This window comes from Mitsuaria sp. RG (assembly GCF_028369275.1).
GTDB lineage: Bacteria > Pseudomonadota > Gammaproteobacteria > Pseudomonadales > Pseudomonadaceae > Aquipseudomonas > Aquipseudomonas peradeniyensis.
Map to the genome: position 1 here is coordinate 1 of NZ_JAQMYQ010000013.1, position 57,671 is coordinate 57,671.

The following is a 57,671-nucleotide window of genomic DNA, read 5'->3' on the forward strand; positions in this document are numbered from 1 at the left end:
TTGCCGCCGTTGAACGGATCGGGCAGGAAGCGCTCAGCCGTCAGTTCCGGCTGCCCCAGGTAGCCCAGGGCCACGCCGTCACCGGCGATATACAACTCGCCCACCGCTCCCACCGGCAGCAGTTGCTGGCGGGCATCGAGCACATAGCAGCGGCTGTTGCCGATCGGCTTGCCAATCGGGATGCTGCCCTCGCCCACCTCGGTGATTTCGTGGGTGGTGCTGAAGGTGGTGGCCTCGGTCGGGCCGTAACCATTGAGCAGGTGCTGCGGCGCGCCTTCGCGCAGTACCCGGGTAATCACCGTCGGGTCCAGCACATCGCCACCGACCATCAGGTAGCGCAGGCCACGGAACGTCGGCAGCAAATCGTCGGCAAACTGGTGGAACAGGCCGGCGGTGAGCCACAGCACGGTGACGCCCTGCTCCAGCAGGACTTCGCGCAGGCCCTGGCGCGACAGCACCGTGTCCTGGTCGACCACCACCACCGCGCCGCCGTTGAGCAGTGGCGCCCAGACTTCCAGGGTGCTGGCGTCGAACGCTGGGTTGGAGGCGAAGGCCACCCGGTCCTGGCTGTTGAAATCGGCGAAACCGTTGTTGATCACCAAGCGCACGATGGCCCGGTGCGGCACCTGCACGCCCTTCGGCGTGCCGGTGGAGCCAGAGGTGTACATGATGTACGCCGCGCTGCCGGCGTCCACCGCCAGGCCCAACGGCGCATCGGCATAACCGCTCAGGTCGAGGCGGTCGAGTTCGACTCGGCGTGCGCCGTCCACCTGGGGCTGGTCGCTGTGGGTCAGCACCAACCGCGCCTGGCTGTCGGCCAGCATGAACGCCTGACGCTCGACGGGCGCATTGCCGTCCAGCGGCACGTACACCGCCGCGCACTTGCTCACGGCCAGCTGGGCCGCCAGCAGATCGAACGAGCGAGGCAGCAGCAAGGCCACGCGGTCACCGGCCCGAACGCCCTGTTCAAGCAGGTAATAGGCCAGACGATTGGCCTGGGACTCGAGCTGGGCAAAAGTCCATCGACGCTGACCATGGACTGCCGCCAGTGCATCCGGTGAATTCACGGCCTGGGCTTCGAACAACCGGTGCACGGCCAGGTCACGCGGGTAGTCCCGTGCCGTGCCGTTGAACTGCTGCACCACGCGCTCACGCTCCGCCTCCGGCAAGCGATGCAGGCTGTGCAAGGCGCTCATCGGCGCCTGTTCCAGCGCCGTGACCAGTTGCAGCAGCGCCATGCGCAGCAGCTGGCAGACCCGGCCACCGTCCACTGGCGCCACGACCTGCACCGTCAACCTGAAGTCATTACCGTAATCGTCGACGCTGACCACCAGCGGATAATTGCTGCGTTCCTGCGCGGTCAGCAGCTCGATCCCGGCCCAAGCCGGCCCCTGGGCGGGTTGGCCGGCACTGTGGCGATAGTTCAACAAGCTGGTGAACAGCGCCTGGGACGCCGGCACGCCACTGCAACGCTGGGCCAGGGCCAGGGACGCCTGTTCGTGGGCCAGCAGGCGTGCCAGGCGTTGGTGGGTCAGACGCACGCCATCGGCGACGCCCGCAGCCCCCACGCTGACCCTCAGCGGCAAGGTATTGATGAACATGCCCAGCGCCCGGTCGGCGCCCTCGCCGCCCTGCAGGCGACCGAGCAGCACGGTGCCGAATACCACTTCCTCGCGGCCAGACAACTGCGCCAGCACCTGGCCCCAGGCCTGGTGCACCAGGCTGGCCACGCTGATCCCCAGCGTCCTCGCCTGGCCACGCAGGCGTGCGCCCAGTTCCGGTTCCAACGACTGACGGGTTTCACCGACCTGGCGAGTATCAACCTCGGCCTCACGCAATCCGAACACCTCGGTCGGCGCGTCGATATCGCCCAGCAGCTCGCGGAACAGCGCCTCGTCGGCCCGCGGATCGGCGCCCAGGCGCGCCTGGGCTACATAGTTGCGGTACGGCACGCTGTCCGGCAGCGCCGTCTGCCCTTGCAGCAAGGTACCGATCTCGGCCACCAGCTGCTCCACGGCAGTGTGGTCGAGGAGGATATGGTGCAGCAGCAGGGTCGCCTCCAGGCGCCCGGCCTGGACCTGGCTGCTCAGGCGCAACAGTGGCGCCTGCCCCAGATCGAGCCGCAGCGTCTCCAGCGCCGGGCTTGGCACCAGCGGCGCCTCGCGCCAGACCACCTGCACCGCCTCGTCAAGGCCCTGCCAGTGCAGGCTGGTGCGCAGGATGTCGTGACGGACGATGACCTGGTTCAGTGCCGCGACGAACGCATCCAGCTCGGCTTGCCCGGCAAAGGCGAAACGCGCCTGCACCACATAGGGGTCGGCGCCTTCACTGGCCAGGTGATGGTAGAGAATGCCCTGCTGCAACGGCGCCAGGCCGTAGATATCCTGGACATTGGCCAGGCCACCGGGGATCTGCCGCACCAGCGCATCGATGGCGTCCTGGTCGAGGCTGGCCAGGGGCAGCATATCCGGGGTGATCCGCGTGCAATCGGCGGGGATGCGGTTGGCCGGCACGGCGACGGCCGCATGCCCGCCCACCGATGCGGCCAGCGCTGCCAGGGTAGGCTGGCTGAACAGCACCCGCACATCGGCTTGAAGCGCCTGCTGGCGCATGCGTTCGACCAGACGCACCGCCAGCAGCGAGTGACCGCCCAACTCGAAGAAGTTGTCGTCTCGGCCTACCGCCTCGACCCCGAGCAGGTCAGTCCAGATCGCCGCCAGGGCGGTCTCGACCGGCCCCTCGGGTGCCTGGTACTGCCGCGTCGGTGCCTCGGGCGCCGGCAGGGCCTTGCGGTCGACCTTGCCGTTCGGTGTCAACGGCATGGCCTCAAGGTGGATGAACAGTGCCGGCACCATGTACTCGGGCAATTGCCCCAGCAGATGCTCACGCAGCTCTTGCGCGACCTGGGCCTGACCGCTGTGGTAGGCCACCAGGCGTGGGCCGCTGTGCGGGTGCTGGTGAACCAGCACCAGCGCCTCGCGCACGCCAGGCAGACGGTTCAGGCAGGCCTCGATCTCGCCCGGCTCGATACGCAGGCCGCGCAGCTTGACCTGATGGTCGTTACGGCCAATGAACGCCAAGTTCCCGTCCGCGCGCTGACGCACCAGGTCACCGCTGCGGTACAGGCGCTCGCCCTCTACGAACGGACTGTCGATAAAGCGCTCGGCCTGCTGCCCGGCCAGCCCCAGATAGCCCCGCGCCACCCCCGCGCCACCGATGTGCAAGTGCCCGGCCACGCCCCACGGCAGTGGCTGATCGGCGTCGTCGAGGACGTACAGGCGGGTATTGTCGATGGGTCGGCCGATCGGCAGCGCGCCGTGGGGCACAGGTTGTCCGGGCTCCAGGGTGAAGACGGTGCAGTCGACCGTGGTTTCGGTGGGTCCGTAGACGTTGTGCAGGCGCACCTGCGGCAGTCGCTCGCGCACCTGGCGCGCCAGGGACTCGGTCAGCTCGCCGCCACCGCAAACGATATCGGTCAGGCTCGTGCACTGCGCGCTGCGCGCCTGCTCGACGAACTGCTGCAACAGCGCCGGCACGAACTGCACCACGCTGACCTGCCGTTCGATGATCTCCCGTGCGACATAATCCGCGTCGCGCTGGCCGTCCGCTCGCGCCAGCACCAGGCGCAACCCGCTGCCCAGCGGCCAGAACAGCTCCCACACCGAGGCGTCGAAACTGATCGGCGTCTTGTGCAGCAGCGCGCCGTCAGCGCTGGTCGGGCACAGCCCGGCGGCCCAGCGCACCAGGTTGACCACGCTGCGGTGCTCGACCATCACCCCCTTGGGCGTGCCGGTGGAGCCAGAGGTGTAGATCACATAGGCCAGGTGCCGTGGGGTGAGCCCGGCCACCCGTGGGCGGGTGGCCGGCAAGGCTTCCCAGGTCGGCTGGTCGAGGTCGACCTGCGGTACCGCCACCTCGCCCGCTACCTCGCGGGTAGCGCTGTGGACCAGCACCGCCAGCGGCGCGCTGTCTTCGAGCATATGACGGATGCGCCCGGCCGGGTAACCCGGATCGAGCGGCACGTAGGCGCCACCCGCCTTGAGGATGGCCAGCAGGCCGACCACCATCGACACGCCGCGCTCGATGCAGATCGCCACCCGGTCGTCAGGTTTTACCCCAAGTTCGATCAGGTGATGGGCCAGGCGGTTGGCCTGCTCGTCGAGTTGGCGATAGCTCAGTCTCTCGCCATCGGCCTCCAGCGCAACGGCGCTGGGGCGCAGCTGCGCCTGGTGTTCGAACAGGGCGTGCAGCGGCAGGTCCAGGTCATGGTCGACCGCCGTGTCATTGCAGTCCACCAGCAGGTGATGGCGTTCCTCGACCGTCAGCACCGGCAGGTCCAGCAAAGGCCGCTCGGGCTGCTGCTCGAGCGCCTCCACCAGCCCTTCGAAGACTTGCCGCAACTGCCCGCACACGCGCTCGGCGCCCCACTCGGCGAGCGCCTGGACCGTCAGGCGCAGGTCCTCGCCCAGGTCGTCGACGGCCAGGCTCAAAGGGTAGTTGGTGCGTTCCTCGGCCCCCACCACATCGATGCCCGGCGCCACCGCGATCACCTCGGCCGCATCGCCCGCGGCACTGTGGCGGTAGTTGAGCATGCTGTTGAACAGCGGCGTCGGTGCCAGCACGCCGCTGCAGCGCTGGGCCAGGGCCAGGGGCGCCTGCTCATGGCCGAGCAACGCCGTCAGTTGCCGATGGGTGACCAACAGCGCCTCACGCACGCCCTGCCCGCGCAGGTCGACGCGCAGCGGCAAGGTGTTGATGAACATCCCCAGGGCCTGTTCAGCGCCCTCACCCGCCGCCATGCGCCCGAGCAGCACACTGCCGAACACCACCGACTCACGTCCAGACAACGCCCCCAGCAGGCGCGCCAGCCCCAGGTGCATGATACTGGCCGGGCTCACCCCGAGCAGCCTGGCCTGGGCCCGTAGGCGCTGGCTGAAGCCGGAAGCCAGGGTCAGCCTGGCTTCCTCCATGGCCTGGCCGGCCACCTCCTGGACGCCAAAGGCCAGGGTCGGCTCGTCGATATCGGCGAGCATGGCGCCGAAGAAGGCCTCATGGGCCTGTTCATCCTGGGTCTGCCGACTTCTGGCCAGCAGGTCGCGGAACGGCACCGGGGCCGGCAGTCGCTCGCCCTCACCCGCCAGGTAGGCCTGGATCTCGCGGCGTACGATATCCAGCCCGGTGTGATCCATGACGGTGTGATGGAACAGCAGCAAGGCCAGAACCTCGCCGTCGCGGGCCTGGGCATGCACCAGGCGCAACAGCGGCGCCTGGCCCAGGTCCATGCGATAGCGGTGGGTGTCGAAGCGCTCGCGCAACTGTCCCAGCGCATCCCCGTCGCCGTTCAGCTCGACGGCCTCGCAGACCAGCGGTGCCTTGCGCCACACCACCTGCAGCGGCTGGTCGAGGTATTCCCAGGCCAGCGCGGTGCGCAGGATGTCGTGGCGTTGGATCACCCAGTCGAGCGCCTCGGCGAACGCCTGCAGGCGCGCGGGACTGGCAAAACGCAACTGCGCCTGCAGCACGTAGGGGTCGCCCTCGGCCGCCGTGAGGTGGTGGTAGAGCATGCCCTCCTGCAGCGGTGCCAGCGGGTAGATGTCCTGCAGGTTGGCCGCGCCGCCGGGCACCGTGGCGACAATGCGGTCGATGGCCGCCTGGCCGAGGCCGGCCAGCGGCAGCATGTCGGGGGTGATGCGCAACGCCGGGCTCAACCAGCCATGATCCAGGCCGGCGAGCATCTCCAGCAGTGCCGGCTTGTGGGCCGCCAATGCATCCCACAGGGCGTCATCGAGGGTGTCTTCATCGCCTTCGACGATCAGGTCGGCCTCCTCGCGCTGGAGTCGGATCGCACGGGTGGAGAGCGCTGCCATGAGTTCGTTGAAGAGCATTGGTAAGCATCCTGCTTTAGCCAGTCGGAAATGCTCGGAACGCTAATGGATCGAGGTGGGGCGGGCTGACATGGGAAGGGGGGACAATGGTGGGTGTTCGACAGGGGAGTTGCAGCGCCTGGGCGATCGAGCTCCGCCCGCGCGGCGCTCGGTCTCATAGGCGCTGCAAAACCATCGCCAAACACCCAACAGCCACCCCGCGAGCCCCCATCATTGCAATTGCCCCCCGCCTGCCCCAAGCTCTGCGGTATCGCCACCCCGGACCGCCAGATGCAACGACGCCACCTGATCCAGATCGCCCTGCTGCTTGTACTGGTACTGCCCATCGCGATCGGCTACCTGTGGCGTGACCAGCAGCCCGCGGCGCCCAGCCTGCCGCCGCACAGCTACGCCAAGGCCCTGCGCCAGGCCCACGACGGCCTGCCGGGCGCCGCCCGGGTGCTCTACCAGCAGCTGCAACGCGACGACCTGCCAGCGATCCGCCGCGCCGCGCTGTACGCCGAACTGCCCCATTATCCGTCGCCACAGGCACTGAAGCTGGCCCAGCAAGACCTGGAGCACGCCGACCCACTGGTCCGCCGCGCCGCCATCGCCAGCATCCGCCGCCTGCTGCCGGCCGCCCAGCGCAGCCTGGTGCTGGGCCCGCTGCTGGAAGATGACGAGCAAAGCGTGCGTTTCGCTGCGGTAGACGCGCTGCTGGGCCTCGACCCCGACGCCATCGGCCTGTACTTTGGCCCCTTGCAGGATGCCCTGGAGCAATACGAGCAGACCCTGGAGCAACAGCCTGACGACGCCGCGGCCCAGGTGCACCTGGCCCGCCTGTACATGCATGAGCAAGCCTACGACGCGGCCACCAGGGCCCTGCAACGCAGCCTGGCGGTGGCGCCCGAGGGGCTGGACGCCCTGGCCACCCAGGTGCGCCTGCTGGAACAGCAAGGCCGCCACGACGCCTCCCGTGAAGTGCTGGCCAAGGCCTTGGCGCTGCGCCCCGACTCGGCGTTCCTGCAATACGAACTGGGGCGCTGGCTGACCCGCCACGAGCAACAGGAATACGCCCTGCTGGCCCTGGCACGCGCGGTCGAACTGGAACCGGAAAACAACGAATACCGCTATACCCTGGCCGTCACCCTGCACCAGCTGGAACAGGTGGATGCCGCGCAGAAGCAGCTGGAAACCGTGCTCAACCGCCAGCCCGCCAACCGCCGGGCGCGGGTGTTGCTGATCGAGTACTGGAAGGAAACAGGCCAACTGCAGAATGTCCAGGTCCTGCTGGCCGAACTGGAACGGCAGAACCCGGACGACCCCTACCTGCAGCAGGGGCTCTGAGCCCCTCTATCAGGCCTGCAACATGCGCTGAATCTGCACGACCAGCGTCTGCAACGAGAACGGCTTGAACATCAACGCCGTGCCCGGCTCGTCAAGCAACGCCTGTTCGACCGGGTCGCTGGTGAAGCCGGTAATGAACAGGATCTTCTGCTCCGGCTTCATCATCCGCAGCGCCTTGGCTACCTGGCGCCCGCTGAAGCCTCCCGGCAAGCCAATATCGGTGATCACCAGGTCGAACGGGCCGCGATGCCGGAACTCGCCCAGTGCGCCATTGGCATCGGCCACATCGCACACCTCGAAGCCGCATTCGACCAACGCCTCTTTCATCAGGCCGCGCAAGTTGACTTCGTCATCGACCAACAGCAGCCGCTCGCCCCGGGCCTGAACCGGCAACGCTTGCGGGGCGATGCTCTCGGGCATCACACCCGAATGGCGCGGGAACATCAGCACCACCCGCGTCCCTTGATCCAAGGTCGATTCGATCCACGCCTGCCCCCCCGACTGGCGCACGAAACCATGCACCATGGGCAGCCCCAGGCCCGCCCCCTGCCCCAACGGCTTGGTGGTGAAGAACGGCTCGAAGGCCCTCGCCACATCCTCCCGGGACATGCCGTGGCCATCGTCCTCGATCTGCAACGTGACGTAGTCGCCCGCCGGCAAACTGGCCGGCCCCTCGCAACCCGACGCCAAGCGTTCGTTGGAAGTGCTGATCGTCAGGGTGCCCTTGCCAAGACAGGCATCCCGGGCATTGCTGCAAAGATGCAGGAGGGCGTTGCGTAATTGATCGGAGTCGACCTGCAACAGCCAGGGCGCAACATCCAGCTGCCAATCCAGGTGCATTTCGGCGCCGAGGGTCTGGCGCAACAAAGGCTCCATCTCCCGCAGCAGGTGATTGATGTTCAGTGGGTAGGGCGACAGTGGCTGGCTACGGGCGAAGGCCAGCAGGTTCTGGGTCAGGCCAATGGCGCGCTGGGCACATTCCCGGGCCATCTGCACATACTCCTCGACACGCTCCATCCGCCCTTGGGCCAGGCGCCGTTCGAGCAGTTCGAGGCTACTGCCGACACCGGACAGCACGTTGTTCATTTCATGCGCCAGGCCACCCGCCACCTTCACCACGGTTTCCATACGCTGGCCGTCCCGCACCGCCGCCTCGGCCAGGCGTTGGACCGCCTGGCGGTCCGCGGTGAGGTCCCTTCCCACCAGCGCGGGCAATGCCGGATCGGCAACCCCGGTCCAGCGGAACCAGCAATAGTGCCCTTCGTTGTGCCTGACCCGAGCATCGAATGCCGTCATGCCCTGTCCCTGCAGCAGCGACTTCAATGCAAGCTGGGCTTCGGTGCGATCGGCAGGGTGAAACAGTTCAGGCAACGTCACCTGCAGGTGCGATGCCTCGCCCCAGCCCAGCAAGCGATGCCAGGCCGGATTCGACGAGCGCACGTGCAGGTTGGCATCGAGCATCAGCATCACGTCGGGCGACAGCTGCCAGGTATGTTGCGGATCGCTCAGGTACTGCTCCAGGCGCGCCTCGAAGGACAGCGCCAGCTCACGCCACTCACGCCCGGTCTCGATACTGGCGGTGGTCTCGATCAGGGCATGCAGGAAGCCGGCAACCTCACCCTGGTCATTTCGGATAGGTGAATAGCAACCCGTTACCCAGGCCGTCGCCGCAAAGCCCTCTCGATTGACAGGCAACGGCGCGTCCTCGATCAAGCTGCCCTGCCCCTCCAGCACCTTGAACACCGCCGCGCCCATGCCCTCCCAGTTCTGCGCCCAGAGTGCATCGAAGGACCGCCCCTGATGGCCACCCTCACCGCCCAACAGGGCCTGGTAGGGTTCGTTGTGAATCACGGTCAGCGCCGGGCCCCAGACCAGCGCACAGGGAAACGGAGACAGCAACACCATGTCGGCGGCGATACGCAGGGCGGGCGGCCAGGACGTCAGCGGCCCCAGCGGGGTCGTGAACCAGTCGAAGGCGGCGATGGGTTTGCCCATGGCGGCCAGCGGGGAGGAAGGCGGCGCCAGGTGAATGACCTGGATCTCGCCCTCGCCGGCATGCAGGTCAGCGGCCAATATCTTCGTCCCATAGCTCGGGTTTTTTGTCGATGAACCAGCGCATCAGCGCCTTGCAGGCCTCATCGTCGTGTACTTCCAGGCGTACACCCCGGCTGTCGAGCAGTTGCTCCTCACCCATGAACGTGGTGTTCTCACCGATGACCACATGCTTGATGCCATACAGCAGGATAGCGCCGCTGCACATGGCACAAGGCGACAAGGTGGTGTAGAGGGTGGACTCCTGGTACACCCGGGCTGGCTGACGGCCGGCATTTTCCAGGGCGTCCATCTCGCCATGCAGGATGGCGCTGCCGTTCTGCACCCGGCGATTATGGCCGCGGCCAATGATCTTGCCATCGTGCACCAGCACCGAGCCGATCGGAATACCCCCCTCCTCGAGCCCCTTGCGGGCTTCGTCTATGGCGGCCTGCAGGAAAGCGGAAGTGCCCTGGTCCATGGTTTTCCCCGGTAGTTCGTCGACTTTGCAGCAGACTAGCACAGCGCCCACCGGTCATGGCGCATTGTCTGGCGCGGGCTATGCTCATAGGGCTTTGGATCTTGCTGGCCAACCGTTTTCCCATGGATTCGACGGGCATGCACACATGAACAAGAAGCTCCTGGTCGTGCTGACCAATACCGCCAAATACCCCACCATCCCGCGCGCCACAGGACTGTGGCTGGGCGAGGCCGTGCACTTCATCGACAAAGTGCAGCAGGCGGGTTTTTCCGTCGACTATGTCAGCCCGGCGGGCGGCTATGTGCCGATCGATCCGCACAGCCTGCGCGTGGCGCCGGAGCTGGACTGGCAGTGGTACAACGACAAGACCTTCATGAATCGCCTGGGCGCCACGCTTAGCCCTGGCCAGGTCAAGGCAGAGCAGTACAGCGGGATCTACTACACCGGCGGGCATGGTGTGATGTGGGATTTCCCCGACAACCAACCGCTGCAAGAGCTGGCACGGCGCATCTACGAAAGCGGTGGTGCGGTCGCTGCGGTCTGCCATGGCGTGGTGGGCCTGCTCAATATCAAGCTCAGCGACAACAGCCTACTGCTCAAGGGACGTAGGGTGACCGGCTTCTCCAATACCGAAGAGAAGTTGGCCGAGCTGGACAAGGTGGTACCGTTCCTGACCGAAAACGAACTTGTCGCCCGCGGTGGCGAGTACAGCTGTACGGACGATGCATGGGCGTCCTTCGTAGTCGCGGACGACAGCCTGATCACCGGGCAGAATCCAGCATCCACCGCCGGGGTGGCCGACGCGGTCATTCACTACTTGCGCAACCGGTAGCCGCCACAAAAACATCGCGGGGCCAGCCCGCTCCCACACCGTCATGGCGTGGGAGCGGGCTGGCCCCGCGATGGATCTTGCAGGCAAAGCGCGTTATTCGACGCTCAGCACACCGCGACGCACCTGGTCACGCTCGATCGACTCGAACAGCGCCTTGAAGTTGCCTTCGCCGAAGCCGTCGTCACCCTTGCGCTGGATGAACTCGAAGAACACCGGGCCCAGCAGGGTTTCCGAGAAGATCTGCAGCAGCAGGCGCTTGTCGCCCGGCGCGGAGGCGCCATCGAGCAGGATGCCGCGGGCCTGCAGCTGGTCGACCGGCTCGCCGTGACCCGGCAGGCGCTCCTCGAGCATCTCGTAGTAGGTCTGCGGCGGCGGGGTCATGAAGCGCATGCCCAGGCCCTTGAGCGCGTCCCAGGTCTTGAGCAGGTCGTCGGTGAGGAAGGCCACGTGCTGGATGCCTTCGCCGTTGAACTGCATCAGGAACTCTTCGATCTGTCCGGCCCCTTTCGACGATTCCTCGTTGAGCGGAATGCGGATCATGCCGTCCGGCGCGGTCATCGCCTTGGAGGTCAGGCCGGTGTACTCGCCCTTGATGTCGAAGTAGCGGATTTCGCGGAAGTTGAACAGCTTTTCATAGAAGTTGGCCCAGTAGGCCATGCGTCCGCGATAGACGTTGTGGGTCAGGTGGTCGATGATCTTCAGGCCGGCGCCGACCGGGTTGCGATCCACGCCTTCGATGAACTTGAAGTCGATATCGTAGATCGAGCTGCCTTCCTCGTAGCGGTCGATCAGGTACAGCGGCGCGCCACCGATACCCTTGATCGCCGGCAGGCGCAGCTCCATCGGGCCGGTTTCGATTTCCACCGGCTGGGCGCCCAGCTCCAGGGCGCGGGCGTAGGCTTCATGGGCGTTGCGCACCCGGAAGGCCATGCCGCACACCGACGGGCCGTGCTCGGCGGCGAAGTACGAGGCGATGCTCTTGGGCTCGTTGTTGAGGATCAGGTTGATGCCGCCCTGGCGATACAGGTGCACGTCCTTGGAGCGGTGGCTGGCCACCTTGGTGAAGCCGAGAATCTGGAATACCGGCTCCAGCACGCCAGGAGTCGGCGAAGCGAGCTCGATGAATTCGAAGCCTTCCAGGCCCATCGGGTTGTCGAAGATATCTGCCATGTGGGTGTCCTCATCTATAAGCGAAAAACGGTTTATTACAGGCTTTGGATGTGGAGATGGCGTGGTGGTGAACAGGGGATCCCGCGCACGCTGCGGGCCAGGAAGTCACCAATGATCAGCTTGAACCCATGGTATGTCATATGGACCCATTCTCGGCGGGCTTGATTCCCCGGGAGGCGGAGAACCTTATTGTTGTATTCGTAACCCGATTCTACAGTGCGTAAATTTGTTTGTCGCGCTTTAGTTCGCAGGTTGTTCCGACAAACGGCTATTCTCAGCAGCATCCCGTCGCCTTGCAGAAGGTCCACCCGCACATGCCCCTGACCGCCAAACGCCCCGCCCGCTGGAGTTGGCGCGCCCTGCTGCCCTGGGGTGTCGGCGTGCTGCCGCTGCTGTGCGGGCTGGCGGTGATGCGCTGGCAGACCGAACAGGAACTGCAAGCCAGCAGCCAGGCCACGGCCCGCGAAGTGGGCGGCCATGTCGAAGCAATCCTCGACAGCCTGTCCAGCGCCGCCCATCACCTGCTGCCCAAGGCCGGACTACCCTGCGACGAGGTGCAGTTGGCCCTGCGCATCGAGGTGACGCGCAACGCCTTCGTGCGCTCGACCAACCTGTTCGACCACGACCGGCTGTACTGCACCTCGCTGTTCGGCGACTTCGACGAGCCGGTGGATGCCAAGGACTACACCAATGGCCAACTGTGGCTGATGAATGGCAACTCGGTCACCCCGGGACAGGCCCTGCTGGTCTACCGGGTCAGCCAGGAAGGCCGTGGCGACCGTGGCGCGATCACCACTGTGGATGGCCGCCACCTGCTCACCGCGCTGCACCTGATCGGCGCCGACAACCTGGTAAAGGTGCATGTCGGCCATCACTGGATGGGCAGCGATGGCCAGGTTCACGACGGCAAGCCGCCGCTCGCGGCCACCGCCGCCGCGCAGTATGCCTCCACCCGTTATCCGTTCGATGTGCACGCTGGCTACGAAGAAGGCAAGCAGGCCGCGTTGATGCGCTCGCGCTACCCCGCCCTGCTGAGCCTGCTGCTGATGCTGGGCGTGGCGGCCGGCGCCGCCTGCCGCTGGCAGATCCGCCGCGCCAGCTCATCGCGGGGCGAACTGGACCGGGCCCTGGATGCCGACGAGTTCTTGCCGTACTTCCAGCCGGTGGTACGCAAGGGGGATTACCGCTGGGCCGGTGTCGAGGTGCTGATGCGCTGGCAGCACCCTCGCGAAGGGCTGGTGCGCCCCGACCTGTTCATTCCCTACGCCGAGCACAGCGGCCAGATCGTCGCCATGACCCGGGCCCTGATGCTGCACACCGCCCAGGCCCTGGCCCCGCATGCGGCGCTGCTGGAGGACGGTTTCCATGTCGGCATCAACATCACCGCCGACCATTGCCGCGACCTGGGCCTGCTCGACGACTGCCAGACCTTCCTCCAGCACTTCCCGCCCAAGCGCGTGGTACTGACCCTGGAGCTGACCGAACGCAAGCTGATCGAGCCGACTCCGGTGACGTTGGAACTGTTCGAGAAGCTGCACGACATGGGCGTGATGATCGCCCTGGACGACTTCGGCACCGGCCAGTCCAGCCTCAACTACCTGCGCCAATTCCAGGTCGACTACCTGAAGATCGACCAGAGCTTCGTCGCCATGATCGGCGGCGACGCCCTGTCCCAGCATATCCTCGACACCATCATCGAACTCTCGGCCAAGCTGGGCCTGGGCATCGTCGCCGAAGGCGTGGAGACCGAGGTACAGCGCGACTACCTGGCACGCCACGAAGTGGATTTCCAGCAGGGCTACCTGTTCGCCCGGCCGATGCCCGCCGACGAACTGCTGCTGGCCCTGGCCGCCCAGCCAGGTAGCCCGCAGTTGCCGCCGGGCAATGGCCCTGAGATCATGCGCGGCTGATCCGCCCGCTCACTTCCCGTTTTCCGAGGCATTCGTGTCAAAAGGCATTCTTTCGTCGGTCATGGCGTCCTGTCTGTTCGCCGTGATGTACTTCTATACCTCCTTCCTCAAGCCCCTGGACGGCGAGGAGATCTTCGGCTGGCGCACCCTGCTGACCCTGCCCTGCCTGACGCTGTTCATGCTGGTCTCGAAAGACTGGAAACGGGTCGGCGAGCTGCTCGGGCGGGTGCGCCGCGCACCGCTGCTGCTGCTCGGCATGGTCGGCACTTCGTGGCTGATGGGCGTGCAGTTGTGGCTGTTCCTCTGGGCGCCTCTGCACGGGCGCAGCCTGGAAGTGTCGATGGGCTACTTCCTGCTGCCACTGGCCATGGTGCTGACCGGGCGGCTGGTGTACGGCGAACGCCTGTCGCGCCTGCAGAAGGTCGCGGTGAGCTTCGCCGTGCTCGGGGTTGGCCACGAGCTGTACCAGCACGGCAGCTTCGCCTGGGAAACCCTGCTGGTGATGATCGGCTACCCGATCTACTTCGTCCTCAGACGGCGCTGCCGCACCGACCACCTGGGCGGCCTGTGGTGCGACATGTGCCTGCTGCTGCCGTGGGCCCTGTACTTCGTGATCCAGGGCCCGCTGTCGGCGGCGGACCTGGCCGAGCACCCGGGCCTGTACGGGCTGATCCCGCTGCTCGGGGCGATCAGCGCCTGTGCCCTGATCGCCTACGTGCTGGCCAGCCGTCTGTTGCCGTTCAGCCTGTTCGGCCTGCTCAGCTACGTCGAGCCGGTGCTGCTGGTGGGCGTGGCCCTGCTGCTGGGCGAGACCATCGGCCCCGACCAGTGGCTGACCTACCTGCCGATCTGGGGCGCCGTGCTGGTGCTGGTGCTCGAAGGCATCAAGCACCTGCTGCGTCAGCGTCGGCGTTCGGTGTAAGGCGCACCTGGCGCACCCGACGCTCCTCCACCGCCACCACGGTCATGGTCCAGCCGTTCCAGGCCAGGTGATCACCCACCACCGGCAGGCGGTCCAGCAGGCTCATCACCAGGCCCGCCAGGGTCTGGTAGTCCTCGGTGGCACGGGCGGCGAAGCCTGTGCGCGCCTGGACCTGAGCCAGGTTCAGGGCGCCACTGACCACGAAACCGCCCGCCTCCTCGACCACGCCCGGCCCCTCCACCTCGCTCGCATCCGGCAGCTCGCCGGCAATCGACTCGAGGATGTCGGTCATGGTCAGCACCCCGGTGAAGTCACCGAATTCGTTGACCACGAAGGCGATGTGGGTGGACTGGGCGCGCATCTGCTCCAGGGCGTTGAGGATGCTGAAGCTCTCCAGCAGGTTCAACGGCGCCCGGGCCAGATGTTCCAGCGCCGGCTGGTTACCGCCCAGCAGTTCCTTGAGCAGCTCCTTCTTGTGCACGTAGCCCAGCGGTTCCTCGATACGCCCGTCGCGGATCAGCGGCAGGCGCGAGTACGACGAGTTGACCAGCATCTGGGTGATCGCCTCGGCCGGCTGCGACAGGTCGATGGCATCGACCTTGGCCCGCACCGTCATCACCGTGCGGATCGGCCGCTCGGCCAAGTTGAGCACGCCACTGATCATCACCCGCTCACGGCGGTCGAAGACCACCTGCTCGTCACCACCGGCCACCAGGTCGGCGATCTCCTCGCCCACCTCGTCGGCCTCGACCCGGCGCCCACCCATCAGGCGCAGCACCGCGTGGGCCGTGCGCTCACGCAATGGCCGGTGCTGATGCAGGCTGCGCTTGCGACGGGCGCGGGCCAGCTGGTTGAACAGCTCGATCAACAGCGAGAAGCCGATGGCCGCGTACAGGTAGCCCTTGGGAATATGGAAGCCCAGGCCTTCGGCGGTGAGGCTGAAGCCGATCATCATCAGGAAGCCCAGGCACAGCATGATCACTGTCGGGTGTTCGTTGACGAAGCGGGTCAGCGGCTTGCTGGCGACAATCATGATACCGATGGAGAAGATCACCGCGATCATCATCACCGACAGCTGTTCGACCATGCCCACGGCGGTGATCACCGCGTCCAGCGAGAACACCGCGTCGAGCACCACGATCTGCGCGACGATCGGCCAGAACGCCGCGTGACGGGTCACGCCGCCGCTCTGGGCGACATGACCCTCGAGGCGTTCGTGCAGTTCCATGGTGGCCTTGAACAGCAGGAACACGCCACCGAACAGCATGATCAGGTCACGGCCGGAGAAGGTCTTGCCGAACACCTCGATCAGCGGCGCGGTGAGGGTCACCATCCACGAGATGCTGGCCAAAAGGCCCAGGCGCATGATCAGCGCCAACGACAGGCCGATCACCCGGGCGCGGTCGCGCTGGTGCGGCGGCAGTTTGTCGGCAAGAATGGCGATGAACACCAGGTTGTCGATACCCAGCACCAGCTCGAGGACGATAAGCGTCAACAGGCCCAGCCAGGCCGTGGGGTCGGCTAGCCATTCCATTAGCGGGTACTCACAGGGGCGGCGTCACGAGGACGGGGGAAGGAAGGCCGGGACGGCCAGGGACTGGGGGGCTCCGCGAAGGTGCTCATATAGACCTTGATAGAAAATAGGGATGTCGATCCTACAATCGAAGCAGATTTCTCTGATAGCGCAAAACTATTACAAAAGCTGTAACAGGTGCGGCAGGGCATTTTTGTTCAATACGCCCGTCACGGTCTTAGCCAGGATAGCCACACCCTCCTCCTGCATGGAAACCTCCAATGAGCCTGACATTGTCCATGGCAGCCTTTGCCCTGGCTGCCTCCATCTCCCCCGGCCCGGTCAACATCGTTGCCCTCGGCAGCGGCGCACGCCATGGCTTGCGGGCCAGCATCGGGCATGCCGCCGGCGCCACCCTGGGTTTCTGCCTGCTGCTGGTGCTGGTGGGGCTGGGCGTGCATGAGCTGTTGCTGCGCTGGCCGTTGCTGGGGCGGTTGCTGCACTGGGGTGGCGTGCTGTTTCTGCTGTACATGGCCTGGAAACTGGCCAGTGACGATGGCGGACTGGGTGCCGACGACAACCGGCGAGCGCCCAGCGCCTGGCACGGCGCGGCCATGCAGTGGCTGAGCCCCAAGGCCTGGCTGGCGGCGGTGGCCGGGATCGGCGCCTTTACCGGCGGCGAGCAGCAGTTGCTGTGGCTATTCACCTGGATCTACGGGCCGATCTGCTTCGTCTGCGTGGCCAGCTGGGCCTGGGCCGGCAGCGTGATCCGCCAGTACCTGGCCGAGCCGTGGCGGATGCGCCTGCTCAATCGGGTGCTGGCGGGGTTGCTGGTGGCGAGCGCGGTTTACCTGATGGTGTGAGGTTATCGGGCCGGGCGCTATCGCGGGGCAAGCCCGCTCCCACAGAACACCACGTAACCCATTGACTTGGCTTGGCCCTGTGGGAGCAACTGTCTTGCTCAAAGTCTGATAGCTTGCGTAATTCCTGTGGGAGCGGGCTTGCCCGCGAACACGGGCGAAGCCCGTGCCATCCATTGCGGCGCCTGCTTCGCGGGTAAACCCGCTCCCACAGGGGCACAGTTCCTTGCGCGACAACACAGCCCGAAGTCTTGGGCGATCTCCCTCCTGTCTCAGCCATTGCGATAATGCCCCGGCGTGGTCGCCAGGTGGCGCTTGAAGGCCCGCTGCAGGTGCGCCTGGTCGGCGAACCCCGCCTCCAGCGCAACCTCGGCAATCGGCCTGCCGGCCCGCAGTTGCGCCCGGGCGTGCTGCACCCGCTGGTCGAGCAGGTAGCCATGGGGCGTCAGGCCGAAGCGCTTGCCGAACGCGCGGATCAGGTAGGCCCGTGACAGCCCCGCCGCAGCGCAGATGTCCTCCAGCGTCAGCGGGTCGAGGCGATGGGCACGGATGAACGCGGCGGCCAGCTCAAGACGTGGATGGCGTGGTGGCTGGCCGCTCGCGTCCGCCTCCAGCACCTGCGCCAAGCCCCTGAAGAACGCCTCCAGCTGCGCCTCCCGACCCTCGTTGCCGGGCTCGAACAACCCGGCGAACAGCGCCAGCAACTGCCCGTACAGCACCGCCGATGTGCTCAAGGTCGCCGAGGGCAGCGCGAAGCCACGCGCCAGCAGCCAGGGCATGTCGACGAACAGCATCAGGTACGACCAGGGCTCGCCCTGGATCGGGTTGCAGGTGTGCACCACGCCCGGGTTCATCAGCACCGTGCTCCCCGCCGCCACCTCATGCCGGGCGTTGCCGGTCAGGTAGGTGCTGCGCCCACCGGTAATCACGCCGATGGAGAAACTCTCGTGGGAATGGGCCGCATAGCACACCTGGCGGCCGTCCCCCACGCGCCGGGCTTCGACAAAGGGCAATGCCGGATCACGCCAGAACCGCGAGACCTCGATCATCGCCCCGCCCTCACCCCTCGCCGCCCTGCACCACCACCAGCAACTGCGCCTGGCGCTCGCCGACCGAACGCAGGCGGTGCGGGGTCTGGGCATTGAAATGCAGGGCATCGCCCGCCTCCAGCAACACCCGTTCGCTCATGAAGTCCACCTCCACCTGGCCCTCGTGGACGAACAGGAACTCCTCGCCTTCGTGCTCCTTGAAAGTCGGGTCGCTGAACGCGGTCGGTGGCTGGATCAGGAACGGCAGCAGGCTGCGCTGGCCAACCTGGGAGGTCAGCACCGCATATCCCGGCCCCTCGCCACCACCCACCAGCGCCTGGCGCTCGCCGCGGCGCACCAGGCTGTAGCGCGCCTGGCCGTCGTGCTCGCCGTCGAACAGCTCCTCGACATTGACGTTCAGCGCCCGCGCCAGCTTCAGCGCGGCGGCGATCGACGGCGTGTTGAGGCCGCGCTCGACCTTGGACAGGTAACTCTTGGTCATGCCGGACTTGTCGGCCAGTTGCTCAAGGGTGATGCCCAGTTTCTTTCTCAGCAGTTTCAGTCGGATAGACATGTGACGCGGGTTTCCCGAACAAACGCACTTGCTTATGACACTTTGTGTCATATAGGATTATTTGTGTCATCTGATGGCTCGCCCCCTCACCGTCCAAAGCTCGGGGGCGAGCCAGCCCTGACATCCGTCATCACGCCACAGAGGAAAGCTCCCCATGGCCAATACCCTTACCCTCAGCAAAGACCAGCTGGTGCAAAAGGCACTGACACAGATGCAAGGCTCGCTTGCCGATAATACGTGGACTGTGCGCGAAAAGCTGGCCCTGACCTGCCGAATTCTCTTCGATAACGGCCACGACTCGGGCCTGGCCGGGCAGATCAGCGCCCGCGGTCCGCAGCCGGGCACCTTCTACACCCAGCAACTGGGCCTGGGCTTCGACGAAATCACCGCCGGCAACCTGCTGCTGGTCAACGAAGACCTCGAAGTGCTCGAAGGCCAGGGCATGCCCAACCCGGCCAACCGCTTCCACAGCTGGGTGTACCGCGCCCGCCCCGACGTCAACTGCATCATCCACACCCACCCCACCCACGTCGCCGCGCTTTCCATGCTCGAAGTGCCGCTGCAGGTCTCGCACATGGACCTGTGCCCGCTGTACGAGGACTGCGCGTTCCTCGAGGCCTGGCCGGGCGTGCCGGTGGGCAATGAGGAAGGCGAGATCATCAGCGCCGCCCTGGGCGACAAGCGCGCCATCCTGCTCTCGCACCACGGCCAGCTGTCCACCGGCACCAGCATCGAGCAAGCCTGCGTCTATGCCCAACTGATCGAGCGCGCCGCGCGCCTGCAACTGCTGGCGATGGCCGCCGGCACCATCAAGCCGATCGCCCCGGAGCTCGGCCGCGACGCCCACGACTGGATCGACCGGCCCAAGCGCCACGGCGCCGCCTTCAACTATTACGCCCGGCAGGCGCTGCGCCAGCACGCCGATTGCCTCGCCTGACCCCATCTTGCCTTGCTTGCGGAGCCACACACCATGACCACTCGATTCCACGGCATCATCGGCTACACCATCACCCCGTTCACCCAGGACGGTGAACAGCTTGACCTGCCGGCCCTGGGCCGTTCCATCGACCGCCTGATCGACGGCGACGTCCACGCCATCGCGCCGCTGGGCAGCACCGGCGAAGGCGCCTACCTGAGCGACGGCGAATGGCAGCAGGTCGCCCAGTACAGCCTGGAGCGCATCGGCAAGCGCGTGCCGAGCATCGTCAGCGTCTCCGACCTGACCACCGCCGGTGCCGTGCGCCGCGCCCGCTTCGCCCAGCAGCACGGCGCCGACGCGGTAATGGTGCTGCCGGCGGCCTACTGGAAACTCAGCGAAGCCGAGATCGTCCAGCACTACCGCGCCATCGGCGCGGCCATCGATTTGCCGATCATGCTCTACAACAACCCGGCCACCAGCGGCACCGACATGCCGGTGGAGCTGATCCTGCGCATCGTCCGCGAGGTGGACAACGTGACCATGGTCAAGGAGAGCACCGGCGACATCCAGCGCATGCACAAGCTGCAACTGCTCGGTGAAGGCCAGGTACCGTTCTACAACGGTTGCAACCCGCTGGCGCTGGAAGCCTTCGTGGCGGGCGCCACGGGCTGGTGCACGGCGGCGGCCAACCTGATTCCCGAACTGAACCTGCGGCTGTACCAGGCGGTGCAGAACGGTGAGCTGGAACAGGCCAAGGCGCTGTTCTACCGCCAACTGCCGTTGCTTGACTTCATTCTCAAGGGAGGTTTGCCGGCGACCATCAAGGCTGGCCTGGAGATGACCGGGTTGCCGGTGGGCGAGCCGCGCCGGCCGGTGTTCGGGCTGGATGCCCAGGGCCGCGACCAGCTGAAGGCGCTGCTCGACGCCTTGTATCAGGGCTGACATCGTCAACGTGCCTGTGGGGGGCCACTCCCACAGGTCATCTACACACTTGAGAACACCGCCCCGACCCGGACGGTGTTCTGATCAGCGCTGGCGCGCCACCTGCCACAACCGCGCCACATCCCCGGCCCGCGCCTTCAGCAGCGTCTCGGCTTGGTCACAGGCCTGCTCCAAGGTCATCGGTCCGCTGGCCAAGGCAAAGGCGGCGTCGATGCCCTGTGCGTACAACTGCTCGTAACCGGCCCCCAGGGTCCCCGCCAAAACCACCACCGGTACACCATGTCGCCTGGCCACGCGCGCCACCCCAAGCGGCGTCTTGCCGCGCAGGGTCTGGGCATCGAAGCGTCCTTCGCCGGTGATCACCAGGTCCGCGCCCTGCACCAGGCCATCGAGCCCGGCCAGCTCGGCGACCACCTCGACGCCCGGGCGGAACTGCGCGCCCATGAACGCCTTGGCGGCAAACCCCATGCCCCCGGCCGCGCCGCTGCCCGGCTGGTCACGCACATCCGTGCCCAGCAGGCCTGCGCAATGGTCGGCGAAATGTGCCAGGGCCTGGTCCAGGGCCTGCACCTGCTCGGGGCTGGCGCCCTTCTGCGGGCCGAAGATCGCCGAAGCACCGTTGTCCCCGCACAACGGGTTGTCGACATCGGCGGCAACCTCCACCTGGACCTGCGCCAGGCGCGGGTCCAGGTGGCTGGCGTCGATGCGCGCCAATTGCGCCAGGGCCAGTCCGCCCTCGGCCAACGGTTCGCCCTGGGCATCCAGCAAGCGCAGGCCCAACGCCCGCAACATGCCGCTACCGCCATCATTGGTGGCACTGCCGCCGATGGCCAGGACGATGCGCGAGGCACCGGCCGCCAACGCCGCCGCCACCAGTTCGCCGGTGCCCCAGGTGCTGCTGCGGCAAGCGTCGCGCTGGCCGTTGGGCACCAGCTGGATGCCACTGGCCTGGGCCATCTCGATCACCGCCGTGCGGCTCTCGGCCAGCCAACCCCAACCCGCCTCGACCGTCTCGCCCAACGGGCCGCGCACCACCTGGCGACGCAGTTCGCCATGGCTGGCGGCGACGATCGCCTCCATGGTGCCTTCGCCGCCATCGGCCATCGGGCATTCGATGCGCTCGGACGCCGGCCAGACTTCGGCCAGGCCGGCGGCGATGGCGCGGGCGACACCGGCAGCATCGAGGCTGTCCTTGAACGAGTCGGGGGCGATGACGATCTTCATGGGGATTCTCCTGTCCTGTTGTCGCGCATGCTGACAGGTGTACGCCACGCCAGCCTCGGTCGGATGCACAAAACCCAGGGGCGTTGATTGGGCGGATGCCTCTACAGCCCCTTTGCCGGCAACAACTGCAACCCCAAATACAGGCTCAGCATCCCCTCCATCCGCAACGGGTCCACCTCCCCCAGCTCGGCGATCCGCTCCAGCCGATAGCGCAGGCTGTTGCGATGGATTCCCAGGGCCTCGGCGCAGGCCTGGCTCTGCCCGTCATGGGCGCACCAGGCGCGCAGGGTGAGCAGCAACTGGCCACTGGCGTCCTTGGCGCGGATGCGCTGCAACGGTTCGAGCAGCTCATCCAGGGCATCGTCGTTGCGATGCCGCCAGAGCAAAGCCGGCAAGCGGTAGCGCTCCAGGCTCAGCAGACGCTCGTTAGGCAGCACTTCACGGCCGTAGGCCTGCAGGTCGCGAACCCGCCGATAACCACGGCGCAACTGCTCCAGGCTCTGCGCCGGGCTGCCCAGGGCCAGGCGTTCGACGTCCCAACCATGGCGCTGCAGGCGCTCGAACAGGCGCGGCTCGTCCAGCACCACGCCCGCCGGGCGGCACCATAGCAGCGACTGGCGTGCGGGACTGACGCACCAACTGTCCGGGTAGCGACTCATCAGCCAGGCTGACAGGGCCTCGGCAGGCGGCCCGGCGCGCAGCTCGAACAGACAAGGGATCCGTGGCAGGTTGGGCTTGAGCCCCAATTGCTGGGCCTCGTCGACCAGGCGCGGTGACTCACCGCTGCCGCCCAACAGCAGCGCCAGCAGGTCGTCGCAGCGCTGGCGACGCCATTGCTGCTCCACCTGCAGGTGACGCTGGGCCAGCAGCATCTCGGCGGTCATGCGCACCAGCTCGCCGTAGGTGCGCAGTTGCTGCGGATCACCGGTCAGCCCCAGAACGCCGATCAGCCGGCCATCGAGCATGAGCGGCAGGTTGACGCCGGGCTGCACGCCCTTGAGGCACTTGGCCGCTTCCGTATCCAGCTCGACGATGCGGCCGTTGGCCAGCACCAGTTGCGCGCCTTCGTGACGGGTATTGATGCGCTCGGGCTCGCCACTGCCGAGGATCAGGCCCTGGCTGTCCATCACATTGACGTTGCACGGCAGGATGGCCATCGCCCGGTTGACGATGTCCTGGGCCAGGTCGTGGTCCAGCTCGAACATGTAAGGGTCCTTCGGCATTGGTCGACGGCACAGCAGCCTGCACCTGACACTGTGCAAAAGCACAAAGACAGCCGCGCTACACTCCCCGAGACTGCTCAAGGCGAGCGCCGGCACAGGCGACGCGGTGACAACCATAACAACAGAGAACCCGATCATGGCACACAGCCCCGCCCCTGACCAAGGCATCGAGATCACCCGCAACGCGCTGTACCGGCGCATCACCCTGCGGCTGATCCCGTTCATTTTCATCTGCTACCTGTTCAACTACCTGGACCGCGTCAACGTCGGCTTCGCCAAGCTGCAGATGCTCGACGCGCTGAAATTCAGCGAAACCGTGTACGGCCTCGGCGCCGGCATCTTCTTCATCGGCTACGTGCTCTGCGGCCTGCCCAGCAACCTGGCACTCAACCGCTTCGGCCCGCGGCGCTGGATCGCGCTGATGATGATCGCCTGGGGCAGCCTGTCCACCTGCCTGCTTTTCGTCACCACCCCCACCGAGTTCTATGCCCTGCGCCTGCTCACCGGCGCCGCCGAGGCGGGCTTCTTCCCAGGCGTGGTGCTGTACCTCTCGCGCTGGTTCCCGGCGGACCGCCGCGGCCGCATCATGGCCCTGTTCATGTCGGCGATCCCGGTATCCGGCCTGCTCGGCGGCCCCTTCTCCGGCTGGATCCTCGAGCACTTCGCCGCCGGCCAGCATGGCCTGGCCGGCTGGCAGTGGATGTTCCTGATCCAGGGGCTGCCCACCGTGGTGCTCGGTGCGCTGGCCATCGTGCTGCTCAGTGACGGCTACCAGACCGCCAAGTGGCTGAGCCCGGCCGAGCGCCAGCTGATCGAGGCGGACCTCAAGGCCGACGCAGCCAGCAAGCCGGCCACCCGCGGTGACAGCGTGCTGTCGGTGCTGACCAACCCGCTGATCTGGACCTTCGGTTTCGTCTACTTCTGCATCCAGAGCGGCGTCTACGCCATCAACTTCTGGCTGCCGTCGATCATCAAGAACATGGGCTTCGACAACCCGCTGCTGATCGGCTGGCTGAGCGCCATCCCGTACCTGTTGGCGGGTGTGTTCATGATCCTGGTCGGCCGTTCGGCGGACCTGCGCAACGAGCGCCGCTGGCACCTTGTGGTGCCGATGCTGATGGGCGCCCTGGGCCTGCTGATCGCGGTGAACTTCGCCGGCAACCCGCCCATCGCCATCCTCGGCCTGTCCATCGCCACCATGGGCGCGCTGACCGGCCTGCCGATGTTCTGGCCGATGCCCACCGCGCTGCTGACCGCCGGCACCGCCGTGGCGGGCCTGGCGATCATCAACTCGGTGGGGCAGATGGCCGGTTTCCTCAGCCCTTACCTGGTGGGCTTCATCAAGGACCAGACCGGGTCGACCGATGCGGCGCTGTATGCGCTGGCGGGGTTGATCGTGGTCGGCAGCCTGGTGGCGTTGCGGGTTTCGCGGGGTGGTAGTGCTGCCTTGGCAGGTGCCCGCTCGTAACGTTAACGCCCTATGTAGGAGCGGCCTTGTGCCGCGAAAGGGCTGCAAAGCAGCCCCAGGATCTCAGCGTCGACGCATGAGTTGCCGGGGCTGCTGCGCAGCCCTTTCGCGGCACAAGGCCGCTCCTACAGGGGGGAAACGGTACTGCTAGTTACGAGGCTTCCACCCCGCCTCTTGCAACGCCGTCAGCAGCGTATCCCCCTCCAGCGCCGGCACCACCAGCCCACCCTTGCCCTGCATCGTCCGCCCCGCCAGCAAGGCATTGACGATCGCCTCCTCCACCGCCTCCGCCGCCGCCATGAACAACCCCGAGATATGGTCGTTGTTGAGCATTTGCACGCCTGTGCACTGGGCCAGCCCCTTGCGCCCGTAGTCAGCGGGCGGCAATCCCTGGTTGCCGGTGGAAAACGCCAGGAAGATATCGCCGCTGGAGTCCTCGGTACCGCCACCGGTGCGGGCGATGCCGATCGACGCCCGCTGCGCCAGGCGCTGGCACTGGTGCGGCAGCAACGGCGCGTCGGTGGCGATCACCACCACGATCGAGCCCATCCCCGGCGTGCCCGCCTCGGCCTCGGCGAAGGGCGACGGCAGGTGACCCAGCTGGCGCCCCACCGGATAGCCGTCGACCCGCAGCTCGCGTCGCTGGCCATGGTTGGCCTGGACCAGGACACCGACCGTCCAGCCCCCCTGCCCGTCCTCCAGGCGCCGCGAGGCGGTGCCGATGCCGCCCTTGAACTCGTGGCAGATCATCCCCGTGCCACCGCCCACCGGGCCTTCCTGCACCGGGCCTGACTCCGCGGCCTGCTGCGCCTGGCGCACCTGCGCCGGCGTCACGTGCTGGCCCCAGATGTCATTGAGCAGGCCATCGTAGGTTTCCATCACCACCGGCATGCACCAGTACACCGCGTCGTCCGGCAGGCGCTCACGCTCGGCGCCGATCAGCGCGTCGCGCACCACGCCGACGCTGTGGGTGTTGGTGATGGCGATCGGCGTGGTCAGCAGCCCGGCCTCGCGGATCCACTCCAGCCCCGTGGCGTCGCCGTTGCCGTTGAGCACGTGGCAGCCGGCGAAGCACGGCTGCTGACGGGCCGCGCCCGCGCGCGGCTCGATCAGGGTCACCCCGGTGCGGATCGGCGCCGGGCGTTGCTCGTCGATCAGGGTGCTGTGGCCGACCCGTACCCCTGGAACGTCGGTGATGGCATTGAACGGGCCCGGGGTGCCGTGGCCGAGGGTGATGCCCAGTTGACGCGCACGCATGTGTACTCCTTGGATGCTCACAATTTCTGGAAAGTCGGGCTGAGGCGGCCGTGGGTGCTGTACAACACCATCGACACGGCCAGCAGCCCGAGAATGATCAACAGGTCGCGCAGCGATGCCTCGCGCAGCAAGGTCACCAGCAGCCAACCGGCGCCGCTGACCGCCAGCAACGCCGGCAACGGCCACAGCGGCATGCGGTACGGGTGCTCACGGTCGCGGCGCAGCACCCGGCTGCACAGTGCGCAGGCCGCCACCACCAGGTAGATCAGCAACAACAGCAGCACGGTGAACGAAGTCAGTTGTTCCAGGCTGCCGGACAGGCTCAGCAACGCCGACGGCACGGCCAGGAACAGGGTCGCCAGCCACGGCGATTCCCAGCGCGGGTGGATCAGCGTGAAGGCGCGGTTGAGGGTTGGCGTCCAGATCGCATCGCGGCCGCTGCTGTACACCACCCGGCCGACCTGGATGACGATGGCGACGATGGCGTTGAACACCGAGAGGAAGATCCCGGCACTGACCAGCCGCGCCAGGGTCTGGTTGCCGTGGGCGGTGAGCAGGTAGCCGATCGGGTCGCCGCTGGCCAGCATCGCCTGCAACGACGGTGCGCCGATCAGCAGCGCCGCCAGTGGTATCACCTCGATCGCCACTACCACCGCCAGCGACCACAGCACCGCCCGGTGCACGGTACGGCCACGGTCCTTCATGTCCTCGGCCAGCAGCACCGCGCCACCGTAGCCGTTGAAGGCGAACAGGGCCATGCCCACCGCCCCCAGCACCAGCGCCCAGGGCGCGACGACCAGGCTGCCCTGCTCGAGCATCTGCGGTTGCAGCAGGCTTGCCACCGGCTGGCTGGCGTTGCCGAAACCCAGTGTCACGATCACCAGCAGCGCGGCGACTTCGCAGAACAGGAACAACCCGGTGATCCAGGCGTTCAGGCGAATATTGAGGATGCCCAGCGCATAGCTCGACACCACGATCACCAGGGCCACCGCCTGGGTGTCGAACGTGGTACCCAGGGCGTTGTTCAGGTAGGTGGCGGCACCGGCGGCGAGTACCGGCGGGATGAACAGCATCGAGGCCAGCACGGTGAGGAAGGTGGCGTAGCCGGCCAGCCCGCCGAACACCCGCTTGGCGTACACGTATTCACCACCGGCGGAGCTGTGGGCACGCCCCAGCTCGGCGTAGCACCAGGCGAACATCAGCGCCAGGGCCGCGGCCATGATGAACGAGAGAAAGGCGCCGCTGCCGGCCTGCTGGATGGCGAAGGGGGCGATGACGAACACGGAACTGGCCGGGGTCACCGCCGACACGGTGATGGCGACCACGTCGAACACCCCCAGCCGTTGCTGGAGTGCGCCCGTGGGCGCTGCGCTGGAGCTCATGGCGTTTTTCCTCTGGTTGTTATTGGTTGTGAGGGGAAAACCGGTCACGCGGCCGCTGGACCTGGGCTGGACTGTAGGCTGGCGCAGCGACCGGGCCAATTACCTAAAGGGGGTACGCCTCTTGACGGGGAGCGGGAAACCTCACAAGACTGCGCAATCGCAGGTCGAATTTTGTGGGAGCGGGCTGGTCCCGCGATGGCGTAGCGTCAGGCAACCCTGCAATATCGCGGGGCAAGCCCGCTCCCACGCCCCCCTCATTCCAGCCAACTGACTAGTAACAGTCGCCAGCAATGGGGTCTCATGCACAACCTGTTCACCGAAGCCAGCACTCACGCAGGCCTGGCCCGCACCGTCGAGCAGATCGGCCAGCCGCGTTTCTGGCGCCAGTTGATCCTGCTGTTGCAGCAGTGGCTGGTGTTCGACAACGCCCTGGCGATGTTCTACCCCCGCGCCGGCCTGCCCCGGGCGCTGGAGATCTTCGATGCCCGGGGTGAAGGCAACCCCGAGGCCATGGCCCTGTACCTGAGCGGCCTGTACCAGCTCGACCCGTTCTACCAGGCCTGCCAGGAGCGCATCGGCGACGGTCTGCACAGGCTCGAGGAAGTGGCACCGGACCAGTTCCGCCAGAGCGAGTACTACCTCAAGTACTTCCACGACCATGTGCTGGAAGACGAGGTGCAGTTCATCGTGCAGTTGGGGGACAGTGGCGCCCTGTCGCTGTCGCTGGGACGCCGCGAGCGGTTCGACAGCGCCAGCCATGGATTGCTGGCGGTGGTCTGCCCGTGGGTGGTTGCGCTGATGGCCCAGCACTGGCTGCAGCAGAGCCTGCGCCCGGCGCCCGTGGCAGGCATGGCCCATCAGGTGCGCGACGCCATGAGCCTGTTCGGCGCCAAGGTGTTGTCCGAGCGCGAGCTGGAGATCGCCCGGCTGATCCTGCGTGGCTATTCATCCAAGGCCATGGCCGAGCGCCTGGCCATTTCCCCGGAAACCATCAAGGTCCATCGTCGGCATCTCTATGCCAAGCTGGATATCTCGTCGCAACCGGAGTTGTTCTCGTTGTTCCTGCAATCGCTGGGGCATGATCCGCAGGATCCCTGAGCCCGCCGCACAGCGTTTGCCAAGACGCTCACGGACGCGCCGGATCTGCCAGCCCCTGCCAGGCACGCAGCACGGCATAGCCACGCCAGGGCCGCCAACCCTGCGCAGCCTGTGTCGCGGCCTTGGCGCTGTTCACCCCCAGCGCCTTCTGCAGTGCCACGTCACCCGCCGGAAACGCATCGGGCCAGCGCAACGCGCGCAAGGCGATGTACTGGGCCGTCCAGTCGCCGATGCCGGGCAAGTCCCGCAACTGGGCGCAAGTGGCCGCGACATCGACACCGGGGCTCAGCAGCAGGCGCCCCTCCCCCACGGCCTCGGCCAAGCCCTTGAGGGCGGCCTGGCGCTGGCGCGTGATGCCCAGTCGGCCAAGGGCGTCACCACTGGCCGCCGCCAGGCTGGTCGGTGTGGGAAACAGACGGTCCAGCGCTGCAACGGGCGTCTGGATAGACTCACCAAAGGCGCCGACCAGGCGCGCGCCCAGCGTGCGCGCGGCGGCCACGGTGATCTGTTGGCCAAGCACGGCACGCACCGCCAGCTCGAAACCGTCCAGCGTACCGGGCACACGCATGCCTTCGCTCGCCGGGAACGTCGCCTGCAACACACTGTGGATCGCCACCGGGTCGGCATCCAGGTCGAACGCGGCCCGCACACGGTTGATCAGCGTGGGCAAAACGCCTGCCAGGCTGTCACTGATGGTCACCTGCGCCTGGGCACGCTGGTCGTCAAGGCTCACACTCAGCCAGCCGCTGCACGCCTGCTGGCCCTGCACAAGGCGCAGGGTGCGCATGTACTGCCGGCCCTCCACCCATTCCAGGCCCGGGATGGCGCGCAGGCGCAGGAAGCCCAGTATCGACTCCACGTCATAGGGCGGGCGCCAGCCCAGGCGAACGCTCACCCCTTGCCCATTCGCGGTCGAGCGGGCGCGACGCAACGTACTGGGATTCAGGCCATAGTGCTGGGAGAACGCATCGTTGAAGCGCCGCACACTGCCAAAGCCACTGGCCAACGCCACCTGGGTCATCGGCAGTTGCGTGTCGGCGATCAGTTGCTTGGCCGCCAGCAGCCGACGTGTCTGCAGGTACTGCAGCGGCGAAACCCCGAAATGCGCCTCGAAGATGCGTCGCAGATGGCGGTCGCTCACCCCCAGGTGCCGGGCGATATCGACCATCGTACGTACGTTCTGCGGCTCGTCCAGCATGCGCGCCGCCTGCACGGCCAGGATGCGCGAGGCATCCTCGGTGCTCCACGCCACCGCACGCGGCGCCAGCTCAGGGCGGCAGCGCAGGCACGGCCTGAAACCCGCCGCCTCGGCCTGGGCGGCATGCCGGTAGAACCGCAGGTTGTCACGCCGTGGCGTCTTGACCCGGCACACCGGCCGGCAATAGATGCCGGTGCTGGTGACCGCGGCGAAGAAGGCGCCATCGAAGCGCGCATCGTGCGCCTTCAAGGCCAGGTAGCAGGCATCGCTTTCGGGAGAATCGATTAGGTTGGTCATGAGCGACATCCTATGCCCTGGATTCGCTTGAGGCTCGCCATTTTCGGACATATGGCTTGCAGGGTTTCCCCTGTCCTGCAGACAACAAAAAATCCGATGCCTTGCGGCATCGGATTCTCATCGATCGATCACGTCGGCAGGCCTCGACTGCCGGGCATCAGGCACGTCTGCCCGATGCAGGTTCGATCAGGCGGTCGGCGCCTTGCGGGTGCGTGCGGGCGCCTTGGTGCCGTTGATCAGCGGCCCGTAGCGTCGGCTGAACTCCTGGTTGTAGGGTACGTGGTCCTTGTTGACCCCGTTGTCCCAGTTGACCGACCAGGTCATCAGGCCCTTGATCGACACGCCCTTGGCGTACAGGCGCTTGAACGCGTTGGTCACCGCCGTCGGGTTGACCACGTAGCCGGTGGCGGCGGCATCGACGTTGGCCGGCAGGCCGATGACGAACTTGTCGGCCGGGATCCGGGTGAAGCCGCGGGTGCCGCTGACCAGGCTTTCGGTCAGGTAGAAGAGGAAGTCCTCTTTGAGCGCATCGTTGTTCTGGGCAATCCAGGCGCCCCTGCCGTTGTTGGCCTCCTGCACCCACAGCCCGTCGCCACCCTGGTTGTAGAACTGCGGGGCGATGAAGTCGTAGTAGCCCTCCAGTGCCTTGAGGTAGTCGACGTAGCGCCCGGCGCTGGTCAGGTAGGGGAACTCCGGTGCCATGCTGATGATGAAATGCTTGCCCTCGGCGGCATAGTGATCCTTCACCAGCTTCAGCGCGGCGGGCAGGACGGTCTTGTTGGCGGCGAAGTCGATCGCGCTCTGTTCAAGATCGATGTCCAGCCCGTCGAAACCGTAGGTTTCCACCAGGCGGATGATTTCATTGGCCAGCGGCTGTTCGTGGCCCGGGTTCAGCGCGATATGCGCATCGGCACCGCCCAGCGACATCAGCACCGCCCTGCCCTGGCTGTTGAGCACGCCGACCTGGCGGCGGAACTCGGCATCGGACAGGTTGTACGGCTTGAAGGTCGGGATGCCGCTGCCCTTCATGAACGCCACGGCCACCACGTTGTAGTCGCGCGGCACCTCCTCCAGGCTCATGTTGGCGAACTGCCCGCGCTGGTAGCCGTCCGCAGGGCCCGCCGGCCAGTTGTGCCAGTAGCCCATGAGGATCTTCTTGCCCTCGAGGCTGGGCATGCGCGAGGCGGCGTCGTCGCGCGCGGCCTTCAGTTGGGTAAAGTCAATCTTTGACATGTTCCAATCCTTTAGAACGTGTGGAAGATCCGCGGACTTACTTGAAGTCGACGTCGAAGGCCTGGTAGAAGGCGTTGCCGGTGTTGGCGACGATCCACATCAGGACGATCACATGACGGCCCTTCTTGTTGGCCGGCAGCTTCACTTCGTGGTCGACCTTGGCCTTCAACTCGCCGGCATGGCTGTAGTACGGCACCTGTGGGTAGAAGTCCTCGGCGAACGGCTTGTCCTCCAGCTGCGCACGGCTGATGCGCTGTTTCGGATCCCAGCCGTCCTTGGTGATCAGCCAGCGGTAGCCGCGGGTGGTGTGCGGCGCGGTGTAGCGCCAGGTCACCTTGAACAGCTGCCCGGGGTCGACGTTGACCAGCGGCCAGGTGAAGGCGCGGTTGAGCTTCTTGCTCATCTCCTCGTCGGTGAAGTTGACGCAGTCGCGGGCGTCGGTCTTGCCACCGCTGAGGATGTAGCCGTCGGCGGGCGGGGCGACGCTTGGGTTGTCCGACTGGAACGGTGCGGGGAACGGGCCGGCCGCCAGGGCCGGGAAGTTCTTGCCGCCTTCCATTTCGTCGACCTGCCAGCCGCTGAGCACGCCCAGGTCGATGGCGACGGCGCCGCGGGAGGCCGGGGAAGTGACGCGGCCATGGCGAAGTGGGTTCTGGTTTTGTGGTTGGTTCATGTTCATAGCTCCATTTGATTTGAGAACTCTCCCTTTCCGAAGGAGAGGCCTTCAAACTAACGGAGCTGGATTTAATGTCCACGGGGCGATTTTGCGCACCGAAGCCGGGAGCTGGAAGAAACCCCAATGAATACTGGATATTCATACAGTACCACTATAGTTATCCTACCTTCCCTGGAGTAAATCACCTACGTACCCAAGCGGCACATGGCCCTGTAGGAGCGGCCTTGTGCCGCGAAAGGGGCGCGCAGCGGCCCCAGCGATCTTTGCATCAACACTGAGATCCTGGGGCTGCTTCGCAGCCCTTTCGCGGCACAAGGCCGCTCCTACAAGGGATTGCGCATGGCCTGTGGGACTGTCAGCCGACCAGATAGCGCCGCCGCTTCGACCGGTAGTTCGCCGGATCCAGGTGCGCGGGCAGCCATTGCCCGGCCTGCGGCTTGAGGTAGTTGCCGGTGCTCCCGGGCCGGGCCTGGTACTTCGCCGCCAGGTAGCGCGCATAGTGGTGATCGAACAGGCGCATGAACTCGCCGAAGTAGATGTCCGCCACCCGGGTATCGCCGTGGATCACCAGCATGTTCTCGTCGTTCTTCTCCTGGGAGGCGGCGCTGAAGTTCGCCGACCCGGTCACCACCGTGGGCTGCTCGCCCAGGGGGTCGACCAGCAGGTACTTGGTATGCACGTAGTCGTTGCTGTTCAGCGGGTTGTCACGCTCCTTGAGCGCGTTGGTCAGCGGGTTGTCCTCCCCCAGGAAGCTGCCGGCGGCAAAGATCACGTCACCGTCGGTGCCGATGTTCTCGGTCTTCCTGAGCGGGTCGTCCTTGATCACGTAGCGCAGCACGTCGTTCTGCGCCTGGAGCACCTCCTGGAACTCCCGAGCGATCTCGAACGCGGCGGTAAAACACACCAGCTGACGGGCTGCGCCGGCCAGGTCCGCGTACCACTGCAAGGTCTTCTGCGCCTGGGGCGTTTCCTTGCGCTCGCGGGGACTGAACAGCGGGTAGGTGCCCGGCTGCAACGGCAAGGCGGGCAGCGGGGTAGCCTGGGTATTGGGCGCACGCAGCCTGGCTGGGGTCATGTTCTGTTGCAGCCGCGTCCAGTAGTCCAGGTATTGCCGGGCGATGATGGGGGCGTGGACAACATGGCCGACATTGGAGTGGCCGAAGATCCCGCCAGCCGAGATATTGGTCGAGCCGGTCCAGACGCTGACCGGCTGGCCATCCTTGAGCAGCACGATGAACTTGTTGTGGCGGATGCCTTCGCTGACCGTGCGCGGATGCACCCAGGCCTGCAGGCCGGCCTGCTCGATGGTGGCCAGGTTGTTCGCCTTGTACTTGCTCTGGGCATCGAAGACGACCTGCACGTCGCCTTCACGGGCGGCCTCGCGCAGGGCCTGGGCGACCGGCAGGTACTGGAACTCGTAGAATGCCGCGCGCAGGCCCATGCCTTTCGCGCCGCCGCGCCCGATGAAGTCGAGCAGGCCCTCGTAAAGGCCCCGCGAAAGCCATTTCATCGGTTTGGAGGCCGGCGCATCGGGATCGGGAGCGACGTTATCGAATTCCCTGGCATAAGCCTGGGAGCCGATCACGCCGCGGTTGAAATGGATATCGTGCCTCAGGCCCTCGCCGCCCGGCGCAAGCGTGGGCTCACAGCGCACGCGCACCGCGACGCCCCGGGCGTCGTCGATGCGCAGGTTCCTGGGCTCGCCGAACACCGGCTGCACCGTGTAGGCGTACTCCCCTTCGGGCGCGACGGTGTAGTCGGCCCACAGGAAACTCTGGATCGGATGCTCGCTGGTCGGCACCAGCGTGCCTGGTGGCAGCCCCTTGTCCTTGTCGGCGAAGCGCTTGAGGCCGCGCAGATAGTATTGGGTCCGCAGCTTGCCGGCCGCGTCGAAGTACCGACGGTGTACGGCAAAGCCCAGCAGGTTCTGCTCGCCGACCAGGGTCTCGAGGCTCGGCGGCGTGACGAAGTCCCAGGCCAGGAACACGACATGGGTGCCGGCGATGGCCCGTACCCGCAGATAGTCGCCATTAGCGGATGCTCGCATGGGTGCACTCCTTGCAGGCCGGTTACTGGAACGGCGTCCTGACCTTGATCTGCTGATTGTCGGGGGTCCCGCCGCTCGGGCACGGGATCGCAGCGAGCTGCTTGTCCAGGCACACCCAAAGCTCCTTCAGACGGTTGCCCGAACCCACCGAGACCCGCAGGCTCTGTGCCGGCAATGCAGGGTTGCGGGCCAGGAAGGCCTGCTTGATGTCGCTGACCTTGGCGTTAACCAGTTGATTGGGGCCAGGGTTGCTGCCGAGCATGGCTTGCGTGTCGGGACGGCGCAGCGTGTCGTACACCCGCTGGATATCGGCGAAGTAGCGGTTGGCGGACGACCAGCCACAGGTGCCGTGGGCCTGCCATTCGTTCTGCATCAGGTCCGGCCCCGGCATCATGCACAGGTGCTGCCTGACCAGTGGCGCCGGCAGCGAGCCGACGCTCTGGCAGTTGCGAGGATGGTCCTGGTTGGACTTGGCATAACGGTTCTGCGGCCACAGGCCATGCACCACCCATTCGAAACGATTGCCCGAGAAGCACTGGAAGGCATGCTTGTCCCGTTGCGCCTTGGGCTTGTTGCGCTGGCTCTCGCAGTGCTCCGGCGACCAGGACAGCACCAGCGCCAGGTAGTCGGTGGGCAAGTCCTTGTTGACGTAGTCCACCGGGCGCACCGGCGCGGGCTCGACGGCGTCGGGCAACGCGCAGATTTCCTCGGCGAAGATCGGTGAGGCGGCGGCCAGCCAGCCCCAGAGCAGCGTTCTGACCCAGGCGCAATGCCGTGGTGATCCTTGCATGATGACCTCCTTGTCGGGTTCGACAGGCTCCGTGCCTGTCGCTCGTACAACCCCGTCAGGAGATGGTGTAGCGCGAATATGACGATTCGTCAGTGGCGCTTTGTTGTATCGTTCGTCCCTGCCGTACCACCAGGCGCCAATGAAGCGAAAAAACATGAACCGTCGTAAAAAGATCAACCAGCTGTTGAAAGCCCACGCCAAGAAGGCCAACGCCAAACTGGCGCCGAAAAACCGCAACACCTACATCTCCAAGGCCGACCGGCTGAAACTGGCGGCCGAAGCCAGCCTGGGCGCCGAGCAGGCCACCGCAGACAGTGCCTCCCCCGCACAGCCCTGAGCCTGATAATGACAACACCTGCCGATAGAGCGAGCGATGCGATGGACCTGAAATTCAGCCACGTGGATGTGCTGGTCGCCGATCTGCAGGCCGCTTGTACCTACTACGCCCAGGTGCTGGGCGCCGAGATCTCGCGCACGCTCGTCTGGGAGCGCGGCGGCCTGCATGTGCACTACGCCATCGCCCGGATCGGCCAGGAGCGTTTCATGCTGGTGCAGCCGCTGGCGGGCAACCTCAAGGACCTGCTCGACAGCCATGGCGAAGGGATGATCTACCGCCATTGCTACTCCACGCCGGACATCGAACAGGCCTATGACCAACTGACGGCCAACGGCATCCAGCCCGAGGACGAGAACGGCAAGCCACTGGCGCGCGAGCACCTGCAGTCGCCTGCCGGTGCCCGCATCATCTGGCTGCCGAAGCGTTTCGGGCATTTCTCGATCGAGATCATCGAGGCACAGGCGCTCGAAGCCTTCATCGAGGATGCCTTCCTCCCGCAAGCCTGAATCAGAATGCGTACTGCACCCCGACGGTCGAGGTGACCGGCGTATCCTGGCGAATGATCGGGCTGTGGCGGACCTGGTCGGTGTAGTGCATCACGTTCACGCTGGCGATGGTCGACCAGTGCGGGTCGAACCGGTGCATCCACGACAGCTCGCCCGAGTAGGCATGGATGCCCGTGTCCGCCTTGAATCGATCGAAATCGGTGTTGTCGCTTTGCTGGGCAGTGACGCCGAAGTAGGTCTGGTTGTACTTGGCCTGCCCCGCATGCGCATTGAGGCCCAGGGTGACCATGTCGGCGTCGCTCTGGTGCAGCGTGTTCAGCAGGCCGAACTGGTAGCTGTTGCCGCGCTTGTAGCCACCGGTGCGCAACTCGGCGCCGGCGGTGACCGCCAGCCAGGGCAGGACCTGCTGGGCCAGGTCGATGTTGACCACCGTCGCTCCCCCTACCGCCCCCATGCCTTTCAAATCGTCCGAGCCAGCGCGGTACTTGCTGTCACCGTCGGCACGGCCGAAGTCGTAGCCGAGCGAGAGACTGGCGCTGAAGCCGCTGTCGAACTGGTGCTGGACGCCCACGCCCTTGAGGCTGTCGGCGAAGAAGATGCCGCGCTGGAGGGTCACCGATGGCAACAGGTGGCCCTGGCTGCCCTTCGCGCCCATGTAGCGCGGCGCGGCATGCAGGGCGAAGCCTGCGGTGACCTGGGTCTCGTCGCCCCAGATGATGTCCGGCGCAGTCTTTTCCTGGGCACTGGCCTGGCTGCAGGCAAGCGCCGCGTTGAGGGCAAGCGAAGTGCCCAGTATCTTCCTGATGGACGTTGATTCGAACATGATCATGACTCGCTGGATAAGGTTTTCGACACTGCGGGAAACGCACCGGGATTGCCCGGCGCATTTCAACTGGCGCGCACTCTAGCGAGGGTCTGTCAATGTTCCTTCCAGCGATTGTCAAGGTCGTGTGAAGATGGCTGAATTTTCCGGGTAGGCCTCAGCTGTCCTGGCCCAGCACATAGCGGTCGAAGTGCTGGATATGCTCGTCGAGGTTGTCCTCGAGCATCATCCGGTACTGCTCGCAGAAGTACTTCAACAACTCCTCCCGCGCCGCGGCCATCTCCTGCGCTGACTTGAAGCTGCGCGCCGTCATCCAGGCGTTGAAGCGACTGGCGGCGAAGGTCATCGAAGCGCTGACCTTGCCGAGGTCTTCGAGCTTCTCGATCTGCTGGTTGGCCAGCTCGATATGCGCATCAGCGCGGTCGTAGAAGGCCTGGTCGGTGGCTTGTGCCATGGCGGTATACCTATTGGAGATGTTTGTCTCAGGCCGTCTTGGCCTGAACAGTGAACAGCCGGCTCATCAGGCGCGCACAGTTGGGTGCGGCCTGCATCCCCAGACCGATAGATTGAGGCGGCGACTGTAACAGAATGCTGTCCTGCCCCGGATACAAGGCTCGAAATCCCTGCCTGTGGGAGCGGGTTTATCGGACCGCCGCACCGCCGCGATCACCGGCAGAGCCGGTGCCATCCACCGCGCCGCCTGCTTCGCGGGTGAACCCGCTCCCACAGAGGTCCCTTCGCCTTAAACCGAGCGCAGGTTCAAAGGGCTCGGATCAACAGACTGCCGCGCATCGTGGCCACAGGCGACGAAATCCTCCTTGCGCAGCACCACCAGCGCCACCAGCGACGCCACACCGGTGCCCACGTAGAAGTACCACGGCGCGGTGATATCCCCGGTCACCTTGATCAGCCAGGTAGAGATCAACGGCGCGCTGCCGCCGAACACCGCCACCGGGATGTTGTAGGCCATGGCGATGCCGGTGGAGCGGATCCGCGTCGGCAGCAGTTCGCTCATCAACGCGTAGGTCGACGAAGCGTACAGCCCGAACAGGATCGCCACCGCCATCAGCGGCCAGAACAGGGTGGCCGGGGTGGCGCCGGGCGCGGTCTTGAAGAACCAGTACATGGCCAGGGTCGCCAGGGTGCCGATCACCATCAGGAACGGCTTGCGCCCATAGCGGTCGGTGAAGGCGCCGCCCAATGGCATCACCAGCGCCGCCGACAGGCTGGCGACGAACACGTAGAGCAAGGTGGTGCCGCTGTCGAACTTCAGCGTGTTGGACATGTAGGTCGAGGCGAAAGTCAGCACCAGGTAGAAGATCGAGCTGTGCAGGGTGATGATGAAGAACACCAGGGCGATCGAGCGCTTCCACTGCCATACCTCGCGCAGCGGCGCCTTGGAGGTCTGCCCGGCTTCCACCAGGGCGAGGAACTCGGGACTGTCCTCGAGCTTGAGGCGAATGTACAGCGAGATGAAGCCCAGGGGACCGGCGATCAGGAACGGGATGCGCCAGCCCCAGTCCTGCATCAGTTCGGCGCCCAGCGCCCAGGTCATGCCATTGGCCACGGCGCCGCCCAGCAGCAGGCCGAGCACTGCGGTGACCATCAGCCAGCAGGTGGCGAAGCCGCGTCGACCGGGGCCGGCGTATTCGGAAATGAAGCTGGTGATGGTGCCGATCTCACCGCCGGCAGAGAAGCCCTGCACGCAGCGGATCAGTACCAGGATCACCGGCGCGGCGATGCCGATGCTGGCGTAGGTCGGCAGCAGACCGAGCAGGAAGGTGGAGCCGGCCATCATCACCAGCACCGTGATCAGCGTGCGGCGACGGCCGATCTTGTCCGCCAGCGGGCCAAAGAACAAGCCGCCCAGCGGGCGGATGAAGAAGCTCAGGGCGAAGGCCGCGAAGCTCGCCAGCAGGCTGCTGGTGGGGTCGTCGGAAACGAAGAAGGCCTTGCCGATGTACAAGGCCAGGAAGCCGTAGACGCCGTAGTCGTACCACTCGATCAAGTGGCCGGTGGTGGCGCCGATAAAGGCGCGGCGCCGCTGGCGCTGGGTGTTGCCGGGTGACATGCCCATGTCGGGAACTCCTGTCGTGGTGCTTTCCATGAAAGATGCGGGTCAGTGGCTAATGCCAGTCAGTTAAGCCAATTGGGGTCGCTGCGCGACCCTTCGCGGGTAAACCCGCTCCCACAGGTACAGCGCTCGATTCAGCGTTTGCGCGATCCTGTGGGAGCGGGTTTACCCGCGAAGGGCTGCAAAGCAGCCCCAATAAGTGCGATGAAGCGCTAACTGACTGGCATTAGGGTCAGTGGCTGGCGAACGCCCCGTCGGCGTCCTGCAGCCACTGGCGCAGCTGGGTCTTGAGAATCTTGCCGTAGCTGTTTTTCGGCAGCTCGGCGCAGAACAGGTACTTCTTCGGTTTCTTGAACGAGGCCATGCGCGCCAGGAACCATTGGTTGAGCACCTGGGCATCGAGGCTGCCCGGTGTGCGCGGCACGACGAAGGCCACCACCGACTCGCCCCACTCGGCGTCGGCCTCCCCCACCACGCAGGCCTCGAACACCTCGGGATGCTGGATCAGCACTTCCTCGACTTCGCGCGGGTAGATGTTGCTGCCGCCGGAGATGATTACATCCTTGCTGCGGTCGGTCAGGCTCAGGTAGCCGCGCTCGTCGAGGTAGCCGATGTCGCCGGTGCGCAGCCAGCCGTCCACCAGGGTCGCCTGGGTGGCCTGCGGATCATTCCAGTAACCCTGCATCACCACCGGCCCGCGCACGCTGATCTCGCCGGGTTCGCCGGCCGCCAGCGGCTGGCCCGCGCCGTCCACCACGCGCACCTCGACACAGGCCTGGGCCCGCCCCACCGAGGCGGCGATGGCGGGCCAGTCGGGGTGCTCACGGTCGGCGATGACCTCACGCGACAGCGCGCTGATGGTCATCGGGCATTCGCCCTGGCCGTAGATCTGCACCAGGCGCGGGCCGAAGGTGTCCAGGGCCTCGCTGAGGTCCGCCAGGTACATCGGGCCACCGCCGTAGACGATGGTCTTGATGCCCGCGCCGTCATAACCCTGTTGGCGGGCCTGCTCGACCATGCGCTTGACCATGGTCGGCGCGGCGAACAGGCTGACCTGTCCCAGGGTCTGCGCCAGGCCGAACAGCTCGACGGCCTGGAAGCCCCGGGACAGCGGCACCACGTGCCGGGCGCCGCAGCGCACGTGGACGAAGTTGTACAGCCCGGCGCCATGGGACATCGGCGCGGCGTAGACCACGGCATCGACGGCGGTTACCGGGTCGACGTCCAGCGGGTAGCACAGCGACATGGCGACCAGGTTGCCATGGGACAGCATCACGCCCTTGGAACGCCCCGTGGTGCCGGAGGTGTAGAACAGCCAGGCCAGGTCGCTGTCCTGACGCGGGTGCGGCTGCGCCAGTTGATCGCTGTCGAGCGCGCCGGGCGCGGCCAGGACAGGCGCAGCCAGCTCACGGCAGCCGACTGGCAGGGTCGCGCTGTCGAAGAGCTCGCCCTCGTCGGTATAGATCAGACGCGCCCCGGCATTGCCGGCAATCCAGGCCGCTTCCAGGGCGTGCAGCTTGCTGTTGATCGGCACCGCCACCGCCCCGCTCCACCAGATGGCGTAGAGCAGTTCCAGGTAGACGCAGCTGTTCTTCATCAGCAACGCCACCCGGTCGCCCGGTTCGATGCCATGCACGTCACGCAGTTCCAGTGCCCGTGCCCGCACCTGGGCGGCGAACATCCGGTAATCGGCCACCTGACGCTCCCCGTCGAACAGCGCCGGACGCTCGGGCCAGCGCTGGGCTGCATCCTGCAGCCAATGGGCGATGTTCATCCTCAGACCCTGACCGCTTGCAACACGCTGGCATAGTTGGCCACCGCCATGCCGCCCATGTTGAACAGCAGGCCGAACTCGGCGTTGGGCACGCCCAGGCCGATGGGCTTGCCGGTCAACTGGGCGAAGCCCAGGGCATGCATCGACACCCCGGTGGCGCCCACCGGATGGCCCTTGGCCTTGAGCCCGCCGGACAGGTTCACCGGCAGCCGTCCGCCCTGGCGCACGATGCCATCGTCCAGCGCCCGGTGCCCCTCGCCCCTTGGCGCCAGGCCCATGGCCTCGTAGATCAGCAGTTCGGCGATGGTAAAGCAGTCGTGCACCTCGGCGAAGCTCAGGTCGTTCAGGGTCACCCCCGCCTCGCGCAACGCCCCGTGGATTGCCCGTTGCGGCCCCTCGAAGGCCAGCATGTCGCGACGCGACAGCGGCAGGAAGTCGTTGACCTGGACCATCGAGCGGATCGCCACCTGGCGGCGCATCGAGCGGGCGCGCTCGGGCGAGGCCAGGACGATCGCCGCCGCGCCGTCGCTGATCAGCGAGCAGTCGGTCAGGCGCAGGGGCGCGGCGATCAGTGGGTTGCTTGGCGACACCTGGTTGCAGTGCTCGAAGTCCATCACCCGGTGCATCTGCGCCAGCGGGTTGGCCATGGCGTTGGCGTGGTTCTTCACGGCGATGGCCGCCATCGACGCCAACGGGCTGTGGTAGCGCTCGGTGTACTGCTGCGCTACCTGGCCGAACAGCTGGGCGAAGCTAAGCCCGGCTTCCGCCAGGTCGTTCTGGTAGCCAGCACCGGCCAGCGCCCGGGTGACCTCGACCGTGCTGTTGCCGGTCATTTTCTCCGCGCCGACCACCAGCACCAGCTCGGCGGCGCCGCTGCGGATCGCGTTGATCCCGGCCTGGATCGCCGCCGAGCCCGAGGCGCAGGCGTTTTCGCAGCGGGTGGCGGGCTTGAAGCGCAGTTGCGGGTCGGCCTGCAGCATCAGCGAGGCCGGGAAGCCGTCGGCCACCAGGCCTGAGTTGAAGTGGCCGAGGAACAGCGCGTCGATCTCGGCGGCGTCGATGGCCGCGTCCTGCAGGGCATCGCGGGTGACCTGGACGATCAGGTCCTCGAGGTTCAGGCCATCCAGGCGGCCGAAGGGACTGTGCGCGGCGGCGACGATGGAGATGGAATCGTGGAGCATGGTGGTTTTCTTCTGTCCTTGAAGCGGGTATTGCATACAATGTGGCAGTACCCGAATCCCACGCTAGTTGGGGCAACTACGTACGCGAGTAAGTAGTGAGCCGTACGGGACACCACCACAAGCACCAAGGCAGGAAGCCTGATGACCGTACCCACCCACGCCTCCCCGGACCTCGAACGCCTGGCGTTCCAGGTTTCACCGGCGCCGCAACTGATCACCGGCCACCGGCGCATGCTTGACTGCAACGAGGCCTTCTCCCGGCTGTTCGGCTATACCCGTGAAGAACTGCGCGGGCATCTGACCTTGCTGCTCTACCCTTCCCACGCTGATTACCAGAGCATCGGCGAGCGCAGCGAGCACTGGCTGCGCAACGGGCTGGGCGCCTTCTACTCCGACGAACGCTTCATGCAGCACCGCAATGGCGAGGTGTTCTGGGCCCGGGCCCAGGGCTTCACGCTGACGGTGGAGGATCCGTTCAAGCTGATGATCTGGCATTTCGAACGGCTCGACCGGCAGCCGGCGCCGACGGTGCAACTGACGCCACGCGAGCGGGAGATTTCGTTGCATATCGTCAATGGGCTGACCTGCAAGGAGGTGGCGCGGCGGTTGGGGATCTCGCATCGGACAGTGGAAGTGCATCGGGCACGGCTGATGAAAAAATTGCAGGCGAAGAACAGCGCGGAGTTGGTGTCGAAGATCATTTTCATCAGTTGATTGCGGGTCATCAGCAACCCGCAAACAGGTCGCTTGCCTGAACGGACCCTACCTTTGCAGCAGGGCCACCATCTCCTGGTATCCGCGCTGGCGGGCATGCTCCAGCGCGGTCACGCCATCCTTGTCGGCGATCCGTGGATCCGCCCCGGCCGCCAGCAGCCGGCGCACGATCTCCACATGCCGCGGGCCGCCATCGCCGAGGATCACCGCCTCGAGCAGCGCGGTCCAGTGCAGGCGGTTGAGATGGTTCACGTCGACGCCGGCATCGATCAGCAGCTGCACGGTCTCGACATGGCCGCGCTCGGCCGCCGGGATCAGCGCGGTGCCGCCGTAGCGGTTGGTACTCCTCAGGTCGGCGCCATGGGCCAGGGTCAGGCGCAGGATGTCGTTCAGCCCGCGGGCGCCGGCATACAGGTAGGGGCTGTCGTTGATATTGTCCTTGGCGTTGACGTCGGCCCCGGCCTCGATCAGCACCTTGGCCACATCCACCTGGTTGGCGTGGGTCGCCACCAAGAGTGCGGTCTGGCCCTGCTCGTCGCGGGTGTCCGGCGGTGCGCCCTGCTCCAGCAACTGGCGCACGACTGGCGCATCACCCCGTTGGGCGGCATCGAGCAAGGCGGTGTTCATGGTCGTGGTCTCGGCATGGGTGGTAAGGCTCAGGCTCAACAGCAAGGCGGCGAACGGCAGGCGCATGGGCATCGGTTCCTTGTGCGACGAAGCTCCAATGTAGGGCCCTGATCGTTGTAGCAGAAGTGAATTATCTGGATGCAACCCAGTGTATTTGCGCATGTTGCCGGGTAGCGGTTCCCATGGTAGAAGTCAGGCTTGTCATTCAGAAGCTGAATACCAAGATGTCTTCCAGCGTAAAGCCGAATAGGGCCCTGTTCGACCTCGACCTGCTGCGCGCCATCGTCGTGGTGGCCGACTGCGGCAGTTTCACCACCGCCGCCGCACGGCTGCACTCCACGCAGTCGACCATCAGCCAGAAGGTTCGCCGCCTCGAAGACATGGTCGGTCATCGCCTGCTGGTGCGCGGCAACCGCGACGTGCTGCCCACCGATGCCGGGCAGACCTTGCTCGGCTATGCCCGCCACATGCTGGCCTTGAACGACCAGATGCTCGAAGCCCTGGCCGGGGCCATGGTCGGCGTCACCGTGCGCCTGGGGGTGCCGGAGGATTTCGTCGGCGGACGCACCACCAACGCGCTGTCCGCGTTCAGCCGGCGCCATCCGCAGGTCAAGCTGGAGGTTACCAGCGGCCTGTGCCGCGACCTCAGCCAGGCCTACGACAACGGCGAGCTCGACCTGGTGCTGCTCAAGCAGCGGCGCAACAGTCGCGAGGGCGTGGCCTGCTGGCCGGAGCGGTTGCAGTGGATCGACAGCGTACGCACACCGTCCTTCGAACTCGATCCGATTCCGCTGGTGACCTTCCCGCCACGCGGGCTGTACCGCGACGACATGATCAATGCGATCGAAGGCATGGGCCGGCGCTGGCGCATCAGCTTCACCAGCTCCAGCCTCAGCGGGATCCAGGCGGCGGTGGCCGACGGCATGGGCATCAGCCTGCTTCCTCCACGCGCGGCGCTGGCCGAGCACCGGGTATTGGGTGCCGAGCAAGGGCTGCCTGAAGTGGACAGCTACGAGATCGTGATCGTGCATCGGCCGACGGCGGACGTGATGGTCAAGGCGCTGGCCGAGGTGCTGACGGAGTTGCTGGCGCTGCGGGCGATCTGATACGGCCATCGCGACTTGCCCCGCGATGGCACTCTCTCAGTCCCCACAACAGTGGGGTTTGTCCTGCGCGTCCTCATAGCGATCATGATGCCGCACCCAGTCCATCGTCCCTTCCTCGTTGCGCCCCAGGGGCGCCAGGTCGAGGAAGTTGTAGGCGTTGACCAGGATGTCCAGCCCCCGGGCATAGGTGGAATAGGTGTGGTACAGGTTGCCGTCGGCCTCCCGGTAGAACGCGCTCAGCCCGGGCAGCTCCGCCTCGTTGCCGGTATAGGGTTCGTAGTTGTACTGGGCGCTGCCGTCGGTGGCGACACTGACCCCGAAGTCCTGGTTGAAGGGGCTGCCATGCGAGGAGTACCACGGGAAGCGCCAGCCCATGCGCTGGCGGAACGCCTGGAACTCGGCATAGGGCGCCCGCGACACCGCCACCAGGGACACGTCATGGTGGGCCAGGTGCAGGTTGGCGCCGTCAAAGTGGTCGGCGAGGAACGAACAGCCCGGACAGCCTTCGTTCCAGCCTTCGGCGAACATGAAGTGATAGACCAGCAACTGGCTGCGTCCGGCGAACAGCTCGGTCAGGCCCAGCTCGCCGTGCGGGCCGTGGAATCGATAGTCCTGTTCCACCCGCACCCAGGGCAGGGCGCGGCGGGCGGCGGCGAGTTCATCGCGTTGATGGGTGAAGGCTTTCTCGTGCAGCCAGAGCTGCTGGCGGGCGGCAAGCCACTGGCTGCGCGTGACCACGGCATGCTTGGGGATGGGATGGCTCATGGGTGTGACTCCACGCTGGGGGTTCACCAGGTGGTCGAACAGGTACCGAATGTTTCGACAGGCCTTGTGCCGTTACCGACGGATGGTCACGCAAAGCGGGGAAAAAGGAACCGCGGCGCCAGGGAGAGCAAACACCGCGGTCCAAGGGGGGAGCCCGTCACTGCTGGGTCACAGTCGCCGAGTTGGCATTGCCATACTGGGTAATGGTGGCGGTCTGGCTTGCGCCACTCTGGTCGACGAACGCCTGGTTGCCGTTGCCACCCTGGGTCACGTAGGCAAGGTTGGCCACGTCGGTCTGCTTGATGGTGGCCTCGTTGCCATTGCCGTACAGCTGGTAGGTGTAGCTCTGGTTGCCACTGCCCGACTGGTCGAGGGTGATGCTGCCGCCATTGCCGGCGGCCAGGCCTTCGGCGTAGTTGGCGGTGCCGCGCTGGTCGGCGATGAGCAGGTTGTCGCTGCCGTTCTGCTCGAAGTACAGCTCATTGTTGCTGTCGGCCTGGCGGGTTTCCATCTGGTTGCGGTTGCCGTTCTGGTCCAGCCGCGCGACCTGGGCGTTGCCTTCCTGGGTGATGTTGACGCCGTTGCCATTCCCGGTCTGGTTGATCTGCGCCTGTTGGCCGACGCCGAACTGCCCACCGGATTTTTCGCCCTTCCAGTTGCTGGCCATGATCTTGTTGGCATTGCCCGCCGTGCTGATGGTCAGGCTGTGGTTGTCGCCGGTCTGGTAGGTGAAATGCAGGTTGTTGTTGCCTACCTGCGAAATACTGGTCACCGCCTGGCTGGTCTCGTACTGGTCCGACCAGCTGGCATTGCCGCGACCGGTCTGGCTGAGGCCTGCGCTGTTGCCCTGTCCGAAGCTCTGGTCGATGTAGCCTTCGTTGGCCTGGCCATTCTGGTACACGCTGGCCTGGCTGGCGGCCTGGTTGTCCTGCCACACCTCCACCGAGTTGCCGGTGCCGTACTGGTCGATGCCGATGGTGCCGCCCAGGCCGTCGCGCTGGTCGCCATAGGCCCAGTTCTGCCTGCCCTCCTGGTAGATCGCGATATCGCCGTCCTGGTGAGTCATGTGCTCGGCGGCCGCCTGGTTGCCGGTGCCGCCCTGCATGATCACGCTCTTGTTGTTGCTGCCGCCGAACAGCTGCTCGACCGTGGCGTCGTTGCCATGGCCTGACTGCAAGGTGGTGGCCTGGCTGCCCAGTTGGGTGTCCTGCCAGATGACCGAGCGGTTGCCGCTGCCCAGCTGGATCTGCAGGGACTCGTTGTTCTCGCCCACCGACTGGCTGGCGAAGGCGTCGTTGAGGCTGCCGCCGGACTGCTGGGTGATCTGGCTGCCGTTCTCGTACAACTGCTCGGCGTAACCGGCGTTGAACGAGCCGGTGGCGCTCTGCTGGATATGGCTGGTGCTGTTGTCCTGCAGCGCCATGTGGTTATGGTCGTGGCCGGTCTGGTTCTGCGTGGCCGAGGCGAACGGCGCCTGGCTCTGCTTGACCTCGGCGATGTTCTGGTTGCCCTGCTGGGACTGGGTCGAGATGCTGTCGTCGGCCATGGCCTGGCCGGCAAGGGCCAGGACGATGGCAGCGCTCAGGGGGGCGAGCTTGTGCATGGTGTTGCCTCCAGATCTGTCGTGGTGGGCCTAGCGGTATTGGCTGACATGGACCTGCTGGCCGTTGCCGGCCTGGGTCACGGTGCTGTTCAGCCCCGTGCCGCGCTGGTCGATGGTGGCGTTGTTGTGGTTACCGATCTGCTCGATGGCGGCGCTGTTGTCGCTGCCGTTCTGGCGGATCGTGGCGTTGTTGCCCTGGCCCTGCTGGCTGATCGCGGCCGTCAGGTCGCTGCCTTCCTGCAGGATGTACGCCTCCTGCGCGCTCCCGGCCTGGACGATCCGGCCCAGCAGGGCCTGGCCGTTCTGGTCGAGGGCGGCGCGGTTGCCCGTGCCCAGCTGCTCGATCACCGCAACCTGGCCGGCAGCGGTCGGCAGCAGGCGCAGCACCAGCGGCTCGCCGAGGTCGCTGCCGACGGCGAGGTCGGCGTTGTCCATCAGGTCGTCGGCCAGGGCCTGGCCGGTCAGGGCCAGGCTCAGCAGCAGTGGGTACAGGGCGTTCATGGCATCCCTCCGTTTACTGCACCACCACGTTGACCGTGCGCGTGGTGCCCTGGCTGCTGGTCACCGTGGCGGTCGGCGCGGCGGTGGGCACCAAGGTCGTGCTGTTGCTCACCGTCAGGCGCCAGCGGCCGGTGACCGGCACGGTGGTGGTACCGAGGGTCTGCACGCCGGTGGTGGTGGTCACGCGCACGGTGATGGTGTTGCCGGTGGTCACCGAGGATGTGCCGCTGATATCCCAGTTGAAGCGGTTGTTCGAGCGCGCCGTGACCGTCGCCGCGGTGACCGCGAAGGTTTCCTGGGCCGGCCGTGGCGACACCTGCACGGTGACCGTGCCGGGCGTCGAGGTGGCGCCGATCGAGTCACGGGCGACGTAGCTGAAGCTGGTGGTGAACGCCGCGCTCACCGTGGCCGGTGGCGTGTAGGTGATCACGTTGCCGTCGGTGCTGACCGTGCCGCGTCCGGCCGGGGTCGGCTGGGTGACGCTGGCGATGGTCAGCGGCAGGTTGCCTTCCGGGTCGGTGTCGTTGGCCAGGGCGTTGATGGTCAGTGGCACGCCGAGGGTGGCGACGCTGTCGGCCACCGCGCTCGGTGGACGGTTCGGCGCGACGTTGACGGTCACCGTAGCCGGGGTCGACTTCAGGCCCTTGGCGTCCTGGGCGCGGTAGCTGAAGGTCGCCACCACGGGCGCGGTGGCGCCGGCCGGCGGGGTGTAGGTCACCGCGGTGGTGCCGTTGAGTACCACGCCACCCAGGCCGGTACCCGGCTGGGTGAGGTCGGTGATGCTCAGTGGCACGTTGCCGTCCGGGTCGCTGTCGTTGGCCAGCAGGTTGAGGGTGATCGGCACCCCGACACTGGTGCTGGCGCTGTCGGCCTGGGCCGCGGGGGCCTGGTTCTCGGTGGGCACCGGGGCATTGCCGACCACCACCACCGGCTCCACGTCGATACCGCCGTGGGCAGACTTGACGGTGATGCTGGCGGGCGGCTGGGCCAGGTCGTTGACCGTCAGGCTCTGCTGCACGCCGGACTTGGACATGCGCCCGAAGCCCTGAACCAGCAGGTCGGGCACCACCACTTCATCGCTGGAGCGAGCCTCGACCAGCAGGCGCTTGGCGCTCCAGTCGTAGCGTGCGGTGGCGACCTTGACCACATCGCTGAGCTTGCTCGACAGCGCCGTCGGCCGCGTGGTGCCGGCCGGGCTGCTGGCGGTGACCACCACCACCGACGGTGGCACGGCCTGGCTCAGTTGCTGACTGAAGAACAGCCCGTTGTTGTCGGCGAGCATGCTGAACTGGCATGGCGACGGCGGCGAGCCGATCAGCGCCAGGCCGTTGCGCAGGCACAGGCTGGCGCTGTTCGGCGCCTTGGCGAAGACCTCGACGCGGGTGCCGGCGGCGTTGCGCTGGTAGGTGGCGCGCTGCAGCGTCACCGGGGTCTGCTGGCGCTGGTCGAGGACCTTGCCGGAGACGGTGAAGACGTTGGTCTGGATGGTACCCGCCGGGCCCTGGATGCGCACGAAGTTGGTGTTGTTCGGGCTGCCGGTCACCGCCTCGGTGATGTTCGGGTCGCCGACGAAGGTCTCGGTGGCGCCGGTGTCCGGGTTGACCTCGGTGTACGGGCCGCCGACGCCGCGCAGGAACGGGCCGAGGTTGCCGTTCAGGGCGCCGCTGAAGTTGCCCGGCGCGCCGATGCCGATGTCGCGGGTGATGTTGATCGCCCGTCGGCCGGCGGTGGTCACGTTGACCGTCTCGACCCCGAACGGGTGGGTGATGGTGTAGGTGCCAGTGCGCGGCACCGAGGCGCGGATGCGGATGCGGGCAAAGCTCTGCTGGTCGCCGTTGACCGGGTTCTCGGCGGCGAAGGCCGCCTCGAGGCCGGCGACATAGACTTCCAGCTCGTAGCCGCTGTTGCCCACCTGCGGGATCTCGGTCTCGGCCAGGAACCAGAACATCTCCGGCGGCCAGTTGTCCGGGAACACCAGCGGCAGGGCGTCGTCGTAGACCCCGGGCTCGGGCAGCAGCGTGCACATGTAGGCCGGGGCGCCCGGCGCACCCGGTGCCCGCGAGCTGGTGGCGCGTGACTGGCACAGCTCCAGGGCAAGGTTGTTGGCGTCCTTGTACCACATCGGGTAGCCCCCGGTGGCGAAGGTGTAGGGGCCGGGATCGACCTCGCTCAGCGCGGCCCAGGCCGCGCTGCTGACGGTAAGGGTGAAACCGGCGGCGCACAGCGCCCGACGCGACCAAGTATTCATGCGGCCTCCTTGAAGGCGGTGTCTGTTCATGGCACCAGCACCACGTCTTCGTTGTCGCTGCCGCCGTGGCTGCTGGTGACTTGCACCTGCGCTGGCGGGATGGGTGACAGCCCGGTGGTCAGGGACTTGACCGCGCCGTTGCCGCTCAGGTTGCCGATCAGCGCACCGTTGCCGGTGCGGGCGGTGAGTGCGGGCGGACTGGTCTCGTCGCTGCTGCTGGCGACCAGGGTCAGCTGGCCGCTGGCCAGGCTGTATTCGGCGCGGCTGATGGTCACCAGGTCGGTCAGCGGCATGGCGGCGCTGGTCGGCGTGCTGGTGGTGATGGCCAGGCTGTTGTCGGCGGTTACCTGCAGGGTCAGCGGCAGGGTCGGGTTGAGCGCCGACTGGCCGTACCAGGCGCCAGTGCCGTTGGCCTCGCCCAGGGAGAGGGTCGGTGTCTGGCTGGTCAGGGTGACCGTGGCCGGCGCCGGCGGCGCCATGACGAACACATCCTGCTGGGCCCGCAGGTCACCGTTGACGGTATGCCGCGAGTAGGTGCTGCGCTGGGGGATCAGCGGCGTCGGCCGGTTGACCGTGGACAGCTTGCCGGAGATGGCGAACAGCTCGGTGCGCAGGTCGATGCCGTTGGGGCCCTCGATGCGCACGAAGTTGGTGTTGAACGGGCTGCCGGTGACCGGCTCTTCCAGGTTCGGGTCACCAATGTAGCTTTCGCTGGCGCCGGTGCCGGGGTTGGTTTCGGTATAGGGGCCGTTGACACTGCGCAGGAACGGCCCGACGTCGCCTTTGAGCGCGCCGCTGTAGTCGCCGGGAGAGCCGATGCCGATGTCGCGGGTCATGTTGATCGCCCGGCGCCCGCCCGCCGGCACGTCGAACACGTCGACGCCGTAGGGATGGGTGATGGTGTAGGTGCCGGCCACCGGCACATCGACGCGGATGCGCACCCGAGCGAAGCTGACCTGGTCGCCATCCACCGGCTCCTCGGCGCTGAAGGCGGCCTCGATGGCCGAGCCGAAGCTCAGGTCGATGCCGCGGGCGGCATCGACAATGGCGGCGTCGGCGGTAAACCAGAAGGCCTCGTCGGGGAAGTTGCTGGGGAAGACGATCGGTTGGGTATCGTCGAACACGCCGGGGGTGGGCAGCAGCGTGCACATGTACGACGGCGCGCCGGGGGCACCGGCGACCCGTGAGCTCACCGCCTTGGACAGGCACAGGTCGAGCACTCGGCCATGGCTGTCCTGGTACCAGGCGGGGAACTTGCCGGTGGGCAGGGTATAGGGGCCGCTGTCGACCGCATACAGCGCAGCCTGGGCCGGTAGCTGGAGCAGGCCGGCAAAGATCGCCACGGCCAGCGGGTGGGGAGTCGGTCGGTGCATGAGTTGCTTCCTCCTGCAAACGGGCCCATGGGTTGGGGCGTCTGCAGAGGCATCGGCAACTGTTGTGCCAGGTTTCCCATGGCCTTGAGAAATGGCTCTGGAGCAAGGGTTCCAGCGTGCCTGACCGGTATCCGGCGAAGTGTTGCAGATGGGCGGGTGGACCCAGCATTGGGGAATGGGGCCAGGGTGGCGTGGTATTCACCGCAAGGGATTGTGCGCCGGTCAGATCGAGCGCTGTGCGCGTGGTGCTCGATCTGGCCGGCGTTACAAGGCGTGCAGCGAACGCCTTGAATACGCTACCTCTCGGTACGACGTTCCATCAGCGTGTGCGGCAGGACCCTGGAATACGCACCCTGGTGATAGAGCAGCGGCGAGCCGCCCAGGTCGTCGAAGGCCAGCACCCGGCCGAGGAGGATCCAGTGATCGCCGCCATCGATCTGCTGGAACTTCTCGCAGCGAAAACGCGCCGCGCAGCCTGGCAGCAAGGGCGCCCCACCCTCTCCGGTCTCGTGTTCGATTCCGGCGAAGCGGTCTTCGCTGGGGCGGGCAAAGGTGTTGGACAGGTCGATCTGGTCGGCGGCCAACACATTCACGGCGAAGTGCCCGGCGGCCTCGAACACCGCATGGCTGCCTGAGCGTTTGTCGATGCTCCAGAGCACCAGCGGCGGATCGAGGGATACCGAGTTGAAGCTGTTGGCGGTGACGCCGACCTTGCGCCCGGAGGCGTCGGCGGCGGTGATCACGGTGACGCCGGTGGCGAAGTTGCCCAGGGCGCGGCGGAAGGCGCGGCTATCGAAGGGAGTGGACATGCAAGGCTCCGTCATTGTTATCGGGCTGGGTCGGTTTGCGGGCGCGGGCTTGTCTGGTCGAGCGCTATCGCGGGGCAAGCCCGCTCCCACGTTGTTCCGTCCATGTTTATCGGTTGCAGATCAGGTCATCGCCGGGTCCGGCTCCAGCCCCATCAGCTCGCGCCCGAGGATCTGCGCGCAGACGTCGTAGTCGGTGTAGGCATGCGCGCCGGTCATGTGCGCATCGCGGAACAGTCGCTGCAGCTCGTTGCCGTCGAACCAGGCGCCGCCGCCGGCCGCCTCCATCAGCCGATCCACGGCCTGGATGCACAGCTTGACCGCGTAGCCCTGGTTGGTGCGCCAGTAGGTAAGCTCGGTGCGGGTCGGGTATTGGTGCCGGGCACTGTACTCGGCGATCTGCTCCCAGCTCTTTTCCAGCAGCGCACGCGCCGCGGCGACCTGGTGGGTGGACTCGGCCAGGCGCATCAGCGCCGGGGTGGCCGCGCCGACGGCGGCGCCGGTGTAGGCGCGCACGCGGTTGCGGGTCTTGTCCCTGAAGACCTCGAGCATGCGCTCGGCGATGCCCAGGCTGACCGTGGAGAATCCGCTGGCGAAGTACGGCCGGTACGGGTTGAAGTAGATCGCACTGTCCGGGTACAGCCCGAAGCCCGCCGACTGGCCCTCCATCATGTCCCTGGCCTTCTGGATACGGTGTTCGGGCACGAAGGCACGCTCGACGATCAGCGTGCGGCTGCCACTGGCGCGCATGCCGGCGGCGAACCAGTCGTCGCGGATCTGGTAGTCGCTGCGCGGCAGCACGGCGAAGCAGTAGTCCTGGCCGCCCTCGGGGTTGCCCCGGCGAAAGCCCATGATCGCCCACTCGGCGTGGTCGCAGCCGCTGCTCCAGCCCATCTCGCCGCTGAACAGCACACCGCCCTCGACCTCCTCGGTGCGGCCGAACGGCGCGATGCTGCTGCTGGCGGTGGCGTCCGGGTCGCGGCCCCAGATCTCGTCCTGCAAGCGTGCCGGGAACATCGCCAGCTGATGGCTGTGGGTGCACAGCAGGCTCATCGCCCAAGCGGTGCTGGCGCAGGCGCCGGCCAATGCGGCGATGCACTCGGCGAACTGCGGCAGGCTGATTTCCAGGCCGCCGTAATGCCTGGGCAGGAAGGCCTTGTGCAGGCCGATGGCCTTGAGCGCGGCGATGTTCTCGGCGGGCACGCTGCGCTCGCGCTCGGCCTGGTCGACGCGGGCGGCGATGGCCGGCAACAGGGGCTTGAGGTCTTCGAGCAGGGAGTTTGGCTTTTTCATGGTCTGGCTCATTGTTATTGGACCCTGGCGAACGCTGCCTGGAAGGGGCCGCTCGCTGATGAATGCCGGGTCAGTATGGGAGCCGTGGGCGAGGTGGAAAATGCAACTTCCGCACCTCGGATTGCACTTTTCGTGGCGCCTGGCAGGCAGGGTCATGGGGGCGGCACGGGCAGACAAGAAGCACAGGGCTGCGCGTCGTAACCTGCAACAAACCAGCGCCACAGATCCCTGTAGGAGCGGGCTTGCCCCGCGATCACCGGCACAGCCGGTGCCAAGCAGCGCAGCGCCTGGATCAACGCATCTCGCCATTACCCGGAGCCCTGCCATGAGCGATATCCCCCTCCTCCCCAGCGTCAGCGCCTTCCTGGCCCGCGACCACGGTCTGTACATCCATGGCGCATCGGTCGCCAGCCAATCCAGCGCCCGCATCACCGTGCACAACCCGGCCAACGGCGAAGCCATCGCCCAGGTCGCCGATGCCAACCTGGCCGATGTCGAGCGCGCCGTCGAATCGTCCCGCCAGGGCTTTGCCAGCTGGTCGCGCACCAGCCCCGCCGCCCGCGCCGCGGTGTTGTTCCGCCTGGCCGACCTGCTGGAGGCCAACCGCGAGGAACTGGCCCAGCTGGAAACCCTGCAGTCGGGCAAGCTGATCGGCATCGCCCGCGCCTTCGAGGTGGAGCAGGCCGCGCACTTCCTGCGCTATTACGCCGGCTGGGCCACCAAGATCACCGGCCAGACCATCACCCCGTCCCTGCCCTCCTTCGCCGGCGAGCGCTACAGCGCCTTCACCCTGCGCGAGCCGGTGGGCGTGGTGGTGGGCATCGTGCCGTGGAACTTCGCCACCATGATTGCTCTGTGGAAACTGGCCTCGGCCCTGACCACCGGCTGCAGCATCGTGCTCAAGCCCAGCGAATTCACCCCGCTGACCCTGCTGCGCATCGCCGAGCTGGCCAGCCAGGCCGGCCTGCCGCCGGGCGCGCTCAATGTGCTGACTGGCGGCGGCCTGGTGGGCAAGGCGCTGGTCGAGCACCCCGGCACCGACAAGGTGTCGTTCACCGGCTCCGTGCCCACCGGCATCGCCGTCGGCCAGGCGGCCATGGGCGCCAAGCTGACCCGGGCGACCCTGGAGCTGGGCGGCAAGAACGCGGTGGCGTTCCTGCCCGATGTCGCCGTCGACAAGGCGGTGGACGGCATCATCGAGGCCGGCTTCCTGCACTCCGGGCAGATCTGCGCCGCCGGCGAGCGCTTCTACGTCCATCGCTCGCGCCTCGACCCGCTGCTCGAAGCCCTGTCCCAGCGCCTGGGCCAGTTGAAGATCGGCTCACCCCTGGACGAAGCCACCCAGTTCGGCCCGGTGGCCAACAAACCGCACCAGCAGAAGCTCGGCGAGCTGTTCGCCACTGCCCGTGCCGAGGGCAACCGCATCGTCCATGGCGGACGCCTCGGCGACGGCCCAGGCTGCTTCGTCGAGCCCACGGTCATCCTCGCCAACAACGCGGGCGACACCCTGCTCAACCAGGAAACCTTCGGCCCGGTGGCGACCTTCCTGCCCTACGACCATGAGGACGAACTGATCCACCTGATGAACGCCTCGCCCTACGGTCTGAGCGCGAGCCTGTGGACCAACGACCTGGGCAAGGCCATGCGCCTGATCCCGGAGATCCAGGCCGGGACCCTGTGGGTCAACATGCACACCCTGCTCGACCCAGCGGTGCCGTTCGGCGGCATCAAGGCCTCGGGTATTGGCCGCGAGTTCGGCTCGGCCTTCATCGACGACTTCACCGAGCTGAAGTCGGTGATGATCCGCTACTGACCATGACCCACGCCAACCACGACCTGGGCCGCTACTGCCTGCAGGCCTTCAGCCAGCAGGTGCCGGCCTCGCTGGCGGCGTTCTACCGCATCGATGCCGGGCAGCAGGCCTGCGACTTCCTGTTGCAGGACCTGCAGGCACCGATGCATGCCCGCTACCTCGAGCACTACCGGGCCTTCGACCCGCTGCAGCCCGAGCGCTGCCTGGCCATCGGCCAACCGGTGGTGTCGCTGCGCCAGGGCCTGGCCTGCCTGCCCGAAGCCCAGGGCCAGACCTACCGGCGTTTCCTCGCGCAGCATCAGGTGCTGGACGTGGTGGAGATCATCGCCCAGGCCGATGGCCGCCCCGTGGCCGGCGTCTCGCTGTTGCGCTGTGCCAGCCTCGGTGAGTTCCGCAGCGACGAACTCGAACGCCTGCTGCCCCTGCACGGGCTGATGCAACTCGCCGTGGCCAGCCAGCCGCTGGCGAGCGCGCCCGCGCCCGTCGAACTGACCCCACGGGAACGGCAGATCGCCGAGCTGCTGCGCCAGGGCAGCAGCAACAAACTGATCGCCCGCGCCCTGGGCGTCGGCCTGCCGACGGTGAAGACCCACCTGATCAACCTGTTCCGCAAGCTCGGCGTGCGCAACCGCACCGAGCTGGTGACCAGCCTCTACCTGTGACTCAACCTTCCGGTTGATACCGCCGCCCGTCACACCGTTGCACCCTGTGGCCACCCCAACCACAGGAGTCACCGCCATGCCCAACACCGCCGACTGGATCACCGTGGGCGCGCTCGCCGACGGCTTCGCGCCCGAGGCCTTCATCCTGCCGCAACTGACCGACCTGTCCGGGCGCACGCTCACCCTGCACTTCGCCAATGGCTGGGTCATCGAACACCGCTTCGACAGCGAGCGCCTGCACTGGCGCGCGGCGGACGGCCACAGCAACGGCAGCGCCGGCTACCGGGCCACCTCGGTGCGCCCCGGCATCTACCTGGTCGACTTCATCAAGCACGAGGCCGGCCAGGCCTGGTCGGTGTCGCTGGTGCTCGACACCCTCGAGCACGCCTTCACCGCCGTGCTCGGCCGCTTGCCCGACCAGGCCCGCACCCAGCGCGGCCTGTACGCCCTGGCCCTGGCCGGCGAAGCGCTGACCGGCGTCGAGACCAGCTTCCTGCACGGCAGCCTCGACCGCCCCTGGCAGGCCGGCGCCTGCCCCCACGCGCCGACCACCGAGCTGGTCGGCCTGCGCAACCACTACCGCTACAGCCCCACCGAGGAGTACGAGCACATCTACCTCAACGCCAACTACTACAGCTGGCAGTGCCTCAAGGGCGTCGAGCAGGGCCTGTGCGACACCGACCGGGCGTACTACTACAAGATCGCCGAGCAGCTGTACCTGTTCGTCTGGTGCGAGAAAATCGTGCCCACCCTGGGCCTGGTGATGATCGACCTGGCGCACCACCGCAGCGACGGCAAGATCTTCGGCTACCAGGACGGCGGCTTCGATGCGCTGGCCAATTTCCCGGTGTCGTCCCACTGCCGGGTGCTCAACCGCACGGAGCCTGCGCAGTGAGCCGCGGCGTGCTGATCACCGGGGCCGGCAGCGGCATCGGTGAAGCCTGCGCCCTGCGCCTGGCCGGCCAGGGCTGGCAGGTAGCGCTGGTGGGCCGCCGCCGCGAAGCGCTGCAGCGCGTCGCGCAGCGGTGCGATGGCCTGGTGCTGACTGGCGACGCCGCCGACAGCGCTGCCTGGGCCGGTTTCATCGAGCAGGTGCGCACCCGCTTCGGCGGCCTCGACGCGGTGATCGCCTGCGCCGGCGGCCATGGCCTGGGACCGGCCGAGCAGACCAGCGACGCCGCCTGGCGCGAGGCCCTGCGCGGCAACCTCGACAGCGCCTTCCACACCGCCCGGGCCTGCCTGCCGTTGCTGCGCGAGCGGCGCGGCAGCCTGGTGCTGCTGGGCTCCATCGCCTCGCTGGCGGCCGGCCCCGAGGTCTGCGGCTACACCACCGCCAAGCATGCCCTGGTCGGCCTGACCCGCTCGCTGGCCCGTGACTACGGGCCATTCGGCGTGCGGGTCAACTGCGTCTGCCCAGGCTGGGTGCGCACGCCCATGGCGGATCAGGAGATGCAGCCATTGATGGATCACTACCAGGAAGACCTCGACGCCGCCTACCGGCGGGTCACCGCCGACGTGCCGCTGCGCCGCCCGGCCAGCAGCGACGAGATTGCCGCCGTGTGCCAGTTCCTGGTCGGCGCCGAAGCCAGCATCGTCACCGGCGCGGTGATCACCGCCGATGGCGGTTCGACCGTGGTCGACGTGCCGACCCTGGCCTACACCCGCCTGGAGCCATCGGCATGAACGCGCGCTACGACTTCAAAGGCCGCACGGTGCTGGTCACCGGCGCGGCAGGCGGCATCGGCCAGGCCATCGTCGAGGGTTTCGCCCGTGGCGGCGCCCGGGTGCTGGCGCTGGACCTCGACCCGCAGGCGTTGCAGCGCCTGGTCGAGGACCAGGTGGCGTTGGGGCACGAGGTTCGTGGGGAGGTCCTCGACCTGGCCGACCCCGGCGCGATCCGCGCCTCGCTGGCCGGACTGCAACGCCTGGACGTGCTGGTGCACAACGCCGCCTACTTTCCACTCACCCCACTCACCGAGATCGACCCGGCCCTGTTGCAGCGCACCCTGGCGGTGAACCTGGGCGCATTGTTCTGGCTTGTCCAGGGCGCCCTGCCCCTGTTCCGCCGCCAGGGTGGCGGATGCGTGCTGGCCACCTCGTCGGTGACCGGGCCCCGGGTGGCCTACCCGGGCCTGAGCCATTACGCGGCGTCCAAGGCCGGGGTCAATGGCTTCATTCGCAATGCCGCGCTGGAACTGGCGCCATTCAACGTGCGGGTCAACGGCGTGGAGCCGGGGATGGTGCGCACGCCGGCCATGGACAACCTCGGCGATACCACCCTGAACGCCCGGATCGCCGCCGGCGTGCCCCTGGGGCGACTGGGCGAGCCGGCCGATATCGCCGCGGCGATGCTGTTCCTCGCCTCTGACGCCGCCTGCTACATCACCGGCCAGACCCTGGTGGTCGACGGCGGCGCGACCTTGCCGGAGAGCGCCGCGAGCCTGTGATGGCGGTGATATGCAAGACCGCTGGCAGCCACGGGCAAGACCGCCGCCAGCGTTCCACGCGCTAATAGCCCGTCGCCTTTCGACACTGCCTCCACAACAACGCGGCACCCAAGACCGCACACAACAAACGAGGATCGATCCATGCGTCTCACCCCACGTCGCACCGCAATGGCCGCGGCCCTGGCCCTGCTGGTCCATGGCCCGGCCAGCCCGGCCTACGAGCTGCACGCCGACGACGACAGCCACCTGAATGCCGACCTGCTCGCGGTCTGGGGCATGTTCAACAGCCGCCACAACTACGACGGCACTCCCGGCGGCTCGACCTGGCGCGAGGGTTTCATCAAGTACGGCCTCAGCGGCGACCAGGGCCTGGGCGGCAACGGCAGCCTGTACGGCGCCTTCAACTGGGTCAGCTCCGGCGCCTGGGGCGACGGCGACGCCGGCGGCAACCAGGACGGCTCCGAACGCACCACCAAGATCGAGGACGCCTACCTGGGCTGGCGCTCGGGTGATCTGTTCCCGTTGCTGGGCAAGGATGGCGTTGACCTGTCCGGCGGGCGCCAGGTGATCCGCCTGGGCAGCGGTTTCCTGATCAACGACGACGGCCCCAACCTGGGCAAGGGCCCGGCCGACGGCCAACTCAACCGCGGCGGCGGCTTCTACCTGGGCGCGCGCCACGCCTTCGACCGCACCGCGGTGCTGCGCCTGGGCGGCAAGCAGGGGCTGCATGGC

At 66.8% G+C, this 57,671-nt stretch carries 48 protein-coding genes (1 of these 48 running past the window's edge); 19 read left to right on the top strand and 29 right to left on the bottom strand.

Translation table 11 applies throughout. The annotated features are described in order from the left end of the window. Window positions 1-5,885, bottom strand: a 5,885-nt coding sequence (locus POF53_RS09825) for an amino acid adenylation domain-containing protein (RefSeq protein WP_498967482.1), incomplete at its 3' end; no start/stop codon positions are given. Window positions 5,886-6,155: 270 nt separating this feature from the next. Here POF53_RS09825 and POF53_RS09830 point away from each other — a divergent pair. Then, window positions 6,156-7,211 (top strand): tetratricopeptide repeat protein, encoded by a 1,056-nt coding sequence (locus POF53_RS09830; protein WP_254465042.1) that lies wholly within the window; start codon window positions 6,156-6,158, stop codon window positions 7,209-7,211. Between the two features lie 9 nt (window positions 7,212-7,220). On the opposite strand, the gene POF53_RS09835 is transcribed toward POF53_RS09830, so the two are convergent. After that, on the bottom strand, window positions 7,221-9,284 hold the full coding sequence (locus POF53_RS09835) for a hybrid sensor histidine kinase/response regulator (protein ID WP_254465041.1): 2,064 nt from the start codon (window positions 9,282-9,284) through the stop codon (window positions 7,221-7,223). After that, a complete protein-coding gene (locus POF53_RS09840; RefSeq protein ID WP_254465040.1) occupies window positions 9,274-9,723 on the bottom strand; it encodes a nucleoside deaminase in 450 nt (149 codons plus the stop codon). Before POF53_RS09840 ends, POF53_RS09835 begins: the two co-directional genes overlap by 11 nt. Window positions 9,724-9,868: 145 nt before the next feature. Between POF53_RS09840 and POF53_RS09845 the strand changes: the two genes are divergently transcribed. Continuing rightward, on the top strand, window positions 9,869-10,555 hold the full coding sequence (locus POF53_RS09845; RefSeq protein ID WP_203647007.1) for a type 1 glutamine amidotransferase domain-containing protein: 687 nt from the start codon (window positions 9,869-9,871) through the stop codon (window positions 10,553-10,555). 93 nt (window positions 10,556-10,648) lie between these two features. Here the strand turns inward: POF53_RS09845 and hppD are convergent, their stop codons facing one another. Then, window positions 10,649-11,725 (bottom strand): 4-hydroxyphenylpyruvate dioxygenase, encoded by a 1,077-nt coding sequence (gene hppD / locus POF53_RS09850; protein ID WP_186734067.1) that lies wholly within the window; start codon window positions 11,723-11,725, stop codon window positions 10,649-10,651. Between the two features lie 314 nt (window positions 11,726-12,039). Here hppD and POF53_RS09855 point away from each other — a divergent pair, with 314 nt between their 5' ends. Together POF53_RS09855 and rarD are read left to right on the top strand one after the other, a co-directional pair. Beyond that, window positions 12,040-13,635 (top strand): EAL domain-containing protein, encoded by a 1,596-nt coding sequence (locus tag POF53_RS09855; protein WP_234561424.1) that lies wholly within the window; start codon window positions 12,040-12,042, stop codon window positions 13,633-13,635. Between the two features lie 34 nt (window positions 13,636-13,669). Further along, complete coding sequence (rarD, locus tag POF53_RS09860) at window positions 13,670-14,557, top strand: EamA family transporter RarD (RefSeq protein ID WP_232856507.1); 888 nt, start codon at window positions 13,670-13,672, stop codon at window positions 14,555-14,557. Here rarD and POF53_RS09865 read toward each other — a convergent pair. Then, window positions 14,520-16,091, bottom strand: a complete 1,572-nt coding sequence (locus tag POF53_RS09865; RefSeq protein ID WP_232856506.1) for a TerC family protein — start codon at window positions 16,089-16,091, stop codon at window positions 14,520-14,522. The two genes, rarD and POF53_RS09865, sit on opposite strands and share 38 nt — an antisense overlap. Before the next feature lie 260 nt (window positions 16,092-16,351). Here POF53_RS09865 and POF53_RS09870 point away from each other — a divergent pair, with 260 nt between their 5' ends. After that, complete coding sequence (locus POF53_RS09870; RefSeq protein ID WP_232856505.1) at window positions 16,352-16,933, top strand: LysE family translocator; 582 nt, start codon at window positions 16,352-16,354, stop codon at window positions 16,931-16,933. Window positions 16,934-17,202: 269 nt separating this feature from the next. Here the strand turns inward: POF53_RS09870 and POF53_RS09875 are convergent, their stop codons facing one another. Next, window positions 17,203-17,979 carry an AraC family transcriptional regulator gene (locus POF53_RS09875; protein WP_203647016.1) on the bottom strand — a complete coding sequence of 259 codons (777 nt, stop codon included), beginning with the start codon at window positions 17,977-17,979 and terminating at the stop codon, window positions 17,203-17,205. A 10-nt stretch (window positions 17,980-17,989) separates the two neighbouring features. After that, window positions 17,990-18,532 carry a helix-turn-helix domain-containing protein gene (locus POF53_RS09880; RefSeq protein WP_198743306.1) on the bottom strand — a complete coding sequence of 181 codons (543 nt, stop codon included), beginning with the start codon at window positions 18,530-18,532 and terminating at the stop codon, window positions 17,990-17,992. A gap of 154 nt (window positions 18,533-18,686) precedes the next feature. On the opposite strand from POF53_RS09880, the gene POF53_RS09885 reads away from it, so the two are divergent. Further along, entirely contained in the window at window positions 18,687-19,469 is a 783-nt protein-coding gene (locus POF53_RS09885; protein ID WP_203647018.1) for an aldolase, read from the top strand. A 33-nt stretch (window positions 19,470-19,502) separates the two neighbouring features. Then, entirely contained in the window at window positions 19,503-20,393 is an 891-nt protein-coding gene (locus POF53_RS09890; protein WP_203647019.1) for a dihydrodipicolinate synthase family protein, read from the top strand. 84 nt (window positions 20,394-20,477) lie between these two features. Here POF53_RS09890 and POF53_RS09895 read toward each other — a convergent pair whose 3' ends face one another. Then, window positions 20,478-21,617 (bottom strand): glycerate kinase, encoded by a 1,140-nt coding sequence (locus POF53_RS09895; protein ID WP_498967488.1) that lies wholly within the window; start codon window positions 21,615-21,617, stop codon window positions 20,478-20,480. Between the two features lie 101 nt (window positions 21,618-21,718). Further along, window positions 21,719-22,822, bottom strand: coding sequence for a sugar diacid recognition domain-containing protein (locus POF53_RS09900; RefSeq protein ID WP_498967490.1), 1,104 nt, complete (start codon window positions 22,820-22,822; stop codon window positions 21,719-21,721). A gap of 154 nt (window positions 22,823-22,976) precedes the next feature. Here POF53_RS09900 and POF53_RS09905 point away from each other — a divergent pair, with 154 nt between their 5' ends. Beyond that, complete coding sequence (locus POF53_RS09905; protein ID WP_254465031.1) at window positions 22,977-24,308, top strand: MFS transporter; 1,332 nt, start codon at window positions 22,977-22,979, stop codon at window positions 24,306-24,308. A 147-nt stretch (window positions 24,309-24,455) separates the two neighbouring features. On the opposite strand, the gene POF53_RS09910 is transcribed toward POF53_RS09905, so the two are convergent. Further along, window positions 24,456-25,565, bottom strand: a complete 1,110-nt coding sequence (locus POF53_RS09910; RefSeq protein WP_254465030.1) for a DmpA family aminopeptidase — start codon at window positions 25,563-25,565, stop codon at window positions 24,456-24,458. Between the two features lie 17 nt (window positions 25,566-25,582). Next, window positions 25,583-26,947: an APC family permease gene (locus tag POF53_RS09915; protein WP_232856499.1), complete on the bottom strand. Its 1,365-nt coding sequence runs from the start codon at window positions 26,945-26,947 to the stop codon at window positions 25,583-25,585. Window positions 26,948-27,247: 300 nt separating this feature from the next. Here POF53_RS09915 and POF53_RS09920 point away from each other — a divergent pair, with 300 nt between their 5' ends. Beyond that, on the top strand, window positions 27,248-28,045 hold the full coding sequence (locus POF53_RS09920) for a helix-turn-helix transcriptional regulator (protein WP_254465029.1): 798 nt from the start codon (window positions 27,248-27,250) through the stop codon (window positions 28,043-28,045). Between the two features lie 28 nt (window positions 28,046-28,073). Here POF53_RS09920 and POF53_RS09925 read toward each other — a convergent pair whose 3' ends face one another. The 5 genes from POF53_RS09925 to POF53_RS09945 form a co-directional block, all read right to left on the bottom strand. Beyond that, on the bottom strand, window positions 28,074-29,549 hold the full coding sequence (locus POF53_RS09925; protein ID WP_498967493.1) for a DNA-3-methyladenine glycosylase 2 family protein: 1,476 nt from the start codon (window positions 29,547-29,549) through the stop codon (window positions 28,074-28,076). A 177-nt stretch (window positions 29,550-29,726) separates the two neighbouring features. Continuing rightward, the gene (locus tag POF53_RS09930) at window positions 29,727-30,773 is read right to left on the bottom strand and encodes a chitinase (protein ID WP_203647036.1); all 1,047 of its coding nucleotides are present in this window, start codon (window positions 30,771-30,773) and stop codon (window positions 29,727-29,729) included. 37 nt (window positions 30,774-30,810) lie between these two features. After that, on the bottom strand, window positions 30,811-31,446 hold the full coding sequence (locus tag POF53_RS09935; RefSeq protein ID WP_203647037.1) for a lytic polysaccharide monooxygenase auxiliary activity family 9 protein: 636 nt from the start codon (window positions 31,444-31,446) through the stop codon (window positions 30,811-30,813). A 358-nt stretch (window positions 31,447-31,804) separates the two neighbouring features. Then, a complete protein-coding gene (locus POF53_RS09940) occupies window positions 31,805-33,496 on the bottom strand; it encodes a phospholipase D-like domain-containing protein (protein ID WP_254465027.1) in 1,692 nt (563 codons plus the stop codon). Between the two features lie 22 nt (window positions 33,497-33,518). Further along, window positions 33,519-34,286 carry a ribonuclease T2 family protein gene (locus tag POF53_RS09945; RefSeq protein ID WP_203647039.1) on the bottom strand — a complete coding sequence of 256 codons (768 nt, stop codon included), beginning with the start codon at window positions 34,284-34,286 and terminating at the stop codon, window positions 33,519-33,521. A gap of 154 nt (window positions 34,287-34,440) precedes the next feature. Here POF53_RS09945 and POF53_RS09950 point away from each other — a divergent pair, with 154 nt between their 5' ends. Further along, window positions 34,441-34,623, top strand: a complete 183-nt coding sequence (locus POF53_RS09950; protein ID WP_234561438.1) for a DUF2986 domain-containing protein — start codon at window positions 34,441-34,443, stop codon at window positions 34,621-34,623. A gap of 41 nt (window positions 34,624-34,664) precedes the next feature. Then, entirely contained in the window at window positions 34,665-35,129 is a 465-nt protein-coding gene (locus POF53_RS09955) for a VOC family protein (protein WP_498967497.1), read from the top strand. Between the two features lies 1 nt (window position 35,130). Here the strand turns inward: POF53_RS09955 and POF53_RS09960 are convergent, their stop codons facing one another. The 5 genes from POF53_RS09960 to POF53_RS09980 form a co-directional block, all read right to left on the bottom strand. Continuing rightward, window positions 35,131-35,952, bottom strand: a complete 822-nt coding sequence (locus POF53_RS09960) for a MipA/OmpV family protein (RefSeq protein ID WP_498967499.1) — start codon at window positions 35,950-35,952, stop codon at window positions 35,131-35,133. 157 nt (window positions 35,953-36,109) lie between these two features. Next, entirely contained in the window at window positions 36,110-36,406 is a 297-nt protein-coding gene (locus tag POF53_RS09965; RefSeq protein ID WP_110737748.1) for a DUF3144 domain-containing protein, read from the bottom strand. 288 nt (window positions 36,407-36,694) lie between these two features. Continuing rightward, the gene (locus POF53_RS09970; protein ID WP_203647050.1) at window positions 36,695-38,029 is read right to left on the bottom strand and encodes an MFS transporter; all 1,335 of its coding nucleotides are present in this window, start codon (window positions 38,027-38,029) and stop codon (window positions 36,695-36,697) included. 229 nt (window positions 38,030-38,258) lie between these two features. Then, on the bottom strand, window positions 38,259-39,800 hold the full coding sequence (locus tag POF53_RS09975; RefSeq protein WP_498967502.1) for a class I adenylate-forming enzyme family protein: 1,542 nt from the start codon (window positions 39,798-39,800) through the stop codon (window positions 38,259-38,261). Between the two features lie 2 nt (window positions 39,801-39,802). Next, entirely contained in the window at window positions 39,803-40,981 is a 1,179-nt protein-coding gene (locus POF53_RS09980) for an acetyl-CoA acetyltransferase (protein ID WP_203647052.1), read from the bottom strand. Between the two features lie 141 nt (window positions 40,982-41,122). On the opposite strand from POF53_RS09980, the gene POF53_RS09985 reads away from it, so the two are divergent. Continuing rightward, window positions 41,123-41,695: a LuxR C-terminal-related transcriptional regulator gene (locus tag POF53_RS09985; protein WP_203647054.1), complete on the top strand. Its 573-nt coding sequence runs from the start codon at window positions 41,123-41,125 to the stop codon at window positions 41,693-41,695. 48 nt (window positions 41,696-41,743) lie between these two features. Here the strand turns inward: POF53_RS09985 and POF53_RS09990 are convergent, their stop codons facing one another. Continuing rightward, window positions 41,744-42,388, bottom strand: coding sequence for an ankyrin repeat domain-containing protein (locus tag POF53_RS09990; RefSeq protein ID WP_498967504.1), 645 nt, complete (start codon window positions 42,386-42,388; stop codon window positions 41,744-41,746). Window positions 42,389-42,546: 158 nt separating this feature from the next. On the opposite strand from POF53_RS09990, the gene POF53_RS09995 reads away from it, so the two are divergent. Further along, the gene (locus POF53_RS09995; protein ID WP_203647059.1) at window positions 42,547-43,428 is read left to right on the top strand and encodes a LysR substrate-binding domain-containing protein; all 882 of its coding nucleotides are present in this window, start codon (window positions 42,547-42,549) and stop codon (window positions 43,426-43,428) included. Between the two features lie 36 nt (window positions 43,429-43,464). Here POF53_RS09995 and POF53_RS10000 read toward each other — a convergent pair whose 3' ends face one another. The 7 genes from POF53_RS10000 to POF53_RS10030 form a co-directional block, all read right to left on the bottom strand. Beyond that, window positions 43,465-44,181 carry a DUF899 domain-containing protein gene (locus POF53_RS10000; RefSeq protein ID WP_498967572.1) on the bottom strand — a complete coding sequence of 239 codons (717 nt, stop codon included), beginning with the start codon at window positions 44,179-44,181 and terminating at the stop codon, window positions 43,465-43,467. A 169-nt stretch (window positions 44,182-44,350) separates the two neighbouring features. Next, a complete protein-coding gene (locus POF53_RS10005; protein ID WP_232856490.1) occupies window positions 44,351-45,796 on the bottom strand; it encodes a curlin in 1,446 nt (481 codons plus the stop codon). A 30-nt stretch (window positions 45,797-45,826) separates the two neighbouring features. Continuing rightward, window positions 45,827-46,297: a hypothetical protein gene (locus POF53_RS10010; protein WP_498967507.1), complete on the bottom strand. Its 471-nt coding sequence runs from the start codon at window positions 46,295-46,297 to the stop codon at window positions 45,827-45,829. Between the two features lie 13 nt (window positions 46,298-46,310). After that, the gene (locus POF53_RS10015) at window positions 46,311-48,545 is read right to left on the bottom strand and encodes an Ig-like domain-containing protein (RefSeq protein WP_254465023.1); all 2,235 of its coding nucleotides are present in this window, start codon (window positions 48,543-48,545) and stop codon (window positions 46,311-46,313) included. A 26-nt stretch (window positions 48,546-48,571) separates the two neighbouring features. After that, on the bottom strand, window positions 48,572-49,918 hold the full coding sequence (locus POF53_RS10020; protein WP_254465022.1) for a hypothetical protein: 1,347 nt from the start codon (window positions 49,916-49,918) through the stop codon (window positions 48,572-48,574). A gap of 296 nt (window positions 49,919-50,214) precedes the next feature. Then, window positions 50,215-50,727: a flavin reductase family protein gene (locus tag POF53_RS10025; protein ID WP_498967510.1), complete on the bottom strand. Its 513-nt coding sequence runs from the start codon at window positions 50,725-50,727 to the stop codon at window positions 50,215-50,217. A 120-nt stretch (window positions 50,728-50,847) separates the two neighbouring features. Further along, window positions 50,848-52,017 carry a p-hydroxyphenylacetate 3-hydroxylase oxygenase component gene (locus POF53_RS10030; protein WP_498967512.1) on the bottom strand — a complete coding sequence of 390 codons (1,170 nt, stop codon included), beginning with the start codon at window positions 52,015-52,017 and terminating at the stop codon, window positions 50,848-50,850. A gap of 325 nt (window positions 52,018-52,342) precedes the next feature. On the opposite strand from POF53_RS10030, the gene POF53_RS10035 reads away from it, so the two are divergent. The 6 genes from POF53_RS10035 to POF53_RS10060 form a co-directional block, all read left to right on the top strand. Then, entirely contained in the window at window positions 52,343-53,830 is a 1,488-nt protein-coding gene (locus POF53_RS10035; RefSeq protein ID WP_232856486.1) for an aldehyde dehydrogenase family protein, read from the top strand. Between the two features lie 2 nt (window positions 53,831-53,832). Further along, entirely contained in the window at window positions 53,833-54,492 is a 660-nt protein-coding gene (locus POF53_RS10040; RefSeq protein ID WP_203647071.1) for a helix-turn-helix transcriptional regulator, read from the top strand. A 76-nt stretch (window positions 54,493-54,568) separates the two neighbouring features. Beyond that, window positions 54,569-55,387: a molybdenum cofactor biosynthesis F family protein gene (locus POF53_RS10045; protein WP_498967514.1), complete on the top strand. Its 819-nt coding sequence runs from the start codon at window positions 54,569-54,571 to the stop codon at window positions 55,385-55,387. Then, a complete protein-coding gene (locus POF53_RS10050) occupies window positions 55,384-56,175 on the top strand; it encodes an SDR family NAD(P)-dependent oxidoreductase (protein ID WP_498967516.1) in 792 nt (263 codons plus the stop codon). The genes POF53_RS10045 and POF53_RS10050 overlap by 4 nt, the downstream gene beginning before the upstream one ends. After that, the gene (locus POF53_RS10055) at window positions 56,172-56,939 is read left to right on the top strand and encodes an SDR family oxidoreductase (protein ID WP_254465017.1); all 768 of its coding nucleotides are present in this window, start codon (window positions 56,172-56,174) and stop codon (window positions 56,937-56,939) included. The genes POF53_RS10050 and POF53_RS10055 overlap by 4 nt, the downstream gene beginning before the upstream one ends. 141 nt (window positions 56,940-57,080) lie before the next feature. After that, window positions 57,081-57,671, top strand: the beginning of a protein-coding gene (locus POF53_RS10060) for an alginate export family protein (protein WP_498967519.1). Its footprint extends 723 nt past the window's final position; 591 of the gene's 1,314 nt are visible here — the first part of the coding sequence; its start codon is at window positions 57,081-57,083; the stop codon falls past the right edge of the window.

Bases quoted from the DNA above. Each gene is read 5' to 3' on its own strand.
- POF53_RS09830 (WP_254465042.1), top strand. From the start codon at position 6,156: ATGCAACGACGCCACCTGATCCAGATCGCCCTGCTGCTTGTACTGGTA.
- POF53_RS09840 (WP_254465040.1), bottom strand. From the start codon at position 9,723: ATGGACCAGGGCACTTCCGCTTTCCTGCAGGCCGCCATAGACGAAGCC.
- POF53_RS09845 (WP_203647007.1), top strand. From the start codon at position 9,869: ATGAACAAGAAGCTCCTGGTCGTGCTGACCAATACCGCCAAATACCCC.
- hppD (WP_186734067.1), bottom strand. From the start codon at position 11,725: ATGGCAGATATCTTCGACAACCCGATGGGCCTGGAAGGCTTCGAATTC.
- POF53_RS09855 (WP_234561424.1), top strand. From the start codon at position 12,040: ATGCCCCTGACCGCCAAACGCCCCGCCCGCTGGAGTTGGCGCGCCCTG.
- POF53_RS09865 (WP_232856506.1), bottom strand. From the start codon at position 16,091: ATGGAATGGCTAGCCGACCCCACGGCCTGGCTGGGCCTGTTGACGCTT.
- POF53_RS09870 (WP_232856505.1), top strand. From the start codon at position 16,352: ATGAGCCTGACATTGTCCATGGCAGCCTTTGCCCTGGCTGCCTCCATC.
- POF53_RS09875 (WP_203647016.1), bottom strand. From the start codon at position 17,979: ATGATCGAGGTCTCGCGGTTCTGGCGTGATCCGGCATTGCCCTTTGTC.
- POF53_RS09880 (WP_198743306.1), bottom strand. From the start codon at position 18,532: ATGTCTATCCGACTGAAACTGCTGAGAAAGAAACTGGGCATCACCCTT.
- POF53_RS09885 (WP_203647018.1), top strand. From the start codon at position 18,687: ATGGCCAATACCCTTACCCTCAGCAAAGACCAGCTGGTGCAAAAGGCA.
- POF53_RS09890 (WP_203647019.1), top strand. From the start codon at position 19,503: ATGACCACTCGATTCCACGGCATCATCGGCTACACCATCACCCCGTTC.
- POF53_RS09895 (WP_498967488.1), bottom strand. From the start codon at position 21,617: ATGAAGATCGTCATCGCCCCCGACTCGTTCAAGGACAGCCTCGATGCT.
- POF53_RS09900 (WP_498967490.1), bottom strand. From the start codon at position 22,822: ATGTTCGAGCTGGACCACGACCTGGCCCAGGACATCGTCAACCGGGCG.
- POF53_RS09905 (WP_254465031.1), top strand. From the start codon at position 22,977: ATGGCACACAGCCCCGCCCCTGACCAAGGCATCGAGATCACCCGCAAC.
- POF53_RS09910 (WP_254465030.1), bottom strand. From the start codon at position 25,565: ATGCGTGCGCGTCAACTGGGCATCACCCTCGGCCACGGCACCCCGGGC.
- POF53_RS09915 (WP_232856499.1), bottom strand. From the start codon at position 26,947: ATGAGCTCCAGCGCAGCGCCCACGGGCGCACTCCAGCAACGGCTGGGG.
- POF53_RS09920 (WP_254465029.1), top strand. From the start codon at position 27,248: ATGCACAACCTGTTCACCGAAGCCAGCACTCACGCAGGCCTGGCCCGC.
- POF53_RS09925 (WP_498967493.1), bottom strand. From the start codon at position 29,549: ATGTCGCTCATGACCAACCTAATCGATTCTCCCGAAAGCGATGCCTGC.
- POF53_RS09930 (WP_203647036.1), bottom strand. From the start codon at position 30,773: ATGTCAAAGATTGACTTTACCCAACTGAAGGCCGCGCGCGACGACGCC.
- POF53_RS09935 (WP_203647037.1), bottom strand. From the start codon at position 31,446: ATGAACCAACCACAAAACCAGAACCCACTTCGCCATGGCCGCGTCACT.
- POF53_RS09940 (WP_254465027.1), bottom strand. From the start codon at position 33,496: ATGCGAGCATCCGCTAATGGCGACTATCTGCGGGTACGGGCCATCGCC.
- POF53_RS09945 (WP_203647039.1), bottom strand. From the start codon at position 34,286: ATGCAAGGATCACCACGGCATTGCGCCTGGGTCAGAACGCTGCTCTGG.
- POF53_RS09950 (WP_234561438.1), top strand. From the start codon at position 34,441: ATGAACCGTCGTAAAAAGATCAACCAGCTGTTGAAAGCCCACGCCAAG.
- POF53_RS09955 (WP_498967497.1), top strand. From the start codon at position 34,665: ATGGACCTGAAATTCAGCCACGTGGATGTGCTGGTCGCCGATCTGCAG.
- POF53_RS09960 (WP_498967499.1), bottom strand. From the start codon at position 35,952: ATGTTCGAATCAACGTCCATCAGGAAGATACTGGGCACTTCGCTTGCC.
- POF53_RS09965 (WP_110737748.1), bottom strand. From the start codon at position 36,406: ATGGCACAAGCCACCGACCAGGCCTTCTACGACCGCGCTGATGCGCAT.
- POF53_RS09970 (WP_203647050.1), bottom strand. From the start codon at position 38,029: ATGGGCATGTCACCCGGCAACACCCAGCGCCAGCGGCGCCGCGCCTTT.
- POF53_RS09975 (WP_498967502.1), bottom strand. From the start codon at position 39,800: ATGAACATCGCCCATTGGCTGCAGGATGCAGCCCAGCGCTGGCCCGAG.
- POF53_RS09980 (WP_203647052.1), bottom strand. From the start codon at position 40,981: ATGCTCCACGATTCCATCTCCATCGTCGCCGCCGCGCACAGTCCCTTC.
- POF53_RS09985 (WP_203647054.1), top strand. From the start codon at position 41,123: ATGACCGTACCCACCCACGCCTCCCCGGACCTCGAACGCCTGGCGTTC.
- POF53_RS09990 (WP_498967504.1), bottom strand. From the start codon at position 42,388: ATGCGCCTGCCGTTCGCCGCCTTGCTGTTGAGCCTGAGCCTTACCACC.
- POF53_RS09995 (WP_203647059.1), top strand. From the start codon at position 42,547: ATGTCTTCCAGCGTAAAGCCGAATAGGGCCCTGTTCGACCTCGACCTG.
- POF53_RS10005 (WP_232856490.1), bottom strand. From the start codon at position 45,796: ATGCACAAGCTCGCCCCCCTGAGCGCTGCCATCGTCCTGGCCCTTGCC.
- POF53_RS10010 (WP_498967507.1), bottom strand. From the start codon at position 46,297: ATGAACGCCCTGTACCCACTGCTGCTGAGCCTGGCCCTGACCGGCCAG.
- POF53_RS10015 (WP_254465023.1), bottom strand. From the start codon at position 48,545: ATGAATACTTGGTCGCGTCGGGCGCTGTGCGCCGCCGGTTTCACCCTT.
- POF53_RS10020 (WP_254465022.1), bottom strand. From the start codon at position 49,918: ATGCACCGACCGACTCCCCACCCGCTGGCCGTGGCGATCTTTGCCGGC.
- POF53_RS10025 (WP_498967510.1), bottom strand. From the start codon at position 50,727: ATGTCCACTCCCTTCGATAGCCGCGCCTTCCGCCGCGCCCTGGGCAAC.
- POF53_RS10030 (WP_498967512.1), bottom strand. From the start codon at position 52,017: ATGAAAAAGCCAAACTCCCTGCTCGAAGACCTCAAGCCCCTGTTGCCG.
- POF53_RS10035 (WP_232856486.1), top strand. From the start codon at position 52,343: ATGAGCGATATCCCCCTCCTCCCCAGCGTCAGCGCCTTCCTGGCCCGC.
- POF53_RS10040 (WP_203647071.1), top strand. From the start codon at position 53,833: ATGACCCACGCCAACCACGACCTGGGCCGCTACTGCCTGCAGGCCTTC.
- POF53_RS10045 (WP_498967514.1), top strand. From the start codon at position 54,569: ATGCCCAACACCGCCGACTGGATCACCGTGGGCGCGCTCGCCGACGGC.
- POF53_RS10055 (WP_254465017.1), top strand. From the start codon at position 56,172: ATGAACGCGCGCTACGACTTCAAAGGCCGCACGGTGCTGGTCACCGGC.